Source organism: Ensifer sp. LC163, assembly GCF_001695855.1.
Classification (GTDB): domain Bacteria; phylum Pseudomonadota; class Alphaproteobacteria; order Rhizobiales; family Rhizobiaceae; genus Ensifer.
This window is the reverse complement of record NZ_MBSS01000010.1, coordinates 56,259-112,534: the sequence shown is the minus strand read 5'-3', so window position 1 is coordinate 112,534 and position 56,276 is coordinate 56,259. Positions and strand designations below refer to the sequence as shown.

The following is a 56,276-nucleotide window of genomic DNA, read 5'->3' as shown; positions in this document are numbered from 1 at the left end:
ACAAATCATCGAAAAATGCTTTATCAGCTTGCATTCTGCTGGCGGGAAAAGCACGGTAACGGTCGGACAGGCGCTCCAGGCGCTCGGTCAGCGGGATCTCCCCGCGAGCGCGTCGGTATTCCTGTTCCACCGCTTCACGGATAGTGTCGGTCAAACTTTTGTTCTTAAGCTTGGCCAGTTTTCGGACCGCATTGTCGGTCGCCTCGTCTTTGACGGAAAACGCCATCTCTATCTCCGTTCGTCCATACGTATAGACAGCACTGTATAGATATCATTGCCTCCCCCTTTGTGTCAGTAAATTTGTGCCAAGCGGAGTCTATGCTCGCCGCCTCGACATTGCCGCGAGCTTTTCGAGGTAGGCCAGCACGCCGGCATTGTAGAACAGGGGGGAGGCTCGCTTGTTCAGGCGAAGCAGCGCACTCCACAAGGTGATTTTCGCTATTCCGCCCGGCGATTCCATCCATCCTCAATATGAAGGGCGCAATGACCGATAAGGCAATTATCGGACGGTTTTGCTTTCCGACAAGCCGTGCGGTTGCCCGAAAATAATGGCATAAACCGCACGCCTCGATTATGCACACCGGTATGGATTCGCCTACGTGCACATGCAGCGCGACCGGCGCCCGATCGCGTGCCCAACTGGGCGCTGTCGTGTGACGCGTCTGCGAGCGAAGCGGACGCGGCCTTTGCCGCCGGCGCCGCGTTGAACTCCCTGGATAATCTTGTTCGCTCCGAACCTACGTGGTCCGGTTGCCGCTGCCGTCCGGCTGATGGGGCGTGGCGAGGACGACGCTGCCCTGTGCGATGTGCGACGCCGTTTTATTGACCGTTCCGGGCGACGATCCGTGGCCGGCCGGATCCATGGTTCTGGCATTCCGAACGCTTGCAGCGACGAAACGAGCGATCGGCAGCAAATCCCTGGAGGACCTGGCTGGCCACATGGGGTTGCGTCGCGATGGTTTGAGCCAAACAGCCGACGGAAACGCCGACATCAGCCGCGACCAAGCAGCATAACATCGCCATTCCGATGTTCGGCTACAAGAACCATGCCGGCATCGATCGGGTATCTGCGCAGCCTGACCGACAAGGCGAGGGAAGGAAAATGGTCATGGCCCTGCTGCGCGCCAAGCTTGACGAAAGCAAGAGACTTCAATCCCCGGGGGAGGAGAATTTTGGGGCCACCCCACGGCTTGAAGTGTCGGATCCGATCCTGAAAAGCCTGCAGAAGTTGAACCAGCGATGATGATGCGGGCCGGCCGATCTTTGTGAGGCCCACTTGGCGCATTCGTCATTGGTATCGAGACGTCACACAGACATGTTGATGAAAGCTTGAACGTCGACCAACCTGGTGCCGAAGCACTCGCTTCGCTCAAACAGGTGCTGCCATGAGGTCGATGCCGAACGGCTCAAAATGCCGCAGGTTCAGTGTTACCACCGTCAAGTCGTGGGCCTTCGCCGTTCCGGCGATGAGCGCATCAGCCATGCCAGGACTGTGTCCCGAAGCGATTGCTTCGGCTTCGAGCTTGCCGGAAATCGCAGAAACCGCCGCGTCGATCGACAGGATCCGATCCTCATATGTCGAGAACAGGCCGTCCATCCAGCGCGTGAGACCGTTTGCCTTAGCGGTAGCACCTTTCCGCTCGAGCAACATGATCCCGCGCTCGATCTCGTGAACTGTGACAACCGACAGGAAAAACTCAGTTGTGTCTTCAGCCTTGTCCAGCCACGCGATCAGCCCCGTCGCGGTCTCGGTCCGCGAAGGTGACAATAGCGAAACCACATTCGTGTCGAGGAGATATGCTGTCAAAGATCGACATCCCGTGAAGGCGAGGTATCGCGCTCAAACTCTCCACCGGGAAAGGTCTTCAGGTATGAAACGAAGCTGGAACGACGGGGTTTAAGGGCGCGCTGTGCAATCTCCGCCGCCTGTAAGGGGACAAGAGCAGCTACCGGCTTTCCATGCCGGGTGATCGTGACAAATTCGCCCTTGATGGCTTCATCGACATAGCTGGAGAGACCAGCTTTCGCATCCTTTAAACTGACAGTGGACATCGGCGCCTCCGTAAAGTGGTCACATATGACTATATATGGGCTTGACCCACTCAGGGTCAAGGGACGGTTACGCCGCTTCGATCGCCAGAAGTCCGGATCGTCTCGCGCGATCACACAGATTCTTGACAGATGAAGGCGACCATTTGGTCCCGCCGCGTGGCGTACGCTCGTGAGTTTCTCGAGCTGCGCCCCAATCTCCCGAATCATGCAGTTGTCTGTTGTCTAAGACTTCCTGAACCGCTCCAAGCGGTTGTCGGCGATGTATTTTTCGTGTGCGGTTAGCTTAATCATCAGCTTGTCGGCATCTCTGGTGCGGCCATTGGCAATTGCGTCCCGGAGCTGCTTAGCGATGCTGTCCCTTTGAGCCAGATAGTTCCTCGCAAACAGTACTACCGTTGATGGATGTGGCCTATCGGTGTCGCTCACGCTTACGTTTCTCCGGTCCTTGATTTCTTTTGGATCACCAATCCCAATTGCGTCAAAAGAGGTTGAAACGTTGAAACTGTGTCCGAACGCGAGAGGTGACGAGTCGAAACGCTCCATGCTGCCTCAGGGGAATCGCATTTGAATTTTTGGGTTGCATTTTGAGGGTTGCGGGATTCTTTGAATTGGCAGTTCGTTAGAGGAGAGCTGCCATTTCCTGTCTTGAAAGTTGTTTCGGGGCGCTGCCTGACCCACGTGCCCGCAATGCCTGCCATCGGCTGGGCGAGCTTGTCGTGATGATGGTGGCGGCGAGCCTGTGTGGGGCGACGACGGCGACGGAGTTCGCGCTGTTCGCAGAGAACCGCAAGCCTGCCCTGTCGCGGCTGATCGACTATGACTGCGCGCCCAGTCACGACACCTTCTCGCGGCTGTTGCGGCTGATGGATCCAGACGCCTTTGCACAGGCCTTCGCGGTGTTTGCGGCGGGCTTCGCCCAAGCGCTTGCCGAGATGGAAATTGGCGCAGGCAATGTCGTGGCGGTTGACGGCAAGACGTTGCGGCGCGCCTATGAACGCGGTCAGGCGGCCAGTCCGCCATTGACTGTCTCGGCCTTTGCCGCCGAGGCGCGCCTGTGCCTGGCAGCGGCGACACCGAACAGCGAGGAGAACGAGATCGAGGCGGCGATCAAGGTCGTGGAGCTGCTTGATCTCACGGACAAAATCGTCACTGCCGACGCGCTTCACTGTCACCGCCGCATGGCGCAAGCCATCGTCGATCAGGGCGGAAACTATGTGCTCGCCCTGAAGGGAAATCGCCGCCACTGGCGCCAGAAGGCGCGCGAAATCCTGGCAGAGGCCGAACCGGCAACGGCCGAGCACAGCGAATTCAGCCATGGCCGCAATGAGTGGCGAAGGGCCGAGGTGGTGCCGACGCCCAAACCGCTCATGGTCGGCCATGCCGCCTTCCTGCGCATCACCTCCAAACGCAACCAAGGCAAGCCGCTGACGCGCCTGTTCATGACCTCCACCCTGCTCACGCCCAAGCAGGCGCTCGCCATAACGCGCGCCCATTGGCAGGTCGAAAATGGCTTGCACTGGATGCTCGACGTTCATCTCAACGAAGACCTCAGCCGGGCGCGCAAAGACAATGCTCCAGCCAATCTCGCAATCATCACCCGTATCGCCCGCAACATCCTGCAGCGCATCGATATCGACAAAACCCCCATCAGCCATCGCATCAAGAAGTGCGCCTGGAGCGACGACTATCTCGTCAATGCGCTCGCCCAAATGCGATAGCCCTGCATGCTGCCTGGGCAATGTCTTCTGGAACCATAATGCGCCTCAGTTGAATTCAACCAAGCGTAGGCACTCACGCTTTCGTGAGGGTTGCGTGCCAACTCGCACCAAAATGAAATGACATAAACATGAATCGACGCATCAATGTGCGGGCCATACGCCCGTCAGTCGGTGGGACTGCCTGAATACGAAGGCTACCCTTGCTTTGCTTCTGACCCGCAGATTTGCGGGTAGAATAATGTGTGCGTGCCAATATCATTGGCCTTTTCGAAGGGGGCCAACATGCATGAGCATCATATTCCTGCGTTCGTCGCGGACGGCATCGCAATCGGTTGCAACATCTGGGCAGTCGGTGACGACATGTACATTTTTGGCGATTCCGATCTGCCGGTGGAAGACTTCGAGCGGATAGCCCCGGGACCTCGACCGAATTCAGCGGTAGTACGAACCACGTGACCACCTGAACCGCGCGATTATCGCATACCTGCGCTCGACTGGCAGACACTCAACGGACGAAGACCATTTCTCACATCCTCCACGGGCATCTGCCCCAATCGCTATCGAGGCGCGAACCTTGAGCGCCCGATCGTTCAGCATGAGGAACCGAGCAGTTGTGGCTCAGCGCAGCCGAGAGCCGGTGCGAGGTGATGTAGGTCGCCTCGATCACATGTGCGTTGTAGTCGACGCCCAGTTGGTTTGGGACGGTCAGGAGTAGCGTGCCGGCCCAGCGCTTGCCTCGTCCTTTGCCAGCTGGCTGATGAGGGGCGTCCGGCTAGAAATCGCTGCTTCAAACCGTCATCGAGATTTCGAGTGGTCATGCTCGCCATGAGCATCATTCATCATTGGCCAACACTCGGTCATGCGCGCCTCCTGCGAAGGAAAACGGCTCTACTGAAACCCGTGTGAGAGGCCCGGAAAAGCAGGGCAGGTAGTTGCTAAGTGCCGGAAACTAGAGCCGCATTTTCGTCGGCAGGCTCCCCGTAGATCGGTTGGCGAACAGACGGCTCAGATCTGCTTGAGAGACCCGAGCTGTCTGTTTCATGTCTGCGGTTTTTTATTGCTGTGGGCTAGCGAAGCCACTCGTTCCAGCGTTGCAGCAGTTGCGCCGCATTGGCGTTGATCCACTCTGCATCGGGGACAACCATGTAATCCCGGACCTCGTCTGCATGCGGCATCGTCTTGCGTACGTCTTCCGACATCAAGGCGATCGCCTCGGTGCTTGGCGGCGTGCACGACAGCACTTCGCAAGCCTGCGCCTGTGCCTCCGGCGAATTCAGCCAAAAGGCCATAAGCTTCAGCGCGTTGTCACGGTTCTGCGCCCCTTTGACAAGCGCAATTCGGTCTCCGACTAAGAACGATGCCTTGTAGGACCAGCCAATCGGCAACCCCTCGTTCTGCATCGCCTTCGCGCGCGTCAGCCATATCTGTCCAACTGAATAGTCGCCGTTGCGAAACCCTTGCACACTCTGATCGCCGGTCTTCCACCACACCGAAACCGAGGGCCGGAGCTCGTCGAGTTTTTCTAGCGCCCGTTCGACGTCAAGCGGAAACAACTCCTCACGGCTGACACCATCGGCAAGCAATGCCGCTGCCATCACACGCCATGGGTCATCGAAGTTCGGAAAAGCACGCTCACCCGGAAACGTCTTGCTGTCCCACATATCGGCCCAGGTCTGCGGCGTCGGTTCTCCATCGCCGGTTCGATAGGCGAGCAACGTGGCTGTCGATTGCAAAAGTGCACCGCCGGCCGCACAGGCGTTCGCACCGAGATCTCTCCTTCCGGCGAACTGTTTGCAGAAACCGGTCAGGTCTTCGGTGACCGCCTTGTGTGCCGTGGATGCCGCCTGGATTTCACCATCGAGATAAAGGTCCCAGGTGACATTTCCAGTCTTCACCATCGCCGCGACCTTGGCGCGCATTTCTGCGTTGGTCGCAACGACAGTTACGACCTTAATCCCGGTCGCCTTCGTGAAGGGATCGAACCAGGCCGCCTTCAGCGCGCGGTCGTAGGCGCCGCCAGTCGAAGCGATGACCACTTGCTCGCTGGCAAATGATGCAGAAGACCAAGACAGCAAAGGCAATATGCCCGCAAGCATCAGCTTATGCATTTTATTCCAACTCAGCGGCATCGAAATCATGGGCTGTTCCTTTGTAGGGTTGGCAGGATGGGAAAGCGTCGCTGTGATCAGTTTCGCTTTTGGGCATTGGCCAAATGAATGGCGCCCATCAACATGAGCGAAACCGCCACCAGCACTGTCGAGACAGCCGCGATGACCGGCGTGAGGTTAAAGTCGATATCTTCGAACATCTTGCGTCCGATCGACTTGCCGCCAATATCCGAAATGAAGAACGCGACCGTCGCTTCATCGAACGAAGCCAGAAAAGCGAACACGGCACCTGCCGCCACACCCGGTGCAATATTGGGCAAGACCACCAGCACGAAGGCCTGCAACCTGTTGGCCCCGCAATTCAGTGCCGCCAATTCCAGCGAGGGGTCGAAGCGCTGGAGCGCCGCCGTCACCGTGATCATCACGTAAGGTGTGGCAAGCACGGTATGGGCGATGAGAAAGCCGAAGAAGTTTCCCGTAAGCTGCAGCGGCGAGAACACCAGATAAAGTGCGACCCCAAGCACGATATGCGGCACGATCATCGGTCCAAGCGCAAGAGCCTGAAGCGCCGATCGGAAGGGGAGACGCCCTCTCACGATCGCCAGCGCGGCCATCGTGCCAATGACCGTGGCTGTCGCAGTCGTGGCAAGCGCGATCTTGAGGCTGAACCAGGTCGCCGTCATCCAGTCCGGGTCACTGAAATAGGCACGGTACCATTTGAGGCTCAGCCCGCTCGGCGGAAATTCAATATAGTCCATCTCGCTGAGTGACATGGGGATGACGATGAGCGTTGGCAGCAGCAAGAAGAAGAGGACGCAACCGATCACGCCGCCCAGAGTGATCATGCCGAAGACCTTGGCAAAGACGTGGAAGGCTGGCGCGGCGTAATGGTCGCGGACCAGTGACAGACGATTTGGCGAACGTGCGAGATCAATGGACACTGTGCAATCCCTTGCTGAGCGAGAGTGTCTTTCGAAACAGGAAAACGAAGATGAGCGTGACAGCCAAAAGCACCGTCGAAAGCGCTGCGGCGAACGGCCAGTCGAGCAGAACGGTCGTTTGCTGTCCTATCAGGGTCGCCATCAGCATTGATCCCGGGCCGCCGACCAACGCCGGCGTTATGTAAAAGCCCAGTGCAAGTACGAAGCACAGGACGCTGCCCGCAAAAACACCCGGCAGGCTAAGCGGCAAGGTGATGCTGATGAACGCGCGAAACGCTCCAGCACCAAGATTGCGCGCTGCCCGAACATAGTCTGGTGGCAAGGTCCGCAATGTCGAGTAGATGGGCAGGATCATGAATGGCATCAACACATGCGTCATCGCCACGATCACTGCGCCCTGCGTGTAGATCAGCTTCAGCGGTCCGTCAGTAATCCCGACATCCGCCAAAAGCGCATTCACGATGCCATTGCGTTGCAGAAGAACGACCCACGCGTAGGATCTGACCAGAACTGACGTCCACAGAGGTATGAAGACGCAGGCCGCAACCACCATGGCGACGCCATGTCTCAACCGCGCCATCAGATAGGCCACGGGAAAGCCGAGAAAGAGGCTTGCAATCGTCACAATGAATGCAACCTTGACCGTGCTTGCCAACACGTCGAGATAGAGCGGCTCGGCAACGAGACGCCGATAGTTATCAAGGCTGCCGCCCTCAAAACTCAGTGCAACCAGCCGGGTGACGGGGTAGACGAATCCGATGAGCAGTGCGGCGATAAGGGGCGTCGCCAAGCCGATCGAAACGCTACGTGAATAAAACCGTGCGGACGCCACGGTCGACCGTGGCTGGCGGGCGGACACAGCCGGCGAAACTTCGGAAAGGCCGCTCATGCCGCATGCCTTTCCGTTTCCGGAAACAAGTGAATGGCTCCATCATCGAGCAGAAGGTCAACCTGGTCCCGCTCGTGAAAAGGCAATCCTCCATCGGCCGGAAGCTGTATCTGCAATAGAACGTCCGGGCGGCTTTCCAGCCGTACCAAGACAATATGGACGGAACCCACGAAGACGCAGGTCTCCACAACAGCCGCAAGGCAGCCCGCACCACCTTCACCACGCTTGGCAACCCGAACCCGCTCCGGGCGTATCGCAAGCTTTATTGTTTCGCCGGCCGAAGGGCCGACCGCCCGCAGACCTTTTGAACGAATGGAAAGAACAGTGTCGTCTGACAGACGCACCACGGCCGTGCCATCTGCGTTCTCGATGCAACTGCCTTCGATGAAGTTCATGCGACCGATAAAATCGGCCACAAATGCCGAATTCGGTTGCCGGTAGAGTTCTGTCGGAGTGCCGAATTGCATCAACTCGCCGCCGGCCATAACCGCAACGCGGTCTGACATCGTCAGCGCCTCGTCCTGATCGTGCGTCACATAGACAACGGTCGCACCCAGCCGCTCTTGCAGGCGCTTGATTTCGAACTGCATCGCCTCTCGCAGCTTCTTGTCCAGCGCGCCCAGTGGTTCATCCATCAACAGAACAGGCGGTTCGAATGCCAGCGCTCGCGCCAATGCAACGCGCTGCTGTTGGCCGCCGGACAATTGTTGGGGGTAGCGCTCCCCATAACTTGAGAGCTGCACGAGTTCGAGCATCTCCTCGACCCGCGTGGCAATCCGCGTCTTGTTGGATCGACCTCGCATGCGCAACGGAAATGCGATGTTCTGATGAACCGTCAGATGCGGAAAAAGAGCGTACTTTTGAAACACCATGCCGATGCCACGACGGTTGGGAGCAACATGCGTTACATCTCGTCCGCCAATGACGATCTTGCCGGCGCTCGGTCCCTCAAAGCCCGCGATCATGTTCAGCGCGGTTGTCTTGCCGGAACCGGAAGGACCGACAAGCGAAACAAACTCACCGGCACCGATCTCAAGTGACAGGCTCGTGACGGCGCTCACGCTGCCGAAATGCTTGTCGAGCCCAATAAGAGACAAATATTGACCAATCAATTCTGACTTTCCTTTCAACTGTTCCGGTGACGCTCTGTGGCGACTAACCTCTGAAGGGCCGCGAGACGGCCCCGTACCGACAATCCCATCGGGCGACCCGCAGGCGCTGTCGGGGCAAATCAATGCTGAAGAAAGAATCCGCATCACCCTTGGAGGCGGTACCCGTGACGATAATCAAGAAAGCTGCTAGGACTCGTTGATGCGACAAAAGTTTTGCAGAACTTTCATATTTCATTTTTGTTGCATCAAAAATTTGCATTGTCAACTGAGTGAGGGGTTTGAATGGCGGTCCATGTGAGCGAGCTGGGCAATATTGATCGTGCGGCGGAAAACCTTGGTGATGCCGCGTATCGCCAGATGAAGGAGCGGATCATCCGTGGCGTCTACCGCCCGGGGCATAAGTTGACGGTGAGGGCAGTTGCCCAGGAATTGGATGTGAGCACCACTCCTGCGCGTGACGCGATCAATCGGCTCGCAAGTGAAGCCGCGCTTGTCTATGCCGGCCCAAAGACGGTCGTCGTGCCTATCCTTGATGCAAAAGCGCTGCAGGAGATCACGCTTATTCGGTTGGCGCTCGAGGGGTTGGCTGCGCAGCAGGCCGCTGAGCATGTTGTCCCCGAGGACGTGAAGGCCCTTAGATCTCTTCAAAAACAAATTAATTCGGCTCTTGATGCTGGGCGATACGCGGATGCCCTGTGGCATAACAAAGAGTTCCATTTTGCGATCTTCCGGCTGGCAAAATTGCCGCACCTCGTTTCGATGATCGAAACACTTTGGTTGCGGATCGGCCCCTCCTTGCACGATCTTTATCCGGAATTTGCAAAGGAGCGGTTTGGTGTTCACAACCATGAGGTTGCGATGGAGGCGCTCGAAGAACGCGATGGCGCTAGCGTCCGGGCTGCAATGGAGAATGATATTCGTGACGGCTATCGGCGTCTGAGGCGGGCCTGTCGCGAAAGGGCGACTGCATCCGCGCAATAGAAAATTTGTTGCGTGGACTTGACGGCCGATATTTTTGTTGCAACAAAATTGTAAAGCTCGTACAAAACGACGAGCCGAAATTGTTGCTCAGAAAGCCCAAGCCATGCCAGTTCAAGGAATTCATGCCGCGCAGGCCTCGCCTGCACGGACCAAATCGACACGTCTATTCCGACGCGCAGTGCCGGTTTTTCCCGGTGGTGTGACCCGCGCCACGGTAGAGAAAGATCCAATCCCGTTTTATGTCGCGTACGGGGAGGGCGCCTATCTGGTTGACGTCGATGGCAATCGCCTGCTCGACCTCAACAACAATTTTACGACCCTTATTCACGGACACGGCTTCGAGCCGGTCCGTCAGGCTGCAAGCGATCTTATGCGGACGGGAACGTGCTTTGCCAACCCGACCCAACACGAGATCGGGCTTGCAGAGTTGCTTGTCGACCGTATCCCGGCCATCGAACAAGTGCGATTCGTCAATAGCGGCACCGAAGCGGTGATGTTCGCAATCAAAGCCGCCCGCGCATTCACGGGCCGGCCTGGAATTGTCAGGGTCGAAGGGGCCTATCACGGCGCTTACGACTGGGCCGAGGCCGGGCAGGCGGGGGCCTCAAACCCAGACGACCGGGCAGCGATCCCACGGGCAATACCTGCCTATCATGGCACTCCTGTAAGTGTCGCCGATGACGTCCATCTCATCCGCTTTAACGACGTAGACGGACTTGAACGACGCCTACACGCCTTGCGTGACCGTGTCGCCTGCGTGTTGATCGATCCGATGCCCAGCCGCGCCGGTCTTATTCATCCCACTGCCACCTTCATCGAGGCCCTTAGTTCAGCCGCACGCAAGCATGGCATCCTCATCATCGCCGATGAGGTTCTCAATCTCAGGCAGGGCTACGCAGGAGCCTCGCCGCGATACGGGCTCACCCCCGATCTCGTCACGGCCGGCAAAATCATTGGCGGTGGGTTCCCGATCGGCGCGATCGGTGGACGTGAAGAGATCATGCGGGTTTTCGGTACGGAGGTGAACAAGCCTCTGCTGTTACAGGGCGGCACGTTTTCCGCCAATCCCGTCTCCATGGTCGCCGGTTGCGTCGCCATGGAAGCAATGACACATGATAACTTCAATCACCTCGAGGCGCTTGGAGAACGGCTGCGCGGCGGCCTCAGAAGCAGCATCAGCCGCACCGGTGCGCCGTTCTCTGTCACCGGCGCAGCTTCCCTGTTTCGCATACACCCCAAACCCCATGCGCCAACCGAGTTTCGAGAAGCCTTGCTGAGTGATGCGCAAGGGCTCGTGATGAAGGGACTTGCCCGGCATTTCCTTCAAAGCGGCATCCTGCTTCCCCATGGCGCCGCAGCCAGCCTTTCGACACCAATGACCAACAGCGACGTCGACCTCGTGCTCGCTGCCTTCGATGATTTCCTGAATGTTCACGCCGCCAACGAGAGGGCGCAATAATGACCAATGCCGCAACTGAAACTGTCGCCGAGCGCATTGCCCGCATCCTCTGCCGCCACCAGGTAGAAGTCATCTTCGCCCAGAGCCTTCCCTCGGCAGTTATTCTCGCGGCGGAGGCGGCCGGCATCAAACAGATCGCCTATAGGCAGGAAAACATGGGCGGGGCGATGGCCGACGGATATGCGCGCATATCAGGCAAAGTCGCTGTCGTTGCCGCCCAGAACGGTCCTGCGGCGACACTTCTTGTCCCGCCTCTCGCGGAAGCCTTAAAGGCAAGTGTTCCGATCGTTGCGCTCGTTCAGGATGTTGAGCGCGACCAGACGGACAGAAATGCATTCCAGGATCTCGACCAGATCGCACTCTTTCAATCTTGCGCCAAATGGGTCCGGCGCGTTCATGTCCCAGACCGGATTGACGACTATGTCGACGCCGCCTTTACCGCCGCTGCGTCCGGTCGCCCGGGGCCTGCGGTCTTGCTCCTGCCTGCCGATCTGTTACGCGCGCCGGCTAAGCCGGCCGCCCTTCCGAGATCAAAATGCCTCGGGCACTGGCCACTTGATCGCACGCGTCCCTCTGAAGAGGCCCTCAATGAGGTGGCACGACGTATTGCATCGGCGCAGGCGCCTATCATCGTTGCAGGTGGCGGCGTGCATGGCGCAGACGCCGCAGAAGAGCTGACAGCCTTGCAGCACGAGGCAAGCCTACCCGTGATAACAACCAATATGGGCAAGGGGGTGGTCGACGAGTTTCATCCATTGTCTGCCGGTGTCCTTGGATCATTGACCGGGCCACGCTCGCTCGGACGTCACTCGCTGACTTTGATTGAAGAAGCTGATCTGGTCATCCTCGTCGGGACGCGAACCAATCAGAACGGAACGGACAACTGGCGCCAGATTCCAACCTCTGCGACAGTCGTGCATATCGATGTCGATCCGACAGAGATCGGACGGAATTACGAGGCGATCCGCCTCGTTGGCGACGCGGCGCAAACGCTCTCGGCCCTTCGCGAAGCACTTGCTCGCGTCGACCTGACGTGTCGCCACAGTCATCGTGTGCGACTGGAGGAGCGCATAGCAGGCTTCTGGACCGCGTTCGAACGTGATCGCTTAGATGTTGCGACTGCGACTTCCGGGCCCATCCGTCCGGAAAGGGTGATGGCGGAGCTTCAGCCCTTACTGACCGCTGACATGATCGTCGTCGCCGATGCCTCCTACTCCTCGATGTGGGTTGTCGGGCAATTGCGTGCACCAGGCATCATGCGCTTTATCACGCCTCGCGGTCTCGCAGGACTTGGTTGGGGGGTGCCGCTCGCGATCGGCGCCAAGGCTGCCCGTCCGCAAAGCCCGGTCATTACTCTCGTTGGCGATGGTGGCTTCGCCCATAGTTGGGCCGAGCTCGAAACCATGGTGCGCATGCAGCTTCCTGTCATCACCATCGTTTTGAACAACGGCATCCTTGGTTTCCAACGGGATGCGGAGACCGTGAAGTTCGGTAGCTACACGACGGCATGCCATTTCGCCGACGTCGACCATGTGCAAATCGCCAAGGCTTGCGGCTGCCCCGCGGTCCGCGTTGAGGATCCCGGTGATCTGGCCGATCTGCTTAAAAGCAGCATCAATGCTAAGGGACCAATGCTGATTGAGGTCATGACGGACCCGGAAGCACATCCTCCCCTTTCTCTCTTTGCGAACATGGATGCGGCAGCATGACAAATGGCCCGACGGCTAGGATCGCCGTGGTCACGGGCGGCACGACAGGTATTGGGCTGGCAACAGCCCGATATCTTCTCCAACGCGGGTACCGGGTTGCGATCTTCGGTCAAAACGAAGGCCATGTGGAAAACGCCAAGGACGATCTTGCCCGCGAATTTGGTGCTGAACGCCTGTTCGCGCGCACGGTCGATCTCGGGCAGCCACGTCAGATCACCACATTCTTTCGAGAGCTCGAGCAAAGCTGGGGAAGTGTTGCTGTTCTCGTTTGCAACGCCGGCGTCTCGCCAAAGGGTGTCGACTGTCCGACGCCCTTCGGCGAGGTCTCGCTCGACGAGTGGAACTCTGTTCTTTCGATCAACCTAACCGGTGCGATGCTGTGCTGCCAGGCGGTGTTGCCAGGTATGGTCCGACATGGCTTCGGACGTATCGTCTTCGTCGGCTCGGTCGCCGGGCGATCACTTCCACGCATCGCCGGTAGCGCTTACGTCGCCTCTAAAGCAGCGATAGCCGGTCTCGCGCGTTCGCTTGTCTGGCCCTACGCCGCCCACGGTATCACAGCCAATGTCGTTGCTCCGGGCAGAATTGCGACCGCAATGGCTGGTGCGATCAGCAACCAAACCAATCAGGCGGCTCTCGCTCGCATTCCCGCTGGCCGAATGGGCGACCCCAACGAAGTCGCCGCGGCCATCGGTTTTCTCACCTGCGATGATGCGGCCTTCGTCAACGGGGCAATCTTGGATGTCAATGGCGGTGAATACGCGCCAGCGTGAGGTTGTAATCGGCGTTTTGCGCAAAGGACGACAGATGAACGGACGAATACTGATCCAGACCGAAGACGCGGAGCTTTATCTGCTTCTTAAACACATCCTCACGCTCGATGGTTTTTCGGCTGAAAACAGCAACCGTTTGGGAGAGCTTCTGGACCGTGTTCATCAAGCCCCGCCATTGGCGATCGTGGTCGACTGCTCTGATCCCGAAATGAATGCATCGGCCGTTTGCGCCCATATCAAGGCCGCCACAAAGTCTGAGACAAAGATTGCGGCTCTCGTGAATACGGCGAACGGCGACCACGGTCGTCCGCTTGTCCCATCAACCGTGGACTGCATCATAGACCGTCCGTTCAATCCGGAGCGGCTGCTTGCTTTTCTGCGCGGCTTGCGCGCCGATGTGGCGGCGCAAGCCAGCACGAAATCGGCAGCGATACTGCGCTACGCCGACATCGAAATGAACCTCAATCGGCTTCGCGTCGAGCGAAATGGCCATTCGGTCGTTCTGTCGGCGCTTCAGTTTCGGTTGTTGATGTGCTTGATGCGGGCCCCCGACGTTGTCCACACGCGCGATGATCTAATTGCTGCGGCTTGGCCGCCCGAAGCAGAGGTCGAGCCACGAACCGTTGATATTCACATTGGACATATAAGGCGCGCAATGAAGCGGGAGGGGGCTGACGTCATTCGAACCGTTCGCTCTGTAGGCTACGCGCTCTACCTTCCATCGCATTGACCGTGCGTATTTTTGGAGTGCTTTGCCAACCCTTCCTACGCGCCTCAGGCCAGGCATCCAGTGCGCAATAAGCGGCGGCCGTCGCGGCCTGTGGACCATAAAGATCAATTGCGGCGGCGACGGCCTCCTCTGGCGCCAAGCCCCGAGCTCCTTACGTGCACGGGGCGCTTTTGACGCATGCGGCCACAATTATGCAGCTTCTCCCCCATATGATCGTAGCACGGGCTTCCGTTCATCGGCGGTTCAGGCTGATTAGCTCAATGTGATAGCAGTTAGGAGGAGTTTGCTATGAAAAAGCTCTTATCCGCCCTCGCAGCGATCGGCTTAGCTGCGTCGTTCGCCTTACCGCTAAGCGCCGCTCCGATTTTCGTGCCAAAACCCGTAGAAGTGCAGACAAGCGCTGTCGAACAGGTCAACCACTGGCGTCATCGTCAATGGCGCGCGGATCGTCGGTGGGATCGCCGCTGGGATAGGCGGCACGCTTGGCGTTCATGCGGTTACTACGGCAGGTGCTACCCGCGCCAATACGGGTACTACGGCTATCGTGACAGGCACTACGGCTATCGTGACCATTACCGTTACCACCGGCGGTCGGGCGTCACCATCTACTTCGATTTCTAGCGGGAAGCGAGCGCAGCACGCCAGCACGTCAATGCACCGACCCCGCGCGTCGTAGGTCGCCGGGATTGCTCCAACCCTTTACGTCTGCCGCAATCGGCATAAATCCTCCTTGCAGGAGGATGCCGAGATGTCAGAAGAATGGCCGATGTTCATTCTACAGTGTGTTGTCGTGATCGGCCTGGTAGGCGCTCTGTTCATCAGGGCAGACTAAAGCTCCACCAGTACCGCTTCCTGCTTCGACATCTGCTCAGGTCCGCCACTTCGGCGTGCGCTGTGCGTTGTGTAGTAGCTCGCGGGCAGTTGCGAAGTGACCAAATAGGTACCTAAGTCTCTTCTCCTCCTCGTAGCAGAGGCGGTGTCGTTTGCAGAAATCGGTCACTGACCAGACTTTGGTTGCTGCCTCAGCAGCGAGTTTCTCGGTTTCTACGCGCTCCATGTGTACCTCCCTACGATTTACATTCTGTCATCCTACTAAAGTCTAAAGTAGCGGAAAATAAACTAAGACATAGCCACTTTGGGTTATTCCGATTGTCGTGGCGCGCCTTGTCTCGCGACATGGCAATTGTGCGGCCGCTCTCCTTTTTACAGGATCGAGCGGCTGCCTTCGTTATTGCGCCGGTGTTGTCGTCGACGGCGTCGTTGTCGATGGCTCGGTAGTGGACGGAGTCGTTGATGGTGTGGTGGTCGATGGTGCGGTCGTAGTCGGCTCCGTAGTGGACGGAGTAGTTGTCGACGGCTGCGTCGTCGTAGACGGAGTCGTAGTCGGCTCCGTAGTGGTTGCCGGCGGCGTTGCCGTTTCTGTCGCTGTGTCGTTCGTCCCTGGCATTAGGAACATCACAGCCAAGATGATGATCACAACGGCGGCGACTAGACCAATCGTAGTATTCCGGTTCATGCCAGCTCTCCTCCAACGTGTGGCTTTCAAATAGGTACATGGAGCGCAGCTCGGGGTTTTCAATGTAGGGAGCTGATGTCCGGCAAGGTTGATCGCATGGCGGCCCGCTCTACCAGGCATCGCTCGGTCGAAAGCGCGCACTGGGAGAACTTTGCCAATATTAGCTAACGCTACATCCGCTTTGTGAGAGATGGATTCAAACCGAAGAGGTTCTCGAAGAGGCGGTGGTGAACCATCGCGTTCATGCAAGGGTATGCTGGAGCTTTTCAGCAACCCCGACAACCTTGAGAGCGTCTGCAAACCTCACCGCGACCGACTAATCCAGCGTGAGGAACGCCGAGGTCACGTTATTGGTTGCGACATCGCTGGCAGGCCGATTGATCCAAGCCATCCGTGGAGCCGGGGCGGATAGTCGAGCGCTTGCCGGAACGGGAGACGGACTACCTGCGACCCACCTGCGTTCCAACTGAGAGTAAATTTGACGAGGAGGGATGTTCACCATCTTCGTTGTGGATGACGACGGAAGCGACTTTGGACGAGCCAGCTCCCTTCATTTTCCACCAAATGTGTCATTCTCCGCTCACACTAAGTCGCCTTACGATCTCTCAGCGTCGAAAATACCTCAAACCAGAATTTGTAGTCATCGCTACGCGCCTCAGTCCACGCATCCAGTGCGCAATAAGCGGCGGCTGTCGCGGCCTGCGGACCATAAAGATCAATTGCGGCGGTGACCGCCTCCTCGGCTCTGAAGTTTTTCCAGATGCCATCCTTTCCGGCCGTATCACTGATGCCGGACGATCTAACGAGAATTTTGGACAAGCTCAATCTCCCTGCTGTCCGGCAGGTGATGTTGATGTTGCCGGACGTTGGAACTCCGTATCCGTGAGCCACAGAAGCCGCTTGGCGGTTCTTATCGTGTCGTCCCTGGCAATCTTTATTCGACCGCGAATGCTTGTCCTCGTCGGCGATCGACAGCCCTAAAGATAGCGGTCAAGGGCGGGCCTTGGCAACAACTTTTAGACGCATCCCGGCACGCGAACTTTGCGCAAGACCTTCAAGGAAAACATCACAAAAGCCGGCAGGTCAGCCGCTCAGAATCCGGCATTTGCTGCGGTTGAAGGATTTCGCCGCACACGGCATCGGCTCGGAGATCCGAGTTCATCGATCGAGGTGGCGATCACAAGCGCTGCGCTCGATTTTGGTCGGCCCTTCATAAAGCCAACAGAAAAATAGATCCCTGTTTATCGCAGTAGCCGAGCCAGGCCGCCTAGGCCTGACATGAAGCGTTTCGGTCATAGCCAGACAGAGCACCAGAGCAAACGATGATGCGAAGGCTGGCAACGGCTTTGAATTTTGGTGCATCATCATAAAGAAAGAACACTGCAGTTCATGACGTTTCGCCAACAAAATACCGTGAATATCGTAGAATTTTGGGGGTAAAATGAATTGGCCGACCTGCTAAGAATTACGTTTGTGACATCAAAAATGTGAGGCAACGAATGAAACGTCAGCGAGCAACAGTCGCGGAGGCTTCGCGATGAAGCCTTTGATCCTTATCTGCCCGCGCAACGTGGACATCTACCTCCTGCTCACGCACATCCTGAACGTCGATGGCTTCCAAACAACGCTGGCCAGCGAAGAAGAGGTCGTCGAGAAAGCGGCGGCGATGAAGCCCGAGGCGATTATCCTGGATACAGGCACAGACGCGGCATCGACGTTAAGGGCATGCGCGACGATCAGGTCCAACGAGATTACCGCCGCAATCCCAACGATAGCCCTCGTTGCAGCCGGCGACGAGCGGCATTATCTGGATCTATTGAAGGCAGGCGTGGATGAAAACTTCGTGCGGCCCGTGTTGCCGATTAGGCTGTTGAATTATCTTCATTCTCTTTCAAAGTTTACCGCACGGGCGGCGGCGATAGAAACGCCGTTGACGGAAACGTTGACAGGCACATTGGCGTTTGGAGGGCTGACAATTCACGTGGGGCGGCGGCTGGTGAAATATGAAGGGCGCGAGCTCCAGCTTGGACCAATTGAGTTCAAGTTGCTGAGCCGGCTTCTCGAGGCTCCTGGCAACGTCTTCTCCCGCCAACAATTGATCGAGATCGCCTGGCCGCCAAACCTCTATGTTCAGTCGCGCACCGTAGATGTGCACATCGGCCACCTGCGCCGTTCGCTACGACGCCTGACCGGCGGTAATCTCATCCGGACAGTCAGAGCGTCTGGCTACGCCGTGGAGCTCAATCGCTCTATGGGTGAAGGTTTCATTTCATAATACTGTATATTATGAATTCAGTATCTTATAATACAGCATATCGTGGACTATTGTTTAAATGTCTGACTTTATACGTTACATAATATTCAAAAATATTTGTACAATGCTTCGTTGAGTTGGCTCGTCGCAACAGCCAGTCTCCAGTCAATTCATGTTCTGGAGGCACGAAATGTCGATAAACACCAAGACCGGTCCGAACGGCGCAAGCAGGAGCCTTCACCGGAATACTGATAGCCTCATTCGCCATTCGCGAAGCCACTTCGATGCTGCGCATTTCCATGGGCTCATGGCGCTCTATGCGCGGCCCTCAGCCGGTCGGGCTGTCGTTCTGCCGCATGAAGGCGAGCGCCGTGTCGTTGATTTCGTGCGCTGCTCCTATCTGGGGCTCGATAATCATCCGAAGATTATCGATGGCGCAATCGAAGCGTTGAACAATTACGGTGCCTTGCATTGGTCATGCGCGCGAACGCGCCTCAATTTCGCGATCATCGGCGAACTCGAGATGGCCTTGTCTGAGTTGTTCGATGCGCGCGTGATTGCCTTCAGCACGGTGCTGGCCGCAAACATGAGTGCACTTCCGTTGATCGCTTCCGGTCACCTGACAGGTGGCGCCAAGCCCGTGATGGTTTTTGATCGCCTCGCCCATGCAACGCTTGCCTATCACAAGGGAACACTCGCTGGTGAAACTAAGGTCGAAACGATTGAGCACAATGATATCGAGGCGCTCGAGGCGTATTGTAAGAAATACCCTGCGGTCGCCTATATTTGCGACGGCGTCTATTCCATGGGAGGTTGTGTCAAGCTCGAACAACTGCGCCACCTGCAGGATCGCTACGGCTTGTTTCTCTATGTCGACGACGCCCACGGCATCTCCATCTTCGGAGGCAACGGCGAAGGTTATGCCCGGTCGCAGATTGGCGGTTCGCTCGGTGACCGCACGATTATTGCAGCATCCCTAGGCAAGGGTTTTGGCGCCTCAGGCGGATTGCTGATGTTCGGCAACGATCACCAGGAACAGCTCTTTCGCAGGTTTGCGGTTGCCCATGCATTTTCTGCATCTCTGAATGTAGCGGCGATTGGCGCTGCACTCGCATCCCAAGCTTTGCATCGCACGCCGGAACTTCAAAATCTGCAGCTTGAGCTTCAGTCACGAATTGCTCTTTTTGACAGCCTCGTCCCAACGCAGCAGAGAGGCTCGTCACTGCCGATACGAACAGTCGAGATCGGAGACGAATTAAGGGCAATCGCGGCGGCGCGAACTTTGCTGAATAGAGGTTTCTACACATCGGCAATTTTCTTCCCGACTGTTCAAAAGGGACGGGCCGGATTGCGCATATGTCCAACAGCGGGACATAGCGAGGGCGATATCAAGGCAATCGGCGAAGCGATCGTCGCCGTCCTCGAAGAATTTGAGCAAGCGGAGGTGGGATCAAATGCTGACTTCTACCGCTAGATTTGCCTTGCCCACGACCGCCAGCGAGCTGTGCATTGAGGTTCCTGGGGCCGCATATGTCGTCAGACGCCTGGCAGAACGTCCGGCGCTTGGCCAATTGCTCCAAACGGACGATGGCGATCTCATCAAATTTGTCACTGGCGGGAAGATCACAATGTGGACGCGCGGTAAACGATTGTTTCTGCTTGTGGAGGCAAGCGACCTCCTCACGCGTATCGCGATCGAAGACGTTCTGGCCGTGGAGCTTAGTTCCATCCACCCGACGCTTCCAACCTTGCTGCTGTGGCATGCCGCCAAGTTCAAACGCCTGCAGTCGCCGCACGTTCCTGAACATGGGCGGACTTCAGTTCCAGTTTAACCACATGCGCGAAACATGGAGTTTCTCACGCCAGTGAAGGCAGCTCCTGCTAGCGCGCTTCCACTGCCATCGAATGGAGTGATCGACTGTGATCAAAAAAAGTCCATTGCCGCTCAAGGCGAGGTGGCCTGCTTCAGTCTTGCAAAAAGCGTATCCGATATCTCGAATTCGCGGGCCTTGCCCCGTCCGAGCGCGTTCTTCGCCCAACCTTCCCTCAAAAGGCCGCGGGCAACCAGCTGATCGATCGGCTCTGCCGCTCCGCCCCTCGTCAATCCAGTTCTTTCCGTGATGTTTGTTAGCGTCAGCGGGATGTTGGCCAGGTGCAAGTTATAAAGCAGGCTCAGCATTCCCAGCTGCTTGAGGCGGGCCTGCGGGGTCTCCCCCTCTACTGGATTGTCCATGATCTCGCTCATTGCGAGCGACGAGAACGTGATGCTTTGCCAGCGGGCGTCAAATGATGTTGGCGTGGTTTTAACTATCATTTCTGTGACACGCAGGCGTTCCGACAAATCGCTCCCCCAAAGGTCTCTCTACTTGCTTCGCGAGGTTTTCGCATGGTTTTCAGTACCTCTAAGATCGTCATTTCCGGCTCTTTGTCGATTGCAATATATGCCGTTTGCGAGACTAAATCCTATGCGGATAATTGGGCATGTGAAGTCCTTCTTTGCCTGTCGAACCCTGGTGGCCCAACCGAGTTCGTGGAATGCCGGCCGTCAATCCACAAGCTTTGGAAACATTTGGCGAAGGGGCGGTCCTTTCCCGTCTGTAGCGGTATCGGTTTTCGAACGTCACGTCCGGGTTATGAGCCCTACTACTGCGAAGCTGGGTATCGGCTGCGCCAGCGCAACGGAGACCGCGGCCGCGAGGCGACCTGCGTTTCGTTGCAGCCGGTCCCAACAGGCAACGACAGTTGCACCAGGCGGTGGCAGGACGGGCGGCAGGCGGGTCAATGGGAACGGACACAAGGACTACGCGTCTGCGTAGCATACCGGCTGAAACCGCCCCATGTGCGCCAACGTCCCCGCTTCGTCGACCTAACGATTGATGGGGTGGCACCGCAACGTGTCTGGTTTTGATCCGATGCCCGTCCTATTCGTCGTATTGGCTGAGACCTGCGCACCGACGATCTCAAGCGAGACCCTGGCGGCTGTCGTCAGCATTGAAAGCGGACTTGCTCCGTTGGCGATCCGTATCAACAGTGACTATCCGCTCGGCGCTCCCCCGCGCAATATCGGCGAAGCCGCCGATATTGCGGCCAGGCTCATTGCCGAGGGGAAGAGCGTAGATCTCGGGCTCGGGGGCATAAGCCCGTCTGACCTTGCGAGCATGGGAATGAGCATCGCCGATGGCTTTGACCCGTGCAAGAACCTCAAGGCCACCGCGCAACTTCTGACGCAATACAGGATCGCTGCGGACCGCGCGGGGTTCCAAGGCACCGAACTCGATGCCGTCACGCTGCGCGCCTACTTCGGTCGAGGCGATGCAAAGATCGGTGAGATCGTCGGATACGACCGCCGTGTTCAAAAAGAGAAGGAGCGTTTGAAGCCACGCCTGGCAACGCTGGCGCTGGAAGATGTCACGCGGCAGGCGCTGTCGCCACACCGAGCGATGGGCGGCAGCGACATTGACCCAATGCCGCATGAAGACGCGCCGCTCGATGAAGTCACAAAGGTACACGAGGTTCAGCCGTTGTCCCTCGGCAGTCAAAATGACTGGGATGTATTCGCTTCGAAAGCGGGCTCTTCGGTTCTGGTTTTTTCCAAACAATAAAGGGAGTTTCGAATGACCTTACGATCACATCTAAAACCTGTTGCGGCGTCGACGATAATCACTGCAGCGACGACCTTGGCGATGATGGAACCAGCCTTCGCCCAGGCCGCTGGAATTGAAAACGTGCTTCAGAACATTGTCGATATGCTGACCGGCAACATCGCCCGCCTGCTCGCGGTCATCGCCATCATTGTCATCTGCATCTCCTGGATGTTCGGTTACATGGATCTGCGCAAGGCAGGATTCTGGATCATCGGTATCGGCGGCATCTTCGGCGCCACCGAGCTCGTCAACACGATTGTCGGATGATGCTCATGTCGCGCGCTGCTGCTGTTGAGGAAGACACGCTATTTCTTGCTTGCACGCGTCCCATCATGGTTGCCGGGGTGACGATGGAGGCGATGGCGATCAACGTGATGCTGACGACGACCCTGTTCATCGCCGCCGGCTCGATTGTCTATGCCCTTGTTGGCGTGGCTGTCCATCTCGCTTTCAAAGCGCTCGTCAAGCACGACCATAATATGTTTCGCGTCCTCGTTGCCTGCGTCGAAACGCGAGGCAGGGCGCGAAACGCGGTTCTATGGGGAGGCTCAACTGTCACTCCCTTGCGCCTCCATCATGTTATGGCTGGAAGGATCTAGACCTTGCCTAGTCTTGCTAAGTTCAAAGCCCGCGAGCTGGAACCGGAAACCTTCATTCCCTACGTCCGTCACATCGACGAGACCGTCATTGGCCTCGATTCTCGCGCTTTGATGACGGTCATCGCCCTTGAAGGCATCGCTTTTGAAACTGCCGATCCCCTCGATATCAATGCATTTCACCGCGATCTCAACACGCTCTATCGCAACATCGCCGACGAGCGGCTGGCGCTATGGGCACATGTCATCCGCCGGCGCGACAATGACTACCCGCAGGGCGTTTATGCCAATGCCTTCTCCGACAGTCTCAATCGAAGATACCGCGCCAGGATGGTTGACGAGGATCTCTTCCGCAACGATCTCTATCTGACGCTGGTGTGGCATCCGGCCCGCCGTCCTGCCCGCAGGATCACATCGCTGCTGACGAGGCTAAAGAGGGCACGGGCCACTGGCTTCGAACTTGATCGCCAGGCCCTCAAACATCTGGTCGACGTGACAACCAACGTCTCAGCCGGCTTGGCGCGGTTCGCGCCGCGGATTTTGTCCATCTATGAGCGCGACGGCATTGTCTTTTCCGAGCCGAGTGAGGTGCTCCATCAACTTGTCGGCGGCAGGCGAGAGCCGATCCCGCTTACGGAAGGGCGCATTTCTTCAGCGATCTACTCCGACCGGGTCATCATTGGCCGGGAAACCGCCGAGATACGACACGAAGCGGCGAGCCGTTTCGCCGGCATGTTCGGGTTTAAGGAGTACCCGGCGCGTACCCGCACTGGCATGCTTGATGGCCTGCTGACGGCACCGTTCGAGCTCATTCTCTCTCAGTCATTCGTCTTTGTCAGCAAAGCCGACGCCAAGGTGATCATGGGGCGCAAGCAGAACCAGATGGTCAGCGCCGGCGACAGGGCAAATTCACAACTGCACGAGCTTGCAGACGCCCTCGACGATCTGGAATCAAACCGGTTCGCCCTAGGCGAACATCATCTGACGCTCGCAGTCTTTGCGCCATCTGTGACAGAACTCAATGACAATCTCGCAAAGTCGCGCGCGCACCTCACCAATGGGGGTGCAGTCGTTGCCCGTGAGGATCTCGGGCTCGAAGCGGCCTGGTGGGCGCAGCTTCCGGGCAATTTTCGCTATCGAGCCCGCTCTGGCGCAATCACGTCCAAAAATTTCGCCGCCCTTTCTCCGTTCCATTCCTATCCCCGCGGTCAGAAGCACGGCAACGAATGGGGCCCCGCCGTCGCTCTCCTGAAAACGGCGTCCGGATCGCCGTTCTATTTCAACTTCCACCATGGCGATCTCGGCAATACTTTCGTCTGCGGACCGACAGGATCGGGCAAAACCGTCGTCGTCAACTTCATGCTCTCGCAGTTGCAGAAGCACGATCCGCATATTGTCTTCTTCGATAAGGACCGCGGCGCCGATCTGTTCGTGCGCGCCGCAGGCGGGATTTATCTGCCTCTGCGAAATGGTACTCCGACCGGATGCGCACCACTTAAAGGCCTTGAACCCACGCCGCAAAACAAGGTCTTTCTGTCCCAATGGATCGCGAAGCTCGTCGGCTCGAAACAGCGTGAGCTCTCCGTCACCGAAGTTCGCGATATTGCCGGCGCCATCGACGGAATTGCCGACCTTTCGCGGGATGAGCGAACCATTGGGGCGTTGCGCGCTTTCCTCGACAACACCGATCCCGAGGGCATAGCGGCGCGCCTGCGTCGCTGGGAAAAAGGGGGGCCGCTTGGCTGGGTGTTCGACAATGAGGCCGACGACATAGGAATCGGCGCGAAGTTCATCGGCTATGACATGACTCATTTCCTCGACAATGAGGAAATCCGCACGCCACTGATGGCCTATCTGTTTTATCGGGTCGAGCAGTTGATCGACGGCCGGCGGATCATCATCGTCATCGACGAATTCTGGAAAGCGCTTGCCGACGAGGCCTTCCGCGACCTTGCTCAAAACAAACTGAAGACGATACGCAAGCAGAACGGATTGATGGTGTTTGCCACGCAAAGCCCACGCGACGCTATCGGTTCACCGATTGCACATACGATCATCGAGCAATGCCCGACACAGCTGTTCATGCCGAATGCGCGTGGAAGTCATGCCGATTATGTCGATGGTTTCAAGCTGACGGAACGCGAGTTCGAACTGATATCGCGCGCGCTCTCCAACGATGCCAGACGGTTTATCGTCAAGCAGGGCCACAACAGTGTTGTCGCCGAACTCAATCTCGCAGGCTTCGACGATGAACTCGCCGTGTTGTCCGGGCGCACGGCCAATGTCGAACTGGCGGATCGCATCCGTGCAGACGTGGGAGACGATCCGTCCGTCTGGTTGCCGCTGTTCCAGCAAATGAGGAGTACAAGCTCATGATCCGGATGAAGACAGTGATGATCGCTGCAGCCGTCGCACTTTATGCAGCAGGGGCCTCAGGGCAGGGGATCCCGGTTGTCGACAACGCTGCAATCGCCAAGCAGATAGAGAGCATAGGCCAGTTGACCAAGCAGCTGGACACGATGAAGGCGCAGCTTGATCAGGCCCAGCAGCTTTACGGCTCCCTGAACAAGCTGACCGATATGGCTGATATCGCAACCATCTTGAACGATCCGGCGATCCGCAACGCGCTACCCCACGATTTCTCAGCGGTCCAAGGGTTGCTACAGGGCACAGGCGCCGGCGCCTTTGGCGATTCCGCCACGAAATTCCTGGATAACAACAGCATCTATAAAACCAGCGCCAACGATTTCTACACCTCAGAACTTGCTCGCATGCAGAGCCGCAACGCCGGTCAGATGAGCCTCGGGCAGCAGATCTATGACGCAGCAACCAGGCGCATCGACGGCATCGACGAGTTGCGCAAACAGATTGCCGCGGCCGGCGACGCCAAGGACATAGCAGACCTTCAGGCGCGGCTGCTTGCCGAGACCGCCTTCCTCGAGACGGACACCCTGCGCATGCAGGCGCTGCAGATGATCCAGCAAGCACAGGTTCAGGTTGATCTGCAACGCCAGGCAGAAGACTGGCGCAAACGGATGGACGCAATGGGAGCCGCGCTCAAATGACAAAGTCGATATTGACCCGTCTGCTGTTGCTGGCCGCCTGTTCGCACGGCGAACCGGTTCTCACCGACTTGAACCTCTTCGCCGAGGCGGCCGATGGCAAAGGCCGGCTCGAGCGAATGAACAAGGCGCTTGGGGGCTAGGGCGGATGTACCAGGTCTTTGCTTTCCTTGACAATCAGTTCAAGGCTCCGCTTGAGAGTTTCATTTCTTCCGGAACATCCAACATCAGCACGTGGGTGGCGGGGCCGCTGACGGTGGCTCTCGTGCTCTATGTCGTCCTCTATGGCTATCTGGTCCTCAGAGGGTCGATTGAGGCGCCTGTTCTGGAGTTTGCCTACCGCGCGATCAAGCTCGGCATCTTGGTGATGCTCGTGCGCAATGCTGCGGACTATCGTGTGTTTGTAACTGATCTATTCTTCACCAGTCTGCCGCAGGAAATCTCCACCGCACTCAACACCGGCACCGTACCGAGTGCTTCGACATTTGATGCGCTGCTCGACAAGGGGCAGGCGTCGGCCAACCAAATCTGGAACAGAAGCTCTTGGCCGCTCGACATCGCGACCGCGTTCGGTGGTCTCTTGATGGTCGTCATTACATTCATCGTCGCTGCCATCGGCTATATCGTCTCCCTCTATGCCCGCGTCGCACTCGCAATCATTCTGGCACTCGGTCCCATTTTCATTGCACTGGCGATGTTTCACAGCACGCGGCGCTTCACCGAAGCCTGGATCAGTCAGCTGGTCAATTACGTCATCTTACAGATCCTGGTCGTTGCGGTCGGCTCGCTCCTGATCACGACCCTCGACACGTCGTTCACCACGGTCGAAGCCTATGAGGACGTCTTGATGCGGCCGATAGCGATCGGAGCCATTGGGATCGCAAGCCTCTATGTCTTTTATCAGCTCCCCGGTATCGCAGCATCCCTTGCTGCCGGCGGTGCGTCGCTCACCTATGGCTACTCTGTGGCACGCGACGCTCATGACAGTACGCTCATCTCCGCAGCCGCAGCCGTCCAGCGCACCGCGCGGCGCGGCATGCGCGCCGCCGTACGCAGCTTGTCGGCACACGACACGTCGTGATCCTGCCAATGCTCTTCCAGCAAGGTGCCTCAACGGCGCTGCGCCCCCTTAATGGATGAACAAGGGATACCGCTCGATATGCCGCGAACTGTCTCCTGCCTCTTATTGTTGGCCCTGGTCAGCGGATGCAACACCATGACTTCTCATCTCCCAAAATGCGATGGATACGCCAAACGCCCGCTCAACCGTTCAATGTGGCAATGGGAGGGCGGCAAACAACGTGCTGCCAAACCGCTCGGTTACTTGCTTGAAGAGCGAGGTCCCGCTGCCTTCGAGGAGTTTGACGAACGCGCATCCTATCGCAAATGCGCAGGCGAGCTGGGGCGCCAATGATCACCTCCGATGGTTTGAAGGCGTATTTCGACAGGGCGCGCCGCTTCGATCATGATCGCTTGATAAGCGTCGAGCGTTCGGCACGAATTGCCTGGGTTATTGCGATTGTTGCGAGCTTCGTTGCCAGCGCCGCTGTCTTTGCAGTCGCCGCGCTCGCGCCATTGAAGACGGCGGTGCCATTCGTCGTGCGTGTCGACAACTCGACCGGGATTGTCGACGTGGTGTCGGCCCTGACCTCGGGGGCTGCAAGCTACGACGAAGCGGTGACCAAGTATTTTGCTGCGCGCTATGTCAGGGCGCGCGAAGGCTATGTTTGGTCGGAGGCTAAGGAGAATTTCGAGACGGTCTCCCTCCTGTCGGCGCAACCCGAGCAGATGCGCTTTGCCACCCTTTACCGCGGCAGCAATCCCAACTCCCCACAAAATGTCTACGGGCGCGGTTCGACGGCGAAAGTCACGATCAAGTCGATCTCCCTGATCAACGCAAGCGTCGTGTCGGTGCGCTTTCTCAGCACCATCACCCGGGCAGACGATGTGCGCACGACCCATTGGGTTGCGACGATCACTTACTCGTATGTCAACGCCCCGGTCTCCTCGACCGACCGCCTGGTCAATCCGCTTGGCTTCGTCGTCAGTGAATATCGCGCAGATCCGGAGGCGATCAATTGAAGACAATTTCATTGCCAGTCTTTGCCGCCATTGTCGCCGTCACCACGGTGTTTCATCCCGCCTTGGCCCTCGATATTCCGAGCGGCGCCGAGCAGGACAACCGTGTTCGTTTCGTCAACTACCAGCCCTACAACATCACCCGCATCGTCGGCACGCTGCGCTCGTCGGTGCAGGTGGAGTTTGCGCCCAATGAGGAGATCGCGCATGTGGCGCTCGGCAATTCGGTAGCCTGGGAGGTGGCGCCGGCCGGAAATATTCTGTTCCTAAAACCCCGCGAGAACCAGCCGATTACCAACATCTCCATAGTCACGACAAGACGGGATGGCTCCAAGCGCAGTTACCAGATGGAGTTGACGGTGCGCGACGGCTCCGTTGCTGCCGGACAAGATACCTATTTCTATGTCAAGTACCGCTATCCCGCCGACGAGGCGCAGCGCCGGCGCCTGGAAGCGCACGCCCGAGGCCTAGCCGAGAAAGCCGGCGCTGCAAATGACGTTTTGGCGCTCCATGAGCAATATGGCCCGCGCAACTGGCAATATTCGGTGCAAGGATCTGCCGCGATCGAACCGCAGGCCGTTTACGACAACGGCAAACTTACAACGTTTGTTTTCCCAGACAATCGGGAGATCCCGGCAATCTATCTTGAGAACTCCGACGGAACCGAAAGTCTCGTCCCGAAATCCGTCTCCGGTGGTCTCGTGCTCGTTCACGCCATCAGCCGCAAGTTCATCCTGCGTCAGGGAGTGGATGTGATCTGCGTCTTCAACGAAGCCCATACTCTTGGCGGATACAACCCCGGTACACATACGACATCCCCATCGGTGGAGAGGGTCGTCAAGGCACCATATGAGGACACAGCACAAAGAGACGTACAATGACAGACGATGTTCCAACGACGATTCCCGGCGAACGCGGACATGCCCAGCTTCCCCAAGGATTCGACAGCAACCCTGCTCTCAGACGCGGCGCCGTTGTCGCAGCTGTCCTCGCCTTCATCGGTTTCGGACTGTGGCAGATGCGTTCGCAGACCCTTGACCCGAATGCCAATCGTGAGGAGCGGGTGGTCATCCGGCAAGCAACGGACTTCGAGCCAGCAAAAGAGGAGCCGAAGACGGTGGAGCCATTACCCGAAGTCAAATTGCCAACCCCGGTTGTCGCCGAAACGCCCATCGAACCCGAAAAGGACGAGCTTCTGGAATCTGCCCGGCGAGCGCCCGTCATGGCCTTCAGCGCCGGCCAAGGGATCGATCGCCGTTCCGAATACACGCAGTCAGCGCCGGATCAAGCTTCGACCTATCTGCCCATTAACGGCACGCTTGGCGGCGAGGTAGGCGAGAACGAAGATCAGCGTTTTGATCGCATGCTGAAGCCGACACGGCTCGAAGGTTCGCGCGCCGGACATCTCGGCAACCGGAACTACATCGTTGCGATGGGAACTTCGATCCCTTGCGTGCTCGAAACGGCGCTGTCTTCTGACCAACCTGGCTTCGCGAGCTGTGTCATCAATCGCGACGTCTTCTCGGATAACGGCCGTGTGGTGCTGATGGAGAAGGGCACGCAGATTGTCGGCGAATACCGCGGCGGTCTGCGGCGCGGCCAGAAGCGGCTCTTCGTCCTCTGGAACCGTGCGAAAACGCCAGCAGGTGTCATCATCGCGCTTGCTTCACCCGCAACCGATGCGCTCGGTCGCGCCGGTTTTGACGGTCATGTCGACAGCCATTGGTGGGAGCGCTTCGGCAGTGCTTTGCTCCTGTCGATCGTTGGTGATGTCGCGAGCTTTGCCGGAAGGCAATTACAGGATCAGAACGTCGACGCGGAGGGTACGACGAGCGCCGGCAGACAAGCGGCAGCGATCGCCGTCGAGCAATCGATCAATATTGCCCCGACGCTAAACAAGCATCAGGGCGAGCTCGTGTCGATTTTCGTGGCGCGTGATCTCGATTTTTCCGCGATCTATGAATTGCTGGTGACAGAGCCACGCAACATTATTCTCGATCGTTCCGTCCTCGGCGACTTCAGCAAACGCGAGCGCTTGGTAACGAAATGAGGATAGGGGCGTGACAGGAACGTGCGATGCGCCTGTCGTGCGCCAGCTTCTCCAGCCGATCGCCGGGTTGCTGCAAAACCCCACACTCTATGAGGTAGTCATTAACCGGCCGGGCGAAGTCCTGGCCGAAGGTACCGCTGGCTGGTCGCGCTTTGACGTTGCGGAACTGACCTTCGACAGACTGATGCGTCTCGCCCGCGCGGTTGCCAGTCATTCGCATCAGGCGATCGACGAGGCGAGGCCGATCCTTTCGGCAACTCTTCCGGACGACGAGCGCATTCAGATCGTTATCCCCCCGGCAACAACAAGAGGCACGGTTAGCATTACCATTCGCAAACCCTCATCGATGTCTCTGTCGTTAAGCGGCCTCGACGCAGCAGGGCTGTTTGCCGTGACCGCGCCGGCATATGATCGACCCGACAATGCGGATAGAAGACTGTCGCAACTTTACAAAGCAGGAAACTATGCGGCGTTCCTGAAGCAATCGGTTCTTGCCCGGAAGAACATCATTGTTTCCGGAGCGACCGGGTCGGGTAAAACCACGCTGTCGAAGGCGCTGATCCAGCACATTCCGACGTTCGAGCGCATTATCACAATCGAGGACACAGCCGAGTTGGTCATATCGCAACCGAACCACGTTCGGCTGTTCTATTCGAAAGGTGAACAGGGCCTTGCGAAAATCGGTCCCAAGGAACTGCTGGAGTCAAGCCTGCGGATGCGTCCCGATCGTGTCCTGCTGCAGGAACTGCGCGACGGCACGGCTTTCTACTACATCCGAAATATCAACTCCGGGCATCCAGGGTCCATCACCACAGTGCACGCTGACTCGGCAGCCCTCGCGTTTGAGCAGTTGACCCTTCTCGTTAAGGAATCGGACGGCGGGCAGGACCTCGCACGCGACGATATCCGCAGCCTCTTGAAGATGTTGGTCGATGTCGTCATTCAATGCAAACGGGTAGAGGGGAAGTTCCGGGTGACAGAGATATGGTCAAGCCGCTCGGCGTAGTGCCTTCTGCCGCAGCAGCGCCGGGCCGTATGCTCTCGGCCGGCTCTCCATGTCTTTAAGGTTGCGCGGCGCAGTGAACACCGGGTCAATTGTGGTCGATTGATCACTTGGCCGCGGCGCAGCCTTCGCCTCTGACATTGTTTGACAACAACCGGGTATTGCCGGATCGTTGGTGTTTAGCAGTGCATTTCAATGCAAGCAGACTTTTGACGCAGCGTTGTCGGCGTGACGATGCCCGATCGATTGAGCAGCAATCCCGTCGAGCGATGCCCACGAGCCCCTTTTGAAGCCAAGCGTAGCCTGAACCAATATGGGAGGATAACGTGAGCGACCATGTCTACAAGAAGGTGGAACTTATCGGTAGTTCGAAAGTCTCTTTAACCGAGGCGATCGAGACGGCGATTATGCGGGCCTCGAAAACCATGAGAAATCTCGAATGGTTCGAGGTCGATCAAATCCGGGGACACATCAAGGATGGCGCGGTGGCGCACTATCAGGTGGTTGTGAAGGTCGGATTTCGGATCGACGATTGACACGCTGGGCCAGTTGTCTGTTCCGACGCACGAAGCTGTCTGCGCTTGTCGATCGGGTATTCATAGAGGCCGCGGATGCCGGTTACAGCACACCGGCGAGCAAGACCTCTCGGTCACACTGCAAGCACGATCGGCGTGATCTTAGGCAACTCGCGGGCATTGGCGGATCTTGCGAGCCAGTCCGTCGGCTGTCTCGGCTAATGACGAAACGCGCGGCGGCCTCCCAACCCCGCATGATTTCCGGGCGATAGCGTTGCTCATGAAATTCCAGCCTCGTGCAACCCCCAATGCCGGTTTTGAACGCTAGGATGCGATGCGGGTACGGACCACGCGTCTCCCGATCGGTCGCTCGGAAACCATTCCCGTTCTCGATGTCGCCTTTCTAAGGGACCGGCCGCGTCCAGTGTCAACCCGCAAGGGGTTTCCCTCCGCTTCGCTGCGGTGACACTTGCGGCTCGGCCCCTTCTTCGGGCGCCATCGGGAATGGTTCCCGAGTAACCGAAGGAGACAGCATCATGGCCACCACGATCGCAACCCTTACCGAAAAGACCGACGGCACCCTCGAAGGTCTCTTCGCCACCATCAAGGTCAACGCCCCAATCGCCCTCATCCCGAATGCCCAGAAGGCAAGCGAAGGCGCCCCTGACTATCGCATCATCCACCGCCGCACTGGCTTCGAGATCGGCGCCGCCTGGTACCGGAACTCGCAGCGCACCGGCGAGGAATACCTCTCGGTCAAGCTTGAAGCGCCCGAGATCGGCGTGATCTTCGGCAATGTCGCGCCTGCACCCGGCGGCGAGGCGAACCGCAAGGTCATCCTCTGGAACGATCCAGCCTGAGCGGCGCATACGCCGGCCCCGCGGTGATCGCGGGGCCTCTCCGTCCAACCCCTTCATCCTGGAGAATACCAATGCGCCTCATCACCGATGAAATCCGCACGGCCCTCATCACCAACGGTCGGCGCTTCCAACGCGATCCAGACTTCGATCCGCTTCCGCTCGTCAAACTGTTCACGCCCGACGCGGCCGCCACATGGTTGATCGCCTCTGCCGAACCGGAGGACCCCGATCTGCTCTTCGGGCTCTGCGACCTCGGCGTCGGGTTCCCCGAACTCGGTTCCGTTCTTCTCTCGGAGATACAATCCGTTCGTGGTCGCCTTGGCCTGCGCGTCGAACGGGACATCACCTTTAAAGCGGACCGGACAATTACCGCTTATGCCAAAGTCGCTACTGCAGCCAGCCGGATTGTCGCCTAGCTGAGTAAATAGCCAGAAGGGACCGTAGTCGGCAGGCTGCGGTCCCGGTTTCCTTGTCGACATTGGCGAAATGCTACATCGTGAAGCTGTAACCGGATCTTGTCAAAAGGCCAGGGCAGCCCGTCGCCAGCATGTTCTGGGTGGCATACCCAACCCACCCTATCTGCTCAGAAACCTCAGCGTGCCATGAGGGGCCGGAACGCTTCAAGGCCGCGCGGCCCCTCCAATTTTGCCGCAAGAGACAAAATCGGCTCCTCCGCGCGCCGGCTCCGCCGGTCGCGTGACGCGAGCCTTGACCCCTTCCGACCCCTCATGACCGACGGCGTCATCTTTCGCAAATTCAAGGAGATGACGATGACGATCGAACAGCACATCGAGGAACTGCGCGCCGAACTCCGCAATTGCCCCGACCAGGCGGAGCGCTGCCATATCCAAGCCGAGCTTGAGGCGGCGCTCGCCGACCTCACCCGGCAGATCGCCAAAGAGCCGACCCCCGAATAGGGAGCGAGCTCTCAGCTGCCGGCCACAGGAGCCAGCCTGGCCGGATCAACCGATCTGTCTGCCTGCCAGGGGTTTCACCCCTCGGTGCTCCCCGCCGGCTACGCCGGAGGCGGACGCGTCCCCTTCGGGTCCGCGGGTCTCTTCTCTCTCTGAAGTCCTATTTTACTCCAGCAAATCCGGCGTCAAGGACGGCGCGGTCTCCCCCAATTTTGCCGCAAGCGACAAAATCGGTTCCCCCGCTTGCAAGCCGCTTCGCGGTCCTTGACCCCTCTTTGCCACAGAGTGGCCGATCTCCGTCATCAAGATGAAGGAGATCACATTATGACATCTGAACAGAACCTCATGCTTTATACCAAGCTTGCCGGCTTCCGGCTCATCGCCGTCGCAGGCCGCATCGCCTGCGTTGACGATTTCTCCCGAGAGCGTCATGACCGGCTGATTGAAGGACTCGAGGCGACTATCCATCGGATTCAGACCGTAATGGCATTGGAACGCCAGGTTCTTACCGACGACGAGTTCGCGGCCTCTCAGCTGGAGGGCGAGATCGAGATCTTCGGGCGCTTCGCCATCAGTTTGCTGGATGACGTCGAGATCGATTATGACACGTATGAATACCGCATCAACGGTGGACGCTGGATCAACGCCTTGATGGTCGACGATAGCGGCGTCTATGTCGACTATCCCGAGTTGATCGTATTGACCGACGAAGAACTTGGCGCGCTAGCGCCGATAATGCGCGATATCACAGAGGAAACCGGCATCCCCGTCCGCGCCGGCCGAGCCATCCACGGCGAAACTCGGCGACTGCATCCGGACTATGCCGTTCAGGATAAGCATAGATCGTCGAAATAAAAGCAACTTCGGAAACTGAGAGGCGGCGCAGCCGCCTCTCGATTAGTTGCGTCCCGTGTGCGAGGTACATGGCGTGACCGGCTCCGTGACAATTTCGATTGACTGTCAGGATAACGCACCGAATTGCAATACTGCCCGGACGCCGAGGAGCGCCACCAGATCGAAGTCGAACTGGAAGCGGCACGTCAGGAACTCGTACGTCGCAACGCCGATGGCCCGCCTCCAGAATAGTGGCCGTGCGTTATCTTGCATCGACCGCAACCTTGCGGACGTATCGTCGGGCGGCGACAGAAAGCGATCGTTCAAGTCGCCGCTGCCTTGACGAACCGGTTGGGTTCGACCACCGCATTCATGTCCTTTCTCCGGAAATAGATCGCCCGTCCGCAACGCAACGGACTGTGACCCTGCACAATGATGATCTGCTCGTCCTTGCGCATCGACTGGATGATTTCGTGCGGCATAATCAGCGGTCTGCGCTGAAGGCTGACACTCTCTGACCGCCTTGAAGCTTTGTCGGAGCTGCTCCCGCCAATGTTGCGGGACCGGCCTTCGACCTCAACAGTCATTTCACCACATTGAGCGGAAACGTTGCGGGCCGTGTCGAGCGCCTTGATCGCCGCATAGGATGCAAAGGCGCATCCATCGATCCAGGAGGTCGCGCCATCACGGCCAAAGTGCTTTTCGAGCTGGCCGACCGATTGATACATCAACATCAGCGTGATGCCGTATTTCCGGCCGTAGTCGCGGGCATCCTCGAGCACGCGCATGAAGCCGAGCAGATCGATCTCATCGAGCATGAAGAGTGCGCGGCGGTCGAAGGCCCCATCGGCCTGGATCATGGCATTGATCAGTGAGCCGACGATGACGCGGGCAATGCCCGGATAGCTGCGCAGGATTGAGGCGGGAATGTTCAGGAAAACGTCGATCGCGCCCTTGACGATATCGCCCGATTTGAACGCCGCCCCGCAAACGAGCGCGGCATAGTCGTCGAGCGACAGCCATTGTGTATCCTTCGACGCGGTGGAATAGACGCCACTGAAAGTCTGTTCCGTCATATTGGTGAAGACGCCCAGCGTCTCGCGGACAAAGGCCGATTGCGATGTTTCCTGAATGTCGCGCAACATCGCCAGCACAGACGGTTCGGGCTCGGAAACGATTTGGCGCAGACTGCGAAGATCGCGTCGACCGGCATAGTCCGGAGAGAGCATCACGTGCGCCAGCAAACCCGTCAGAAGATTGTGCGCCTGGTTCTGGAAATATGACCCCGTCGAGGTTTCGATCCGAGAGCTTTCCGACAAAAGCATGTGAGCAACCGCGACGATGTCCTCTTCCTTGGATTTCGAGGTTTCGATCCAGTCGAGAACGTTGAAGCCCCAAGCGGGATTGGATGGGCTAAGTATGATGCAGTTTCGTTTGAGCTTCGATCGCCGATGGGTAACAACCATCGGCGCTACTTCGGTCGAGGGATCGAGGCAGATCAGCGGTCCGGTATAGCGCAACGCTGTCGGAATAACGTTGCTCGTGGTTTTGTATCCACCTGAGCCAGCGAAAAACAGCATATGAGTGGAATCGAAATCCTGCCTATAGGTAAGCAACGGTGCCTTGCCGCCTTTCCCCCAGGTTGACCGGTCGTCAGGCCGAAATGGCACACTGTGGATCGTCTCCAGATCGACCCGGTAGCGCTCGCCAATGACGATTTCGCCGTCCGCCGGAAACTGAGTGGCGGCGGCTGACATTGACAGCCAATCAGCGTCGCCGAAGGTGCCATGCCGGGCTCGTTTGACCGGTCCGCCGACGAATATGGACATACGGGCGGAGATCGCCACGATGGCAAAACCACCGACTGCGCCTGCGGCTGCATAGAGATCCAGATAGGAAAACGCAGCTGCCCAGGTGATCACTCCAGACTGAACGAAGGGGGACAGCCGGACGTGCTCCCGCACAGCGTAAAATCCGCCAATGCAGACAAACGTGATCAGACTGACAAGTGCGATCGGTCTGCGCCGGTGCAGAGGCAAGACGGCCACAGTAATGAGCCCCGAAATCGGTCCAAAGAAAAGATTGGGGATCGGCGACGCACGCATGAACCAATAGGCATACTCAGGCGCAACCATAGTCGCCATCGTCGGCCATTTGTATGCTGTGATAAGTAGTGTCGTAACGCTCACTGCTATTGGCACGATTGCCAGCAGGATTATTGGGCTGAACCGTCGCTTCGCCGTCATCCCGCACCCTTTCCTTATAGCTTCGTCAGTGCGCGGGCCTCCGCCCGAAAGGCCTCCGTACCGAGTGCGCACAGCCGATCATGCTCCACCGCCCCGATTGGTACCCGGCTCGCCTCGATCAGCGCGCCCAGCAGGAACGCCCGATCGGCGTTCCTTAAGCCTGCCTTGATGATTAATCCGCCGAGGATGATCTTCTCGCGGGTTTCGCGCTTGCGCTCTTGCGTCATCCTGCGTTGCCGCTTCCGTTCGAGAAATACAATCCGCTGGTCCAGCCGCCTAAGCGGTTGGACCAGCGGATTGTTGGACCCTTTCGCGAAATCGCGCGACGATCTCTGCGAAAATGGCGTCGAGCTCGCTGTCGGGAATATCGAGTTCGGCGAGGCCGGCTTTCTGCGCCACCCGGGCGAAGCGCTCGCCGGCTTTAACCAGCAGGCTTTTGCGTCTCGCCCGCAGTGTTTCGATCTGAGCGTCGATTTCAGAGATGGTTGTTTTTGCGCGCACGTCTCGTCCTTCCTTTGTCTGCGACGAGCCACAATAATACTATCATGTTTATGATAGTCAAATCCTTTGGAATGAGGTAGGAAAATGAAATTCTGAACCTAAAATCGTTGAGGAATGCAGCCTTCTCGGCGAATGGCGCAATATACGTCGCGGTTGCGACGCGTTTAGAAGAGGAGTTCGAGCAAATTTGGCTATCATGTTTGTGAGGGCTCAGGTGATCAGCCGGGGTGCCGGCCGCAGCATCATCTCTGCAGCGGCCTATCGTCATCGCACCAAGATGGTGGACGAACAGATCGGTAAGGAATTCCGGTACTATGGCGGGGCTGCGGAGCTGGTGCATGAAGAGCTTGCTTTGCCCGCCGAGACCCCCGCATGGCTGAAGGCGGCCATAGATGGGCGCACGATCGCTGATGCCAGTAAGGCGCTCTGGAACGCGGTCGACCGTTTCGAGACGCGCTGCGATGCGCAGCTTGCTCGCGAGATCATTCTCGCACTTCCGGTGGAATTAAGCCGCAAGGAGAACATAGAACTTGTGCGCGACTTTGTGCGCGAGAACCTTACGTCGCGAGGAATGGTTGCCGATTGGGTTTATCACGACAAGGACGGCAATCCGCATATCCATATCATGGCAACGCTACGCCCTTTGGCCGAGGAGGGGTTCGGGCCGAAGAAAGTCGCGATCTTCGGCGACGACGGTCAGCCGGTACGCGTCAAAACGCCCGACCGACCTGAGGGGAAAATCGTCTATCGGCTGTGGGCAGGCGACAAGGATGCGATGAAGAAGTGGAAGGTCGCCTGGGCGGAAACGGCAAGCCGTCATCTAGCGCTTGCCGGTTACGACTTACACCTTGATGGTCGTTCCTACGATGAACAAGGACTTCGCGGATTGGAGCAGCGGCATTTCGGACCAGACCGTGCTGCGCTTGTTCGTAAAGGCATCGAAACTTATTTTTCACCGACGGCATTGGCCAGGCGCTATGAGATTGCCGACCGGCTCACGGATGATCCGACCTTGTTGCTCAAGCAACTCACCAGCGAGCGATCGACATTTAACGAGAGAGACATCGCACGCGCGCTTCATCGTTATATCGACGATCCGATCGTCTTTGCCAATGTACGCGCCAGACTGATGGCATCGGACGATCTGGTGATACTGCAGCCGCAGCGGCTAAATAGCGAAACCTGCAAAGTCGAGCGGCCGGCGGTGTTCACCACGCGCGCTCTGGTCAGAATCGAATATGAAATGGCACGCGTGGCAATTAAGTTGTCAAAGATGAAAGGCTTCGGTGTCTCGAAGTCCTGTGTTGACGCCGCCGTTGCATCAATTGGATCCGAAAGTTCTGCCGGAGTTGTTCGGCTCGCCGCAGAGCAAATCGATGCCGTCCGGCATGTTACCGCGGGTGGCGCCATTGCTGCGGTCGTCGGTGTGGCCGGCGCCGGTAAATCGACAATGTTGAGTGCCGCCCGTACCGTTTGGGAAATGGAGGGGCGGCGTGTCGTAGGTGCGGCACTCGCCGGCAAGGCTGCTGAGGGATTGGAGGAAAGCTCCGGCATTCGCGCCCGCACCATCGCCTCCTGGGAGTGTGCCTGGGGGCGAGGAAACGATCTCCTCAAAAAAGGTGATGTGCTGGTCGTAGACGAGGCCGGAATGGTGTCGTCACAACAGATGGGAAGTTTGCTGAAACGCATCGAGGATGCGGGTGCAAAGGCTGTGCTCATTGGCGATCCGATGCAGCTTCAGCCGATTCAGGCAGGTGCGGCTTTCCGGGCGATTGTCGAGCGCATCAGCTCAGCGGAGCTGGCCGGAGTCCGGCGGCAGAAAGAGGAATGGGCGCGTACTGCTTCCAAGCAATTTGCCCGCGGCGATCTGAAAGCTGCGCTTGCCGCTTATGGCGAACGCGGACATATCGTTTGCGCCCAGACTCGTCAGGGTGCCATCGAGCGCATTGTCGGAGACTGGACAGATGCACATCGCAAATTGGTAGCGAAAGCGGAGGCGGAAGGTCGCGAACTTCGTGGTGACGAATTGATTGTGCTCGCGCATACCAATGACGACGTAGAAGTGCTGAACCGTTCTATTCGCAATTTGCTTTCGACGGACGGATTGTTGTCGGACGGCAGGCCGTTCCTGACCGAGCGCGGTATGCGGGAATTTGCGGTTGGTGACCGGATCATCTTTCTCGAAAATGCCCGGTTCGTCGCGCCACATGCCAAGAACCTTACCGTTCAGCACGTGAGGAACGGCATGCTCGGGACGGTTCGCTCGACGGCAGCTGGAAGTGGGACGGCGCTGCTCACGGTCCGGCTCGACAATGGACGCGAGGTGTTTTTTGCCGAGAACACCTATCGCAATGTCGATCATGGTTACGCAGCCACCATCCACAAAAGCCAGGGTTCGACCTTTAATCGCGCCTTCGTGCTGGCGAGCGGCATGATGGACCAGCATCTGACGTATGTCGCGATGACCCGCCACCGCGATCGCGCCGATCTTTATGCAGCGGCGGAGGATTTCCAGCGAAGGCCGGAATGCGACAGACCGCCGCGTGCCGACTACACAGACGGGGTTACCGGCGAGCTTGTCGAAACAGGTTTTGCGAAGTTTCGACCGCGAGACGATTTAGGTCCAAGCCCCTATGCCGATCTTAGTATTGAAGATGGAATGACCCATCGACTGTGGGGCGTCAGCCTGCCGAAGGCGCTAAAGGATGGCGGAGTGCAGGTCGGCGATACCGTAATGCTTCGAAAGGACGGGACAGAAAAAGTCACGGTCAAGGTTCCGGTCATCACTGCTGGCATAAGGCGCTTCGAAGTGCGTGTTGTCGAGCGCAACGTCTGGACGGCGGATTTGATCGAGAAGGCATGCGACCGACAACTCCGAATTGCCAAAGAAAACCGTTTGCCGGACCTATTCCTGCAGCTGGTTAGACGGCTCTCGCGTTCGGGCAGAAAAACGACGACGCTCGATTACGTGACGGAGGATGCATACCGATCACTGGCAGACGACTTCGCGCAGCGCCGCGGGATTGAGGTTGTGTCCGGCTGGAGTCTGGTTGAGAAAGCCACTCGGACATTGAGTTGGGTTTCCGATCAGCGTGGTCGTGTGGTCCGGCTATGGCAGCGTGCCAACGCCGCGCTTGATACGGCGATTGATCAATCCGAACGCATTGAGGCAAGCAGTGGTGCCGCCACGCGCCAGCCTACTAAGATCCGTAGGGATGGTGATCCGGAATTACTCCCGGCAACGATTTCGTTCTCGCGGACACTCGAGGAGGATGCACGTCTTGCGCATCTCGCATCATCTGCCTGGGCGGAGCGGGGGGCAATCATCATGCCTTTGCTCAAGCGGATTTACCGCGATCCGGTAGCCGCGCTTGCGCGGTTAAACGAACAATCCTCGAATACCGCCAAGGATCCGCAGCTGATTGCAGACGGGCTTGCTCGGACGCCGAAAGCACTCGGGAACCTGCGTGGCGCCGATAACCTTGTCGACGGTCTAGCGGCCAGGAAAGAGAGAGCGGCGGCATTGTCAGCTGTGCCAGAGCTCGCGCTCTTGGCACGAGCTCGTGCGACAGAGTTTCGCAGACAAGAAGGACGCTTCCTCAACCGCGAGCGAATGCGCAGATTGCATATGGGCTTCTCCGTTCCGGCACTTTCAAAAAATGCAAGAGCGCGACTTCTGGAGATCGAAGCAGCCGGGGAGAAAGGGGGCGATGGCGCTTTTCGGTCCGCTTTCCGGATCGCCACGGAAGATCGCTCAGTTGTCCAAGAGGTCAAGGCCATCGACGAGGCCCTAACCCGTAGGTTCGGGTGGCTTGCGTTTTCCGATAAGGCAGATGGATTCGCTAAGCGCGACACGGCGATGCGTATGCCGGAAAGCATGGTGGAGGAAACGAAGGTCGAACTGACTGCGCTATTTTCGGTCGTTAGACGTTTTGCGGCACAGCAGCGCATGATCGAAAAACGCAAGCCCGCCCAACTCATCGCTCCGGCAGCATATGCCCCGCAGTATGCGGTCGGGCGCTTGCCAATGTTGCCAGCTGTAACCGAATTCAAGAACGGTGTGGAGGATGAGGCGCGGCTCAGGGCGGTGGAGGCCGAGCATTACCGGCAGGAGAGGGCCGTATTCGGCCGGGATGCAGTTCGGATCTGGCGCGATCCGGCCGCCGCGGTCGCGACGATCGAAAGCCTTATAGCAGTGAAGATCGACCCCGAGCGCATTGTCCATGCCGTTGTCGCCGATCCCGCCGCCTATGGCGCATTGCGTGGCTCGGACCGGCTCTGGGACAGGCTCCTGGCAGAGGGACGAGAGCGCCGGGAAGCATTGCAGTCCCTCAATACTGCCACCGCCAGCATTCGCGGCATGGCGCGCTCCTACACTGCCGCCTACGAGGCGGAGCTGCTGGCAGTAAGCGCTGAACGAAGCCGCATGAGTGTCGCTATACCAGGGTTGACCAAAGAAGCCGAGAGCGAACTCCGTCGCTTGACGAGACAGACAGAGAAGAATGCGAAGCATCTGGCTTGGAACGTTCGGGCGATTAATCCGGATATCCGTTCCGAGTTCACGACCGTCTGCAAGGCGCTCGATGCACGTTTCGGACCGGGAGCATTCGCCCGCGGCGACAGGGACGTGAATAAAATGGTGCCGAAATCGCAGCGGGCCGCATTTGACGCAATGCGCCATCGTTTGCTCGCGCTTCAGCGCGTCACCGGTGCCTACAAAGCAGAGGAGGCAAGCGCGGAGCGCCAGCGCCGAGCGATCGACCAGGCACGAAGTCCACCGCTATAGGGTGTCCTTAGCCAGAACAACTAGGTAATTCGCCCTCGTAAGTTGACACGATCGGCCCGTCAAAATTATTCAGATCTACAGCATCGAAGCGCATATTCCCGATCAAGCGGCAGTCTTCGACACGACCGCCCTGAGGCGAATGCGCTTACCAGATCGAGTTGTAGGGAGTCGCAGAACTGCACTTGACGATGAGCCGGTGTATCAACGCCGGGACCATTTCTCTTGTATCAAATCACGCGGGTTTAGCGGCAGTGACGGAAGCGGTCTTTTTAAGCTGGCGCCGTGCCCGAAGATACACCACGTTCCGGCCCGAGCTCCATACACCTCTGGCGATGTTGCTGCCGCGAAGCTCTTTGAAGCCGAACACGCGCAATCGCCGCGCGGAAATTCTGCGCCGCAGCCAGACTCGGCGCCGGCGATTGCTAGCGCCGCGCAGCGCGGCTGGTCGCCCGCTCCAGCCCCTTGCCGCGATAGGCCACGGGGATGCCCAGTGTCTCATGGGCCGTTGCCAGCGTTTCGAGCCAGGTCGCCAGTTCCGCCGGTACCTTTTCGTCGCCCGTTTCCATCGCCTCGATCCACGCCAGATTGCAATGAAGGGCGCTTGCGAGATTGATGGGTGTCCAGCGAAGGGCAAGCAGGCATTGGGTAAATCGCGCGGGGGTCATTTCTTTGCTCAAGATTACGGTGCGTCTCTTCAATTTGGCTTTACACGCAGAAATGAGTCAAGGTGATGACTTGTCGCGCCACGATCAGGTGATCGGGCGTCTGATCCACAGCGATCGTCAGGATCGCGCAAAACGTGTCGTGATTGGCGTGCGCGGTGTCGAACTTGCGTTTGTCGGCGCCGGCCGCTAATCCCGGCAATGATGGCAGGTGACAGCGACTCGCACAGCGCGAGTGGACAAGGGACAGCCAAGACCGGGGCGACTGACCGTTGAACGCGACCATTTACCAGTCCGCCATCAACATTGCCGCAAAGGTCGGCCTCTATCTCTCGTTGACGATGTTCATCCCTGCGCTGGTCGATCTCTATTTCGGCCATCCAGACTGGAAGGTCTTCGCCGTCTCAGCGTGCCTGATGGGCAGCCTCTCGCTTGTGACGGTGGCGGCAACGCAAGGCGGACCACCGGCGTTCAACCGGAAGATGGGCTTTCTCCTCGTCAATCTGCTGTGGCTCGTCGTTTCGTTCGTCGGTGTCGTTCCCTTCTGGCTGTCGTCGGTCAATCTCGATTTTGCCGAGGCGCTGTTCGAATCTGTCTCGGGCATCACCACGACGGGTTCGACCGTCATCGCCGGCCTGGACAACGCACCGCCGGGCATCCTCGTCTGGCGTTCGCTGCTGCACTGGCTCGGCGGCATCGGGATCGTGGCGCTCGGCCTGTTCGTGATGCCGTATCTGCGCGTCGGCGGGCTCTCGTTCTTCAAGATGGAATCGTCCGACACCACCGAGAAGCCGTTCGCGCGCATCGTCACCTTCACCCGCGCCTTCGTGCTGATCTACGTCGTCCTGACGGTCACCTGCGCCATCATCTACGGCTATCTCGGAATGAACCGCTTCGATGCGATCAATCACGCGATGTCGACGATCGCAACCGGAGGCTTTTCCACTCATGACGCCTCGCTCGGCTATTTCAGCAGCCTGCCGATCCTGTGGGTGGCAACGTTCTTCATGACGGTCAGCAGCCTGCCGTTTTCGGTGCTGATCATCTTCATCGTGCGCGGGCGACTGGACACACTGAAGGATCCGCAGATCATCGTGTTCCTGTCGTACCTGACGGTGCTTGCGATCGCAGCCAGCCTTTTTCAGCGGCTGGAAAACGGTGTCGCCTTCCATGAAGCGCTGGCGCATTCGTTTTTCACCGTATCGTCGATCCTGTCGACGACCGGGTTTGCCAGCGATGACTACATGCTTTGGGGCGACTTCATCGTCGCGCTCGCCTTTGCCGCGACCTTCATGGGCGGGTGTTCCGGATCGACGGCCGGGGGTATGAAAGCCTATCGCTTCATCATCGTCTTCAATTCCATTCGGGCCGGCCTCTACAAGCTCATCTACCCGAACGCGATCCATACGGTTCGCTACGGCCATGCACTGGTCGATATCGACGTGCAGCGGACAGTCTTCTTGTTTTTTACGGCCTATATGATGATCTGGGCTTTCGGCAGCCTGGCCATGGGCGCCTTTGGTTATGACCTGCTGACATCGGCGTCGGCGATCGCGACGGCGCTTTCAAATGTTGGTGCAGGGCTCGGTCCGATCATCGGGCCAGCTGGAAACTTCTCCACCTTGTCCGATCCGGCGCTCTATCTGTTGTCGATCATGATGCTGCTCGGGCGTCTTGAGATCCTGACCGTTCTGGTCGTTCTGACGCCGCTGTTCTGGAAGGATTAGGAGAGCCCAAGCGAGTTGGGCTCCCGTCGTTCAAACCGGCTCGGCTTCGCGTTGGGTCGCAGCGTTGTCGACATAGTATTTTTCAAAGCGGTGGCGATAGTGTTCGGCGGCGCCGAAATCGCTGTATTTCGCCAGTTCCCGCATGTCCGTCTTGTTGAGGATCACCCCGAGGATCTTGGCGTTGATCTGCGGTTCGGCGTGCAGCAGGTCGCGCACGAGCCGTGACGGTGTGCGGCCCCATTCGGCGACAAAGAGGAAACCATCGGCAAGCGGCGAAAACGCCTTGGCATCGACGACAGGGGCGAGGGCCGCGAGGTCGACGATCACATAGTCGAAGGACTTGCGCGCATTCTCGATGAGGTCCGCCATGGCCTGCGAGGCGAGCAGCTCGTGGCTGTCATGCGGGTAGTGGCTGCTGGCTTCGCCGCCGACCGGGAAGATGGCAAGCTTCGTCTTATGGTCGATCTTGATGCCGGCCGGCCATGATGTCTCTCCGGTCAGCGCTTCGACAAGTCCCGTCTTCGGCGCCGGGGTGATCATCTTGCTCAGGCCAGGCTTGCGGATATCCGCATCGATCAGCAGCGTTCGCTTGCCGCTGGCGGCGAGAAGGGCGGCAAAATTGGCCGCCACAATCGATTTGCCCTCATCGGGAACGGCGGAAACGATGCCGACCACACGGCAGGCGTTTCCATGCAGCATCTGGTCACAGGCGAGCTTGGCGTTGCGGAACGTCTCGGTAAAGGAGGAGCGCGGCGCGTCGAGCACGATGCGACTGACGCGTTCGAAGGGCACCGGTTCCGGCATCGGTTGGGGTGGTCCCTTGTCCTTCACCAGCCGGGCGCGCATGTGGTCCGCGGCTGTCGGCGCGCGTGGGCCGATCAGCGGGACATAACCGAGCGACCGGTGCCCGAGGATAGTGCGCACGTCGCCTTCGAGACGGAACGTCCGCTCGCGGAATTCCTGAAACGCGGCAAAAGCCCCACCTGCCATCATGCCGAGCACGGCCGACAAAGCCAGGATCATCGTTTTCTTTGGGCTTGAGGGCGAAACGGGCACGCCCGCTTCGGAAATCACCCGCGCCTTGGCGATCGGGAAGGAGCGCTGCTGTGCCGCCTGCTCGTAGCGACCGAGATAGGATTCATAAAGCGTCTTCAGCGCCGCCGCCTTCTGCTCGAGTTCGCGCAGATGGACGAGCGATCGGTTCGCGTCGGAGTTCCGGCCGGTGGTTCCCTCGATGTTTTCACGCAGCGAGGCTTCGCGTGACCGCGCGACCTCATATTCATTGCGATAGCTCGATGCGAGCTGCTGGAGTTCCTGGTAGATCTGGCGGCCGATATCGTTCTTCTCGGTCCGCAGCGATACGGCCTGCGGATGGTCGGCGCCAAAGCTCTGGGTCACTTCCTGCTCGCGCTTGCCGACCGAGAGGTAGCGGGTCCTGAGATCACGGATGACGGAGTTGTCGCCATCCTTCGACGAGATCGTCGCGTTGTCGACGGCTTTCTCCGGGCCCTGTTCGACGATGGCCTGGAACTGCTTGTAGCGGGCCGAAGCGGTCGCCGTATCGGCCTGGGCGATGATGAGCTGGCTGTTCAGGTCGGCGAGCTGCTGTTCCGACATAAGCTCGCCCCGCGCCGAGGTCAGCCCGTTGTCGGTGCGGTATTGTTCCACCTCCAGCGAAGCGACCTGCGATCGCTGCCTCAGGTCGGCCAGGCGCTCCTGCAGCCACACGGACGCCCTTTCGGTTGCCTCGAAATTGGCGTTCAACTGGTCGGTCAGGTAGGAATCGGCATAGGCGCGCACCACCTGTGCCGCCAGCTGCGGATCGCTTGAGCGGTAGGAAAGTGCGACGACCGAGCTTCGCGACACGCGTTCGACGGCGAGGCCCTGCTGGATGAGTGCGGCGGCCTTCTGTCGCCGGCCACTGCGCGCAGCCTCTTCCGTTACCTCAGGACCGCCGGCAAACACGCCGGTGATCGTTTTCATCCAGTCCTTGACCACCGCGAAAGGTGAGCGTGGCGGATTGAGGATCGCGTCGTTATCGGCAAGGTTGATCTTGTCGACGACGCGCAGCGCCAATTCACCGGATTTGAGGATCTCGACGGCGCTTGCAATCTGCGTGTCGAGCAACTGGCTGTTTTGCGGCGAAGCCTCTTCCTCGGCGTATTTGGAGAGGTTCTCGTCGAGCAGGATCTGGGTCATCGACGTATAGTTCGGCGTGGCGAAAAGCAGGTAGACACCGCCGAGCACGACGAACAGGGCAACGAAGAGCCCGACTGTCTTGCCGCGGCGAACGGCCACCGAAAAAAGCCGGTCGAGATCGATGAAGCCATCGGATTCCTCGGCTTCCCGGGGCAAGACGCTACTGAACGGTAGACTTCTTTGTTTCATTGGGTCGCTCTGTCCGTTTCCATACAGTCTATCGGCCGGCGCCCCCTATTCGGGGCGCCGGAACCGGGCTTATGCCGCGCGGATGCGGCCTTCGTGAGACAAAACCATGTCCCTGACGGATTCGTAGACCAGGTCGCCGATATCCGAACGGGCGAGCGCAAAGGCGACGTTCGCCTCGATAAACCCTTGCTTCGATCCGCAATCGAAGGTCCGGCCATCATAGGGGTGGGCGTGGAACGGCTGGTCCTTGGAAAGCTTCAGCATGCCATCGGTCAGCTGGATCTCGTTGCCGGCACCGCGCTGCTGGCGGGCGAGAATGCCGAAGATTTCGGGCTGGAGAACGTAGCGGCCGTTAAGATAGAAGTTCGACGGCGCCTCTCCCGCCCTTGGTTTTTCAACCATTTCGGTGACCGCGAAACCATGGGGAACACTCGCTCCCTTGCCGACGATGCCGTATTTGGAGGCATCCTCCGGCGCGCATTGTTCGACGCCGACGACATTGCCGCCGGTTTGACCATGGAGATCCATCAGGCCGGCCATGCAGCCGCGCGCGCCATAGGAAAGCATATCGGGCAGGAGCAGCGCAAAAGGCTCGTCGCCGATCAGGTCGCGTGCGCACCAGACAGCATGGCCGAGGCCGAGCGGCGCCTGTTGCCGGGTGAAGCTGACGGAGCCGGCCTTGGGCAACATGCTCTCGAGTTCGGAAATCTGGGCGTTCTTGCCCGAGCGCGTCAGCGACGAAATGAGCTCGGGCGTGTCGTCGAAGTGGTCTTCGATCGCCTGCTTGTTCCGACTGGTGACGAAGACGATGTGCTCTATGCCGGCCTCGCGGGCTTCGTCGACAGCATATTGCACAACCGGCCGATCGACGATGGTCAGCATCTCTTTCGGAACAGCCTTCGTCGCGGGAAGGAAACGCGTGCCGTTGCCGGCAACCGGAATAACTGCTTTTCTGACAGTTCTGATACGGTCCATGGCATTATCCTTTTTTTGTGTGAGGGCTTTTGCCCGAGGTGGATCGTTCAGCCGCCACTGTCATCGTGGCGGGCTTCAAGCGCGACAGCGGCGCAACGAGGCGGCGCAGTCGCGCGGCGATCGGCATCCGGAGATGCCGGAGCGCGCGCGGGCTGGAGAGCGCCGTCTTGACGGCGCTGCCCAGCGATCTGGATTTGATGTGTTCAACGAGTTGCAGGAAGGCGCGCGCCTCGAAAAGGCTGCGGCTGCGCTTGCGCTGCATTGCCATTGCACCTGCGTCGATGGCGTGGGTGCTGAGGAAGTCGGCGTCAGTGGCGATCATCGCATCGACATGGCGCAGTTCAAGTACGCGGGAGATGGAGCCTTTGCGGATGTGATAACGATAGCCGGCGGACGGATCGACAACGCAGCGCCCGCCTTCGGCAAGGGCCGAGGCCAGCAGGATGTAGTCTTCGCCGATACGGATATCTTGCCTGAAGCGCAGCTGCTTCTGCTCGAGAAACTGGCGCTCGAAGATCGGCTTCATGTAACCGAAATTATAGGTCGCGCGGAAAAGCACGTTTGACTCGATGAAGGCGGCAAGGGTGAGGATCGGTGCCTTCTCGAGCGTTGCATCGACAAACATCCGCTCGCGCCGGCCATCGAGGTTCAGGACTTCCAGATTGTCGACGGCGATGTCAGCGCTTTCGCGACGCGCGCTGGCTATCATTCGGGCAAGTCTCGCGGGGCGAACCGTGTCGTCGGCATCGAGGATGGCGATCCATTCGCCGCGGGCTGCATCGAGCCCGGCATTGCGCGCGCCGCCCGGGCCGCGATTGGCTGGAAGCCGGAGCAGCCGGATACGCGGATCGGCCAAGGCCGCGACGATGGCTGCGGTGTCGTCAGGCGACGCATCGTCGACGACGATCACTTCGACCTCGACGTCTTCCTGGGCAAGCGCGCTGTCGATCGCGCGCGCGATTGTATCGGCCGCGTTGAAGGCAGCGATGACAAAGCTGACATCCGGATTGGTTTTCGTCATCGCGCCGCCACTTCCGATGTGCCGTACTGCTCAAGCTCGCGAACGCCGAAAAGGCCGCTGACGACGCCGGCATGCATGATGGCGCGCAGAGCATAGCGCGACCGGGCAACCGGCGAGGCGACGAAGAGCAGGCTGGCGGTAGCGCAGTAGCCGGATTTGGCCGCGGCACGAGCGATCTCGACCGCCTTGCCGCTGCCTGCCGCGGCTTGCGCAAGCAAACGGCCATGGGTCTGGCCGGAGCGAAAGCGTCGCTTTGCCAACCATCGAAAGCTGGCGCGCGTTTCCGGCACGATCTCGTAGACCAGGGCATCCGATGCATAGGCAAGACGGCCGCCGGCCTCGTGCATATGGGTGAAGAACTCCGTATCCTCACCGCCTGTTCGGCCGAGCGCGAGGTTGAAACGCCGCCCTGCAAGTGCCGGGCGTTTGGGGTCGAGCAGGACGTTGCAGGTGTAGCCCGTCACAATCTCGCCGCCGACCCACACGGGTCGCGTCGAATGAAAATCGCCGCGCCGCATCCAGGACGGTGCGGACAGGTCATACCCGGCGCGGACCGGGCCGAGAACCGCCTCGGCCCCGGTGGCCGCGGCCGTTTCCAACAGACGCACCAGCCAGTCACGCGAAACCGTTTCGTCGTCGTCGACAAAGGCAAGGTAGTCGCCGTGCGCTTTATCGAGGCAGGCGTTGCGGGCGATCGAGATGTTGCTTGCCGGGCAATGCACATAGTCAATCTCAAAGGGAATTTCGAGCCTCAGCGCGTCGACAAGGCCGGCCGCACTTGGATGCACGTCGTTGTCGGCGACGATGATGCGGATTGCCGTCCCGCCGGGCACCGCAATGGCAGCGAGCGAGCGCAGCGTTTCGGCAAGCTCGGCCCGACGAAACGTGCAGACCGCGATGTCGACGCGAACATCTCCGGTCATTTCGGTGGCTGTCTCGGTCATGGTGCGACCCGCCTGCTGCGAAGGTCAAGCAACTCGCGCCAGAACCCGGCGGACCAGGCGAAATGCATCACCATGGCCGAAACCGCGGCCAGCGGACCGTAAGGATTCTTCTGGCCAAGTGCCATCCAGGCGCCGTAACCAATGCAGGCTGCGGCCCAGAGGACGACCGGGACGACGGCAATCCAGTTGATGACGGCAAGCAATGCGCCGATTGCCACCGGCGCCACGGCGAGCGGCAGCAGTTGGCGCAGGCTTGGCACGACGCGATGCTTGAGCACATTGCGGGCTCGGCCCCGGCCATAGCTGAAATACTGCCGGAACAGCGGCCCGATCTTTGCCCGGGGATAATAGACCATGCTCGTTCGGTCGGTCATCCAGATACGGTAGCCGGCCTTGCGGAACCGATAGTCGAACTCGGCGTCTTCGTTGTGGCTGAAGCTCTCGTCATAACCGCCAATTGCCGTGAAGGCTGCAATCCGCATCAGCGCATGATGTCCGTGGTCGGCCCAATGGCTGGTAGCCCCAAGCCGGTGTTTGGCGCCGCCATTTCCGAGTTTGGAATTCTGGGCGTAGGCCGTTGCCTTTTGAAAGGGCGTGAAGCCGACCGTCTGCATGGCAACGACGACGGAGTCTGCGCCCGCTGCGGTCACTTCCTCGACCAGCCTCTGGCAATAGTCGTCCGGATAGGTGCCGTGAGCATCGATGCGGAGAAGATAATCGAAGGACGAGCCATACTCGGCTATCGCAAGATTGATTGCGGCGCTCTGGATGCGCTGGGGATTATCGAGCGTCAGGACCGACGGATCGTCGTCGGCCAGCCGAGCCGCGATTTCACGGGTGCCATCGGTGCTGCCGCCATCGACGATCAGGATGACCGCATTGAGCGGCGCGATCGACGGGCGAAGCTTGTCGACCAGAGCCTCGATATGCTCGGCCTCGTTCAGGCAGGGGATGACGATCAGGCTGCGCGTCGACGTCAGATCTGTTGTGTTCATGACAAACCACCTTCGTTTTGACGGGCGTGAGAAAGCGGCGTCGCGGGCTCCGGGGCCTTCGATGTGATTGCCGACAAACGCCTGACGAGGTTCTCGCAGTCATTGCGGCCGAAGACCCAGGTGTCGGAATTGCAGGCGGTCACCCGGTGTGATGCATCCGCATAGCGGCCGGCATCGACGTCTCCGAGAAGCGAAACGAGGTTCTCCGGCTCTGCTTCATCAAGCAGAAAACCGAGGCCACGGACTGCCAGGAAGCGGGCGGTCTCCGTACCGCGCATGGCGATCGGAACCCGACCGTAGCGGCAGCCCTCATAGAGCCGGTTCGGAAGCAGCCATTTGGAGTTCTGGCCCTCCTCGAAGAAATCGATCGCCCAGGTGAAATCGATCTCGTCATAGATCGCACCGAGGTCTTCGGGACTGCGGTAGGGGCCATGGAAGGCCATGTGCGGCTCATTGCGAATGAAGCCGTCGAAATCATCGAATTCGGAATAGGCGGGCCTGCCGCGAAGGACGATTTCGAAGCGGCCTTCCATGCGACGGGAAAACGCCGAAAGCAGTTCGAGCGACTTACGGCAGCGCAGTGCGCCGAACCAGCCGATCCGCCAGGGGCCGTTCGGTCGCGGTGTGGTAACTGCTGCGACCCGTGGGCTGTCGCGCTCGCCGAGTTCCAGCACCTTGTTCTCGAGAAGCATGACCGGCGTATCCAGGCCCGACAGTGGGCGGAAATAATGTTCGACAAAGGCGGGAGAACTGGTGATCAGCAGCCGCGCATTGCGTCCGAGATAGGCCTCACTGGCACGTATGGCCCGTCCGGCCACATCCTCGCGCAGAAGCAGGCGATGAATGTCGAGGCATTCATAGACAACGGGAACATCGCCGCCGAACATGGAAACCGCCTTGTTGGCGATGGCCAGCATGTCGAGGTTGCGCGCGATGATCAGGTCGGGCCGGCTGATGGCGCGCAACTTGGCGGGCAGAGACAGGCAGGCCTTGGTGATGGCTACAACGCGCTGGGCAAAGCGACCATCGCGCGTGGTGCCGAGTTCGATCGGGTCGATGCCGTCGATCGCCGCCAATGCGTTCGCACCACGGCGAAAGCCGGCGAGCGTCACGCGTGCACCGCCCGCCGTAAGCATCAGGATCCGGCGGCGAACCGCGGGGTCAGCCAGATCCTGTGCGAAATAAAGTATCTGCAGCATGAAAACTTCCGTTTTCCTGCTCAGCCCGAGCCAAGCATGATTCAAGAAATCGTGCATCGCAACGTTTGGCGTTGCGATGCACGGATGCGGCGGCGTTCTGCCGTCCTCAGTTCAATTTGCAGGCGACGGATTCAGCGAACTGGCACTTTTCATCAGGCGCGGTGAAGGCGATCCGGTCTACCTGCAGCGCCGTCGGTCCCTTGTAGGCGAACGTGCCCATCCAATCGCTGAGCGTGTCGGTGCCCCACAGGCTGAAGAAGATCTTCTGGGCGTTGGTCGGGATCTTGGCGGGATCGGTCACTTCGTGGACCAGTTCGCCATTGACGTAATAGCGGATCCGCTCCTTCTCCCAGACGAAGGCGTAGTCGTTGAACCCTTGATTGGCGCCGCCCGGCACGTCGGCGAGCTTCTCGTTGCCGCCCTTGGCCGACACATATTGATTGAGCTGCACCTTTGCCGGGTTCTTGCCGAGCACTTCGAAGTCGATCTCGTCATGCGGCTTTTTGTCGGCGGGGCCGATATAGGTGAAGAAGGCCGAATTCAGTCCCGATCCGTCGGCCGCCTTGATGCGGGCTTCGTAGGTGCCGTGGCCGAAGCGCTTGCGGGTCTGGATTTCTCCGCAGGCATAGTTGCGCTCGCCCGTCTTGCCTTCCTCGAACTTCAATTCGAGGATGCCGTCGACGACAGCCGCCCGCTCCTTCGACCAGGTGCAGTTTTGGTGCGCCCCGTTGTTCCAGCCATCCGAAACATACCAGTGGGCAGTGTCGAGCGTGTCGAAGTTGTCCAGGAACGATGTGCCGGTGGCACCTTCCTGTGCCATTGCGGAGCCGCCAAGGCCGGCGGCGAGGATCGTGAGCAGGGCGAGGCGGTGAGGTCGGATTGATCTCATGGTCAGGTCCTTTGCTGTGGCGAGTAATCGGAGCGACGACCTGTGTCCGGGCGCGCATCGGCTTGGGAGGGGCCGGTGCGGCTGCCGGTCAGGACGGCGGTGAAGCCCGGTGCCAGGCGCTTGGCGAGGCCATGCGCGGCAACGAGAATGACGATCGTGATGAAGGGGATCGTAAAATAGAACAGCCGGTAGTCGGTGATTTCGGTGCGGTTCCAGGCCATCCAGAAAAGGATGAGCAGGGGATAATGGGCACAGAAGATCCAGAAGCTGAGGCCACCGGCGCGCGCAAGGCGTTCACCGAACCGTGTGCGCACGAGAAGTGCTGAAACGGCCCAGGAACCGACGATGCCGGAAAGTGCTGTCAGGCCGCGCAGCATATCGGCCCAGAGAGGGAACTCCGGACCGGTCTGGTAAAGAACGATCGAGAGCGCGACAGCAGCTGCGAGGAAAATAGCGGCGATCGATCGGGCATAGGGGTCGAGCAGCTTGGCGTCGATGCGGTGCAGGCTGACATAGATACCGGTGCAGAAGCCGAAGAGGATCGATTTCTTCAGGAAGACGCCATTCGGCAGCGGAAGCACGGCATAGGCGAGCAGAACGCCAAGAGTTTGCAGCGGATAGCGCTTGATCAGCCAGGCCAGCAATGGCGAGAGCAGGATGCATAACAAAAGATCGCGCAGAAAGTAGAGCGGGACGTTGATCGGCAGGCCCTCGAGCGCGAAGGCAAGGCTCAGCCATTCCCGTGGGGTGGCATTGACGACATCCGGCAGGTAGCCGAAGCCGATATTCCCAAGCTGCGCGAGATAGACGAGTGCCAGAAAGGCCAGGTTCCACAGGAGGAAGGGAAGCAGCACCGTGCGCGCTTTGGTTCGAAGCGTCTTCTTGTAGTCGAACGTGTCCAGACCTCGGCGGAACATGAGATAGCCGGAGATGGCACTGAGGCAGGGAACGCCGACGCGAAACAGGCTGTCGCCCAGAAACACGCGCAGCCAGTCCAGGAACCCATAGGTTCCCAGGAACGGGCTCGTCTGCGGATCATGCGGCACATGCACGAAGACGATGCCCGAGATCAGCATGATGCGCATCAGATTGATCCGCGAGGAAATGTTCGCGTCCATCGCCACGATGTCCGTCACTCCTATCTGCCAGCGCCATTTTCGGCGCCGTTTCAACAGAGCAGACTAGAGCCCGCATCGATTAAGCTAGGGCAGGGGCGTGGATGAAAATATGGCGTTGCAACAAAAGAATCAGTCATGTTTTGCTGCGATGCAGCATTCGCCACATTTCGAATTCACCTCAGATCGATCGCAAATTCACCGCAGCAGTCCTTAAAAGCGCACCCGTTGTCGCATTTTGCGGAACATGCTCATATTCTCATGAGCAGAAGTCTTTGGTTGAATTGATTGCAATCAAACGCCAGCAAGGATTGTAGAGTTTTTTCGTTGGCCATTGTCAATTTGACGTTTTTTGGCGGCGGCGGCGGGAATTGCGGCGAGTGTAAGGCACTGCCGACGTCGCCAACCCCTATCATTCCGCGGGTTCTGGCGCGGCACCCACCGCGCCGCGCTGACGGATCATCCGATATAGTTTCATCAGCAATTTCCGCTCGGTCAGAACCATCAGGATAAGGTAGATGAGGCCGCCCATGGCAGCGCCGGCCAGCACCTGCAAGATGGCGTTGGGAACCAGGGGGCCGAATCGCTCAAGCAGAAAACGCACGGCAAGCGCCATGGCAAAGGCCGCAAACATTGGCCGGGTCGAGACGAAGAAGCCTTTCACGAACGGCATACGGTCAGCCCGGAAGACCACCCACGAATACCCGATCAGAGTCAGAACGTTGACCGTGCAAAGCGCGATCATCGCGTCGATCAGCGAGCCGTTGATGGCCGCATAGGCAACTGCGCCGGTGGTGATAACCGCCCGGATCACCGCCCACCAGAACAGGACCGCACCCTGGCCGATACCCTTGAGATAGGGCACGTAGGTGCTGCACGGTGTCAGGATACCCTTGGACAGCGCCAGCAGTCCGAGAACCGGCCAGGCCGCCGCCCATTGGCTGCCGAAGAGCACGAGCATCGCCGGCTCGGCGAGCGCCCACAGCCCGAACATCATCGGAGCCAGCAGCACGGTGGTGACCTGCGTGCTCAGCATCAAGGCCTGCGACCGGCGCTCGCGATCCTCGCCCATATGGCTGAAGGCGGGGAAAAGCACGCCCATAACAGCCGAAAGCACGATCTGGTTGGGGATACTGGAGAAGCGGTTGGCGGCGGAATAAGCGCCAGCATCGGAAAGGCCGAGATAGCGGGAGATCACCACCATTGGCGACTGGAAAGTGATGAAATTGGCGATCTCGGAGCCCATCATGCCGAGACTGAAACGGCTTAGGGTCCAGACGCGCGACAATGAAAAGACCAGCCGCGGCACATAGCCGGAGACGGCATAGAGCCCCGCGAGGCGAATCAGTGCGGAGACGAACAGCTGGCCCAAGAGCGACCACACACCGAACCCGGCAAGCGCCATGGCGACGGCGACGAGAGCGCCGAGCGTCTCCGAAATCATGCTCCAGGCGGCATCCTTGCTGAAATTCATGCGCCGGGCCAGGAGCGCATAGGCGACATCGCCGCCGAGCTGCAGCGGAATGAGCAGGCTCATAATCTCAAGCAGATAGGCAGCTTCGGGCGCCCCCAGCATCACTGCGAGTGGTGCAGCAAAGACGAAAAGGCCAAGCGCCATCAGCATGGAAATCGCCAGATTCGCCCAGAATGCGGAATGGACGAGTTCCATTTCCTCGTCGCGCTGAATGATCAGCGCAGAGGCCAGACCGGCGCCGCCGATCATGGCCAGAAACTGCACGACTGTGAGTGCGACGGCGACCGTTCCAAACTCTTCGGGCGTCAGGATGCGCGCCAGAATAGGCACGGTGACAAATTTCAGCCCGAATGTGCCTGTCTTTGAGAGCACGCTCCAGCCGACGTTACGGGTGACGGAATTGGCATTGACGGTTGAGGGCATGGCGAACATCCCGTGAGCCCTTTGAAAGGATGAGTGACAAAGGACAAGCGATAGACATACGGCCGCGACCCGGTGGGAGGAGACCACGCAAGACTCTTTCTAGAGAAACCGCAGGGGCGAAAAGATGGCAAAGCTGACGATTATTATCCCTTACTACCAGAAGGAGCCGGGCATCCTTCGGCGGGCGCTTACGTCCGTCTTCGCCCAGACATTTCAGGACTTCCATATCTTGGTGGTCGACGATCAATCTCCTTATCCGATCGATGAGGAGCTGGCGCCGCTCAGTGAAGACATGCGCGGGCGCATCACTGTCGTGCGGCAATCCAACCAGGGGCCGGGTGGCGCACGCAACACCGGGCTCGACAATGTTCCACATGACGCGGAGTTCGTAGCATTCCTCGATTCCGACGACGTCTGGACGCCCGATCACCTGTGGAATGCCTATCAAAGCCTGACTCGATTCGATGCCGATTGTTATTGGGCGTCGATATCGGGCGGCGATGCATTCTACTATCATTTCGGCGTCGCCGATCTCCTGAAGAGCGATACCTGCATCCGGTTGCAGGAGAGCCCGCTGGTGGTGGAAATTCCGGATCTTTCCAAGGTGATGTTGAGGAACTGGAGCTTCCTGCATCTGTCCTGCATGGTGATCGGGCGTTCGTTGTTCGAGACGATCCGCTTCGACGCCGCACTCCGGCTGGCGGCCGAGGACGTGCTGTTCTTTTGCGATTGCGTGTTGTCGGCCCGACGGGTGGTGCTTTGCGACGCGGCCGGCGCCGAACGCGGCGAGGGCATCAACATCTTCCATTCGATCGACAACGATTCGCCGGAGTTTCTGCAGCAGCAGTTCAACACCTTCGTGGCACTTGAAACGCTCGAGGGCCGGTTTTCACGCCGACCGTCGGAAATCGCCTCGATCCGGTCCTATCAGCACACGGCCCGCCGTCAGGCCTTGTGGAGCCAGGCACGCCGGCTGCGCCGCAAGAAGGCACCACAATTCAGGCTGCTTGCGCGCTGGGTATGGCGCGATCCGAAATTGCTGCAAAGCGCCCTCGAACTGGCCGTCGGCAAGCTATCACCGCAACGCTGATCACGAAGACAGCATCCCTGAGGAGGGAGAAAGACCCGCCGC

At 58.9% G+C, this 56,276-nt stretch carries 58 protein-coding genes and 2 pseudogenes (1 of these 60 only partly in view); 35 read left to right on the top strand and 25 right to left on the bottom strand.

Annotated elements, in window-relative coordinates; all coding sequences use genetic code 11:
- A protein-coding gene (locus tag BC360_RS09210; protein WP_065795000.1) for a type II toxin-antitoxin system VapB family antitoxin crosses the window boundary here: on the bottom strand, positions 1-226 show its 5' portion. The gene continues 14 nt to the left of window position 1, outside the view; the window shows 226 of its 240 coding nt (coding positions 1-226); it begins with the start codon at positions 224-226; its stop codon lies off the left edge, out of view.
- 303 nt (positions 227-529) lie between these two features.
- On the opposite strand from BC360_RS09210, the gene BC360_RS33030 reads away from it, so the two are divergent.
- From BC360_RS33030 to BC360_RS30650, 3 genes are read left to right on the top strand one after another with little or no spacing between them, the layout of a single operon-like run.
- Positions 530-826, top strand: a complete 297-nt coding sequence (locus tag BC360_RS33030) for a DUF1403 family protein (RefSeq protein ID WP_320416826.1) — start codon at positions 530-532, stop codon at positions 824-826.
- Positions 805-1,014, top strand: a complete 210-nt coding sequence (locus tag BC360_RS33025; RefSeq protein WP_320416825.1) for a DUF1403 family protein — start codon at positions 805-807, stop codon at positions 1,012-1,014. The genes BC360_RS33030 and BC360_RS33025 overlap by 22 nt, the downstream gene beginning before the upstream one ends.
- Before the next feature lie 13 nt (positions 1,015-1,027).
- On the top strand, positions 1,028-1,243 hold the full coding sequence (locus BC360_RS30650) for a hypothetical protein (RefSeq protein WP_208858167.1): 216 nt from the start codon (positions 1,028-1,030) through the stop codon (positions 1,241-1,243).
- Positions 1,244-1,369: 126 nt separating this feature from the next.
- On the opposite strand, the gene BC360_RS09205 is transcribed toward BC360_RS30650, so the two are convergent.
- The 4 genes and pseudogenes from BC360_RS09205 to BC360_RS09195 form a co-directional block, all read right to left on the bottom strand.
- Positions 1,370-1,807, bottom strand: coding sequence for a type II toxin-antitoxin system VapC family toxin (locus BC360_RS09205; protein WP_065794999.1), 438 nt, complete (start codon positions 1,805-1,807; stop codon positions 1,370-1,372).
- On the bottom strand, positions 1,804-2,052 hold the full coding sequence (locus tag BC360_RS09200; protein WP_065794998.1) for a type II toxin-antitoxin system Phd/YefM family antitoxin: 249 nt from the start codon (positions 2,050-2,052) through the stop codon (positions 1,804-1,806). Before BC360_RS09200 ends, BC360_RS09205 begins: the two co-directional genes overlap by 4 nt.
- A 67-nt stretch (positions 2,053-2,119) precedes the next feature.
- Positions 2,120-2,256: pseudogene (locus BC360_RS32675) on the bottom strand (recombinase family protein); the annotation flags it as partial.
- A gap of 18 nt (positions 2,257-2,274) precedes the next feature.
- On the bottom strand, positions 2,275-2,595 hold the full coding sequence (locus BC360_RS09195) for a hypothetical protein (protein WP_065794997.1): 321 nt from the start codon (positions 2,593-2,595) through the stop codon (positions 2,275-2,277).
- Positions 2,596-2,687: 92 nt separating this feature from the next.
- Between BC360_RS09195 and BC360_RS09190 the strand changes: the two genes are divergently transcribed.
- On the top strand, positions 2,688-3,770 hold the full coding sequence (locus tag BC360_RS09190) for an ISAs1 family transposase (RefSeq protein ID WP_065794996.1): 1,083 nt from the start codon (positions 2,688-2,690) through the stop codon (positions 3,768-3,770).
- Between the two features lie 1,067 nt (positions 3,771-4,837).
- Here the strand turns inward: BC360_RS09190 and BC360_RS09185 are convergent.
- From BC360_RS09185 to BC360_RS09170, 4 genes are all read right to left on the bottom strand, one after another.
- Positions 4,838-5,866, bottom strand: coding sequence for an ABC transporter substrate-binding protein (locus BC360_RS09185; RefSeq protein ID WP_413813735.1), 1,029 nt, complete (start codon positions 5,864-5,866; stop codon positions 4,838-4,840).
- 89 nt (positions 5,867-5,955) lie between these two features.
- Positions 5,956-6,723 (bottom strand): ABC transporter permease, encoded by a 768-nt coding sequence (locus tag BC360_RS09180; protein ID WP_065795033.1) that lies wholly within the window; start codon positions 6,721-6,723, stop codon positions 5,956-5,958.
- Positions 6,724-6,808: 85 nt separating this feature from the next.
- Positions 6,809-7,708: an ABC transporter permease gene (locus BC360_RS09175; protein ID WP_065794994.1), complete on the bottom strand. Its 900-nt coding sequence runs from the start codon at positions 7,706-7,708 to the stop codon at positions 6,809-6,811.
- On the bottom strand, positions 7,705-8,820 hold the full coding sequence (locus tag BC360_RS09170; protein WP_065794993.1) for an ABC transporter ATP-binding protein: 1,116 nt from the start codon (positions 8,818-8,820) through the stop codon (positions 7,705-7,707). Before BC360_RS09170 ends, BC360_RS09175 begins: the two co-directional genes overlap by 4 nt.
- A 282-nt stretch (positions 8,821-9,102) precedes the next feature.
- Between BC360_RS09170 and BC360_RS09165 the strand changes: the two are divergent.
- The 7 genes and pseudogenes from BC360_RS09165 to BC360_RS32670 all read left to right on the top strand — a co-directional run.
- A pseudogene (locus BC360_RS09165) lies at positions 9,103-9,726 on the top strand (GntR family transcriptional regulator); the annotation flags it as partial.
- Positions 9,724-9,801, top strand: a complete 78-nt coding sequence (locus BC360_RS33115) for a hypothetical protein (RefSeq protein WP_413813734.1) — start codon at positions 9,724-9,726, stop codon at positions 9,799-9,801. The pseudogene BC360_RS09165 and the gene BC360_RS33115, both read left to right, overlap by 3 nt.
- A 103-nt stretch (positions 9,802-9,904) precedes the next feature.
- Positions 9,905-11,260: an aspartate aminotransferase family protein gene (locus BC360_RS09160; RefSeq protein ID WP_065794991.1), complete on the top strand. Its 1,356-nt coding sequence runs from the start codon at positions 9,905-9,907 to the stop codon at positions 11,258-11,260.
- Positions 11,260-12,969: an acetolactate synthase catalytic subunit gene (locus tag BC360_RS09155; RefSeq protein WP_065794990.1), complete on the top strand. Its 1,710-nt coding sequence runs from the start codon at positions 11,260-11,262 to the stop codon at positions 12,967-12,969. Before BC360_RS09160 ends, BC360_RS09155 begins: the two co-directional genes overlap by 1 nt.
- Complete coding sequence (locus BC360_RS09150) at positions 12,966-13,742, top strand: SDR family oxidoreductase (RefSeq protein WP_065794989.1); 777 nt, start codon at positions 12,966-12,968, stop codon at positions 13,740-13,742. The genes BC360_RS09155 and BC360_RS09150 overlap by 4 nt, the downstream gene beginning before the upstream one ends.
- The gene (locus tag BC360_RS09145) at positions 13,717-14,472 is read left to right on the top strand and encodes a winged-helix domain-containing protein (RefSeq protein ID WP_244512697.1); all 756 of its coding nucleotides are present in this window, start codon (positions 13,717-13,719) and stop codon (positions 14,470-14,472) included. Before BC360_RS09150 ends, BC360_RS09145 begins: the two co-directional genes overlap by 26 nt.
- A 288-nt stretch (positions 14,473-14,760) precedes the next feature.
- Positions 14,761-15,093 (top strand): hypothetical protein, encoded by a 333-nt coding sequence (locus BC360_RS32670; protein WP_083222499.1) that lies wholly within the window; start codon positions 14,761-14,763, stop codon positions 15,091-15,093.
- Positions 15,094-15,539: 446 nt separating this feature from the next.
- On the opposite strand, the gene BC360_RS32120 is transcribed toward BC360_RS32670, so the two are convergent.
- The gene (locus BC360_RS32120) at positions 15,540-16,028 is read right to left on the bottom strand and encodes a hypothetical protein (protein ID WP_065794987.1); all 489 of its coding nucleotides are present in this window, start codon (positions 16,026-16,028) and stop codon (positions 15,540-15,542) included.
- A gap of 545 nt (positions 16,029-16,573) precedes the next feature.
- Positions 16,574-16,807 carry a hypothetical protein gene (locus BC360_RS09130; RefSeq protein WP_065794986.1) on the bottom strand — a complete coding sequence of 78 codons (234 nt, stop codon included), beginning with the start codon at positions 16,805-16,807 and terminating at the stop codon, positions 16,574-16,576.
- A gap of 718 nt (positions 16,808-17,525) precedes the next feature.
- Between BC360_RS09130 and BC360_RS09120 the strand changes: the two genes are divergently transcribed.
- The 3 genes from BC360_RS09120 (at position 17,526) to BC360_RS09110 (ending at position 20,074) form a co-directional block, all read left to right on the top strand.
- Positions 17,526-18,263: a response regulator transcription factor gene (locus BC360_RS09120; RefSeq protein WP_065784438.1), complete on the top strand. Its 738-nt coding sequence runs from the start codon at positions 17,526-17,528 to the stop codon at positions 18,261-18,263.
- A gap of 169 nt (positions 18,264-18,432) precedes the next feature.
- On the top strand, positions 18,433-19,716 hold the full coding sequence (locus BC360_RS09115) for an aminotransferase class I/II-fold pyridoxal phosphate-dependent enzyme (RefSeq protein WP_065794985.1): 1,284 nt from the start codon (positions 18,433-18,435) through the stop codon (positions 19,714-19,716).
- The gene (locus tag BC360_RS09110) at positions 19,697-20,074 is read left to right on the top strand and encodes a hypothetical protein (RefSeq protein ID WP_065794984.1); all 378 of its coding nucleotides are present in this window, start codon (positions 19,697-19,699) and stop codon (positions 20,072-20,074) included. The genes BC360_RS09115 and BC360_RS09110 overlap by 20 nt, the downstream gene beginning before the upstream one ends.
- 113 nt (positions 20,075-20,187) lie before the next feature.
- On the opposite strand, the gene BC360_RS09105 is transcribed toward BC360_RS09110, so the two are convergent.
- Positions 20,188-20,583: a MarR family transcriptional regulator gene (locus BC360_RS09105; protein WP_244512696.1), complete on the bottom strand. Its 396-nt coding sequence runs from the start codon at positions 20,581-20,583 to the stop codon at positions 20,188-20,190.
- 45 nt (positions 20,584-20,628) lie between these two features.
- Here BC360_RS09105 and BC360_RS33110 point away from each other — a divergent pair, with 45 nt between their 5' ends.
- The 17 genes from BC360_RS33110 to BC360_RS09030 all read left to right on the top strand — a co-directional run bounded on the left by BC360_RS33110 (position 20,629) and on the right by BC360_RS09030 (position 33,820).
- Complete coding sequence (locus BC360_RS33110; RefSeq protein ID WP_083222497.1) at positions 20,629-21,150, top strand: hypothetical protein; 522 nt, start codon at positions 20,629-20,631, stop codon at positions 21,148-21,150.
- Positions 21,137-21,844 (top strand): transglycosylase SLT domain-containing protein, encoded by a 708-nt coding sequence (locus tag BC360_RS09100; protein WP_161491370.1) that lies wholly within the window; start codon positions 21,137-21,139, stop codon positions 21,842-21,844. Before BC360_RS33110 ends, BC360_RS09100 begins: the two co-directional genes overlap by 14 nt.
- A 12-nt stretch (positions 21,845-21,856) precedes the next feature.
- Complete coding sequence (locus BC360_RS09095) at positions 21,857-22,153, top strand: TrbC/VirB2 family protein (RefSeq protein ID WP_065794981.1); 297 nt, start codon at positions 21,857-21,859, stop codon at positions 22,151-22,153.
- Positions 22,154-22,158: 5 nt separating this feature from the next.
- The gene (locus tag BC360_RS09090) at positions 22,159-22,485 is read left to right on the top strand and encodes a type IV secretion system protein VirB3 (RefSeq protein ID WP_065795032.1); all 327 of its coding nucleotides are present in this window, start codon (positions 22,159-22,161) and stop codon (positions 22,483-22,485) included.
- 3 nt (positions 22,486-22,488) lie between these two features.
- Positions 22,489-24,858 carry a VirB4 family type IV secretion/conjugal transfer ATPase gene (locus BC360_RS09085; RefSeq protein ID WP_065794980.1) on the top strand — a complete coding sequence of 790 codons (2,370 nt, stop codon included), beginning with the start codon at positions 22,489-22,491 and terminating at the stop codon, positions 24,856-24,858.
- Complete coding sequence (gene virB5, locus BC360_RS09080) at positions 24,855-25,547, top strand: P-type DNA transfer protein VirB5 (RefSeq protein WP_065794979.1); 693 nt, start codon at positions 24,855-24,857, stop codon at positions 25,545-25,547. The genes BC360_RS09085 and virB5 overlap by 4 nt, the downstream gene beginning before the upstream one ends.
- Complete coding sequence (locus BC360_RS32115; protein WP_161491369.1) at positions 25,544-25,687, top strand: hypothetical protein; 144 nt, start codon at positions 25,544-25,546, stop codon at positions 25,685-25,687. Before virB5 ends, BC360_RS32115 begins: the two co-directional genes overlap by 4 nt.
- 5 nt (positions 25,688-25,692) lie before the next feature.
- Positions 25,693-26,625 carry a type IV secretion system protein gene (locus tag BC360_RS09075; protein ID WP_065794978.1) on the top strand — a complete coding sequence of 311 codons (933 nt, stop codon included), beginning with the start codon at positions 25,693-25,695 and terminating at the stop codon, positions 26,623-26,625.
- Between the two features lie 329 nt (positions 26,626-26,954).
- Positions 26,955-27,626 (top strand): virB8 family protein, encoded by a 672-nt coding sequence (locus tag BC360_RS09070; RefSeq protein WP_065794977.1) that lies wholly within the window; start codon positions 26,955-26,957, stop codon positions 27,624-27,626.
- A gap of 5 nt (positions 27,627-27,631) precedes the next feature.
- On the top strand, positions 27,632-28,504 hold the full coding sequence (gene virB9, locus BC360_RS09065; RefSeq protein WP_065795031.1) for a P-type conjugative transfer protein VirB9: 873 nt from the start codon (positions 27,632-27,634) through the stop codon (positions 28,502-28,504).
- On the top strand, positions 28,501-29,673 hold the full coding sequence (virB10, locus tag BC360_RS09060; RefSeq protein ID WP_065794976.1) for a type IV secretion system protein VirB10: 1,173 nt from the start codon (positions 28,501-28,503) through the stop codon (positions 29,671-29,673). Before virB9 ends, virB10 begins: the two co-directional genes overlap by 4 nt.
- Positions 29,674-29,683: 10 nt before the next feature.
- On the top strand, positions 29,684-30,679 hold the full coding sequence (virB11, locus tag BC360_RS09055) for a P-type DNA transfer ATPase VirB11 (protein ID WP_065794975.1): 996 nt from the start codon (positions 29,684-29,686) through the stop codon (positions 30,677-30,679).
- Between the two features lie 323 nt (positions 30,680-31,002).
- Positions 31,003-31,212 carry a dodecin gene (locus BC360_RS09050; protein ID WP_065784425.1) on the top strand — a complete coding sequence of 70 codons (210 nt, stop codon included), beginning with the start codon at positions 31,003-31,005 and terminating at the stop codon, positions 31,210-31,212.
- 515 nt (positions 31,213-31,727) lie between these two features.
- Positions 31,728-32,051 (top strand): DUF736 domain-containing protein, encoded by a 324-nt coding sequence (locus BC360_RS09045; RefSeq protein WP_065784424.1) that lies wholly within the window; start codon positions 31,728-31,730, stop codon positions 32,049-32,051.
- A 71-nt stretch (positions 32,052-32,122) separates the two neighbouring features.
- On the top strand, positions 32,123-32,467 hold the full coding sequence (locus BC360_RS09040) for a DUF2958 domain-containing protein (RefSeq protein ID WP_065784423.1): 345 nt from the start codon (positions 32,123-32,125) through the stop codon (positions 32,465-32,467).
- Positions 32,468-32,821: 354 nt separating this feature from the next.
- Complete coding sequence (locus tag BC360_RS32325) at positions 32,822-32,968, top strand: hypothetical protein (protein ID WP_167590817.1); 147 nt, start codon at positions 32,822-32,824, stop codon at positions 32,966-32,968.
- Between the two features lie 321 nt (positions 32,969-33,289).
- The gene (locus tag BC360_RS09030; RefSeq protein WP_065794974.1) at positions 33,290-33,820 is read left to right on the top strand and encodes a hypothetical protein; all 531 of its coding nucleotides are present in this window, start codon (positions 33,290-33,292) and stop codon (positions 33,818-33,820) included.
- A 302-nt stretch (positions 33,821-34,122) separates the two neighbouring features.
- On the opposite strand, the gene traG is transcribed toward BC360_RS09030, so the two are convergent.
- The 3 genes from traG to BC360_RS09010 are packed head-to-tail and all read right to left on the bottom strand — an operon-like array spanning position 34,123 to position 36,546.
- Positions 34,123-36,045, bottom strand: coding sequence for a Ti-type conjugative transfer system protein TraG (gene traG / locus BC360_RS09020; RefSeq protein WP_065794973.1), 1,923 nt, complete (start codon positions 36,043-36,045; stop codon positions 34,123-34,125).
- Positions 36,046-36,059: 14 nt separating this feature from the next.
- Complete coding sequence (locus BC360_RS09015) at positions 36,060-36,272, bottom strand: conjugal transfer protein TraD (RefSeq protein WP_065783551.1); 213 nt, start codon at positions 36,270-36,272, stop codon at positions 36,060-36,062.
- A 49-nt stretch (positions 36,273-36,321) separates the two neighbouring features.
- The gene (locus BC360_RS09010) at positions 36,322-36,546 is read right to left on the bottom strand and encodes a TraC family protein (RefSeq protein WP_065783552.1); all 225 of its coding nucleotides are present in this window, start codon (positions 36,544-36,546) and stop codon (positions 36,322-36,324) included.
- Between the two features lie 187 nt (positions 36,547-36,733).
- Between BC360_RS09010 and traA the strand changes: the two genes are divergently transcribed.
- On the top strand, positions 36,734-41,332 hold the full coding sequence (traA, locus tag BC360_RS09005) for a Ti-type conjugative transfer relaxase TraA (RefSeq protein ID WP_065794972.1): 4,599 nt from the start codon (positions 36,734-36,736) through the stop codon (positions 41,330-41,332).
- A 422-nt stretch (positions 41,333-41,754) separates the two neighbouring features.
- Here traA and BC360_RS09000 read toward each other — a convergent pair whose 3' ends face one another.
- Positions 41,755-41,997, bottom strand: a complete 243-nt coding sequence (locus BC360_RS09000) for a hypothetical protein (protein WP_065794971.1) — start codon at positions 41,995-41,997, stop codon at positions 41,755-41,757.
- A gap of 4 nt (positions 41,998-42,001) precedes the next feature.
- On the opposite strand from BC360_RS09000, the gene BC360_RS31405 reads away from it, so the two are divergent.
- Positions 42,002-42,187: a hypothetical protein gene (locus BC360_RS31405; RefSeq protein ID WP_139109965.1), complete on the top strand. Its 186-nt coding sequence runs from the start codon at positions 42,002-42,004 to the stop codon at positions 42,185-42,187.
- Positions 42,188-42,335: 148 nt separating this feature from the next.
- A complete protein-coding gene (locus BC360_RS08995; protein WP_413813733.1) occupies positions 42,336-43,721 on the top strand; it encodes a TrkH family potassium uptake protein in 1,386 nt (461 codons plus the stop codon).
- 30 nt (positions 43,722-43,751) lie between these two features.
- Here the strand turns inward: BC360_RS08995 and BC360_RS08990 are convergent, their stop codons facing one another.
- The 9 genes from BC360_RS08990 to BC360_RS08950 form a co-directional block, all read right to left on the bottom strand.
- The gene (locus tag BC360_RS08990) at positions 43,752-46,109 is read right to left on the bottom strand and encodes a polysaccharide biosynthesis tyrosine autokinase (protein ID WP_065783556.1); all 2,358 of its coding nucleotides are present in this window, start codon (positions 46,107-46,109) and stop codon (positions 43,752-43,754) included.
- 69 nt (positions 46,110-46,178) lie between these two features.
- Entirely contained in the window at positions 46,179-47,084 is a 906-nt protein-coding gene (locus BC360_RS08985) for a UTP--glucose-1-phosphate uridylyltransferase (protein WP_065783557.1), read from the bottom strand.
- A gap of 4 nt (positions 47,085-47,088) precedes the next feature.
- Positions 47,089-48,105, bottom strand: coding sequence for a glycosyltransferase family 2 protein (locus BC360_RS08980; RefSeq protein ID WP_065783558.1), 1,017 nt, complete (start codon positions 48,103-48,105; stop codon positions 47,089-47,091).
- A complete protein-coding gene (locus BC360_RS08975) occupies positions 48,102-49,049 on the bottom strand; it encodes a glycosyltransferase (protein WP_065783559.1) in 948 nt (315 codons plus the stop codon). The genes BC360_RS08980 and BC360_RS08975 overlap by 4 nt, the downstream gene beginning before the upstream one ends.
- Complete coding sequence (locus BC360_RS08970; RefSeq protein WP_065794969.1) at positions 49,046-50,044, bottom strand: glycosyltransferase family 2 protein; 999 nt, start codon at positions 50,042-50,044, stop codon at positions 49,046-49,048. Before BC360_RS08970 ends, BC360_RS08975 begins: the two co-directional genes overlap by 4 nt.
- Positions 50,041-51,243, bottom strand: coding sequence for a glycosyl transferase family 1 (locus BC360_RS08965; RefSeq protein WP_065795030.1), 1,203 nt, complete (start codon positions 51,241-51,243; stop codon positions 50,041-50,043). Before BC360_RS08965 ends, BC360_RS08970 begins: the two co-directional genes overlap by 4 nt.
- Positions 51,244-51,349: 106 nt before the next feature.
- A complete protein-coding gene (locus BC360_RS08960) occupies positions 51,350-52,132 on the bottom strand; it encodes a glycoside hydrolase family 16 protein (RefSeq protein WP_083222493.1) in 783 nt (260 codons plus the stop codon).
- A 2-nt stretch (positions 52,133-52,134) separates the two neighbouring features.
- Positions 52,135-53,250 (bottom strand): acyltransferase family protein, encoded by a 1,116-nt coding sequence (locus tag BC360_RS08955; RefSeq protein WP_065783602.1) that lies wholly within the window; start codon positions 53,248-53,250, stop codon positions 52,135-52,137.
- A 409-nt stretch (positions 53,251-53,659) separates the two neighbouring features.
- On the bottom strand, positions 53,660-55,144 hold the full coding sequence (locus BC360_RS08950; protein WP_065795029.1) for a lipopolysaccharide biosynthesis protein: 1,485 nt from the start codon (positions 55,142-55,144) through the stop codon (positions 53,660-53,662).
- A 124-nt stretch (positions 55,145-55,268) separates the two neighbouring features.
- Here BC360_RS08950 and BC360_RS08945 point away from each other — a divergent pair, with 124 nt between their 5' ends.
- Positions 55,269-56,234 (top strand): glycosyltransferase family 2 protein, encoded by a 966-nt coding sequence (locus tag BC360_RS08945; protein ID WP_065794968.1) that lies wholly within the window; start codon positions 55,269-55,271, stop codon positions 56,232-56,234.
- The last annotated feature ends 42 nt before the right edge of the window (positions 56,235-56,276 follow it).

What these genes read in the sequence shown, in the direction of transcription:
- BC360_RS33025 (WP_320416825.1), top strand. Translation starts at nt 805, where the DNA reads ATGTGCGACGCCGTTTTATTGACCGTTCCGGGCGACGATCCGTGGCCG.
- BC360_RS30650 (WP_208858167.1), top strand. Translation starts at nt 1,028, where the DNA reads ATGTTCGGCTACAAGAACCATGCCGGCATCGATCGGGTATCTGCGCAG.
- BC360_RS09200 (WP_065794998.1), bottom strand. Translation starts at nt 2,052, where the DNA reads ATGTCCACTGTCAGTTTAAAGGATGCGAAAGCTGGTCTCTCCAGCTAT.
- BC360_RS09195 (WP_065794997.1), bottom strand. Translation starts at nt 2,595, where the DNA reads ATGGAGCGTTTCGACTCGTCACCTCTCGCGTTCGGACACAGTTTCAAC.
- BC360_RS09185 (WP_413813735.1), bottom strand. Translation starts at nt 5,866, where the DNA reads ATGCTTGCGGGCATATTGCCTTTGCTGTCTTGGTCTTCTGCATCATTT.
- BC360_RS09180 (WP_065795033.1), bottom strand. Translation starts at nt 6,723, where the DNA reads ATGATCACTCTGGGCGGCGTGATCGGTTGCGTCCTCTTCTTCTTGCTG.
- BC360_RS09175 (WP_065794994.1), bottom strand. Translation starts at nt 7,708, where the DNA reads ATGAGCGGCCTTTCCGAAGTTTCGCCGGCTGTGTCCGCCCGCCAGCCA.
- BC360_RS33115 (WP_413813734.1), top strand. Translation starts at nt 9,724, where the DNA reads ATGGAGAATGATATTCGTGACGGCTATCGGCGTCTGAGGCGGGCCTGT.
- BC360_RS09160 (WP_065794991.1), top strand. Translation starts at nt 9,905, where the DNA reads ATGCCAGTTCAAGGAATTCATGCCGCGCAGGCCTCGCCTGCACGGACC.
- BC360_RS09155 (WP_065794990.1), top strand. Translation starts at nt 11,260, where the DNA reads ATGACCAATGCCGCAACTGAAACTGTCGCCGAGCGCATTGCCCGCATC.
- BC360_RS09150 (WP_065794989.1), top strand. Translation starts at nt 12,966, where the DNA reads ATGACAAATGGCCCGACGGCTAGGATCGCCGTGGTCACGGGCGGCACG.
- BC360_RS09145 (WP_244512697.1), top strand. Translation starts at nt 13,717, where the DNA reads ATGGCGGTGAATACGCGCCAGCGTGAGGTTGTAATCGGCGTTTTGCGC.
- BC360_RS32670 (WP_083222499.1), top strand. Translation starts at nt 14,761, where the DNA reads ATGAAAAAGCTCTTATCCGCCCTCGCAGCGATCGGCTTAGCTGCGTCG.
- BC360_RS32120 (WP_065794987.1), bottom strand. Translation starts at nt 16,028, where the DNA reads ATGTACCTATTTGAAAGCCACACGTTGGAGGAGAGCTGGCATGAACCG.
- BC360_RS09120 (WP_065784438.1), top strand. Translation starts at nt 17,526, where the DNA reads ATGAAGCCTTTGATCCTTATCTGCCCGCGCAACGTGGACATCTACCTC.
- BC360_RS09115 (WP_065794985.1), top strand. Translation starts at nt 18,433, where the DNA reads ATGTCGATAAACACCAAGACCGGTCCGAACGGCGCAAGCAGGAGCCTT.
- BC360_RS09110 (WP_065794984.1), top strand. Translation starts at nt 19,697, where the DNA reads ATGCTGACTTCTACCGCTAGATTTGCCTTGCCCACGACCGCCAGCGAG.
- BC360_RS33110 (WP_083222497.1), top strand. Translation starts at nt 20,629, where the DNA reads ATGGTTTTCAGTACCTCTAAGATCGTCATTTCCGGCTCTTTGTCGATT.
- BC360_RS09095 (WP_065794981.1), top strand. Translation starts at nt 21,857, where the DNA reads ATGACCTTACGATCACATCTAAAACCTGTTGCGGCGTCGACGATAATC.
- BC360_RS09090 (WP_065795032.1), top strand. Translation starts at nt 22,159, where the DNA reads ATGTCGCGCGCTGCTGCTGTTGAGGAAGACACGCTATTTCTTGCTTGC.
- virB5 (WP_065794979.1), top strand. Translation starts at nt 24,855, where the DNA reads ATGATCCGGATGAAGACAGTGATGATCGCTGCAGCCGTCGCACTTTAT.
- BC360_RS32115 (WP_161491369.1), top strand. Translation starts at nt 25,544, where the DNA reads ATGACAAAGTCGATATTGACCCGTCTGCTGTTGCTGGCCGCCTGTTCG.
- BC360_RS09075 (WP_065794978.1), top strand. Translation starts at nt 25,693, where the DNA reads ATGTACCAGGTCTTTGCTTTCCTTGACAATCAGTTCAAGGCTCCGCTT.
- BC360_RS09070 (WP_065794977.1), top strand. Translation starts at nt 26,955, where the DNA reads ATGATCACCTCCGATGGTTTGAAGGCGTATTTCGACAGGGCGCGCCGC.
- virB10 (WP_065794976.1), top strand. Translation starts at nt 28,501, where the DNA reads ATGACAGACGATGTTCCAACGACGATTCCCGGCGAACGCGGACATGCC.
- BC360_RS09045 (WP_065784424.1), top strand. Translation starts at nt 31,728, where the DNA reads ATGGCCACCACGATCGCAACCCTTACCGAAAAGACCGACGGCACCCTC.
- BC360_RS09040 (WP_065784423.1), top strand. Translation starts at nt 32,123, where the DNA reads ATGCGCCTCATCACCGATGAAATCCGCACGGCCCTCATCACCAACGGT.
- BC360_RS32325 (WP_167590817.1), top strand. Translation starts at nt 32,822, where the DNA reads ATGACGATCGAACAGCACATCGAGGAACTGCGCGCCGAACTCCGCAAT.
- BC360_RS09030 (WP_065794974.1), top strand. Translation starts at nt 33,290, where the DNA reads ATGACATCTGAACAGAACCTCATGCTTTATACCAAGCTTGCCGGCTTC.
- traG (WP_065794973.1), bottom strand. Translation starts at nt 36,045, where the DNA reads ATGACGGCGAAGCGACGGTTCAGCCCAATAATCCTGCTGGCAATCGTG.
- BC360_RS09015 (WP_065783551.1), bottom strand. Translation starts at nt 36,272, where the DNA reads ATGACGCAAGAGCGCAAGCGCGAAACCCGCGAGAAGATCATCCTCGGC.
- BC360_RS09000 (WP_065794971.1), bottom strand. Translation starts at nt 41,997, where the DNA reads ATGACCCCCGCGCGATTTACCCAATGCCTGCTTGCCCTTCGCTGGACA.
- BC360_RS08995 (WP_413813733.1), top strand. Translation starts at nt 42,336, where the DNA reads ATGTTCATCCCTGCGCTGGTCGATCTCTATTTCGGCCATCCAGACTGG.
- BC360_RS08990 (WP_065783556.1), bottom strand. Translation starts at nt 46,109, where the DNA reads ATGAAACAAAGAAGTCTACCGTTCAGTAGCGTCTTGCCCCGGGAAGCC.
- BC360_RS08985 (WP_065783557.1), bottom strand. Translation starts at nt 47,084, where the DNA reads ATGGACCGTATCAGAACTGTCAGAAAAGCAGTTATTCCGGTTGCCGGC.
- BC360_RS08980 (WP_065783558.1), bottom strand. Translation starts at nt 48,105, where the DNA reads ATGACGAAAACCAATCCGGATGTCAGCTTTGTCATCGCTGCCTTCAAC.
- BC360_RS08975 (WP_065783559.1), bottom strand. Translation starts at nt 49,049, where the DNA reads ATGACCGAGACAGCCACCGAAATGACCGGAGATGTTCGCGTCGACATC.
- BC360_RS08970 (WP_065794969.1), bottom strand. Translation starts at nt 50,044, where the DNA reads ATGAACACAACAGATCTGACGTCGACGCGCAGCCTGATCGTCATCCCC.
- BC360_RS08965 (WP_065795030.1), bottom strand. Translation starts at nt 51,243, where the DNA reads ATGCTGCAGATACTTTATTTCGCACAGGATCTGGCTGACCCCGCGGTT.
- BC360_RS08960 (WP_083222493.1), bottom strand. Translation starts at nt 52,132, where the DNA reads ATGAGATCAATCCGACCTCACCGCCTCGCCCTGCTCACGATCCTCGCC.
- BC360_RS08955 (WP_065783602.1), bottom strand. Translation starts at nt 53,250, where the DNA reads ATGGACGCGAACATTTCCTCGCGGATCAATCTGATGCGCATCATGCTG.
- BC360_RS08950 (WP_065795029.1), bottom strand. Translation starts at nt 55,144, where the DNA reads ATGCCCTCAACCGTCAATGCCAATTCCGTCACCCGTAACGTCGGCTGG.
- BC360_RS08945 (WP_065794968.1), top strand. Translation starts at nt 55,269, where the DNA reads ATGGCAAAGCTGACGATTATTATCCCTTACTACCAGAAGGAGCCGGGC.